This window comes from Enterobacter sp. 5-4 (assembly GCF_000612205.1).
Lineage (GTDB): Bacteria > Pseudomonadota > Gammaproteobacteria > Enterobacterales > Enterobacteriaceae > Enterobacter > Enterobacter roggenkampii.
Window position 1 is genome coordinate 230,687 of sequence record NZ_JFHW01000019.1, and the last position, 56,491, is coordinate 287,177.

Sequence of the window (56,491 nt, forward strand, 5' to 3'; positions counted from 1 at the left end):
GCCAGCCAGCGCGGGCTGTTCGGCAGGAAAATCACTAAGACAATCAGCACCACCGCTGGCAGCGCCAGCACGCCGAGCATTGCGCGCCAGTTGCCGCTGTAGCTGAAGTAGGTGTCAGACAGAAACGCCAGCACGATACCGAGCGTGACCATCAGCTGATACATGCTGATCATCTTCCCGCGCACGTTCTCGCTCGCCATTTCGGAGAGATAAAGCGGTGCCGTGTAGGAGGCAATCCCCACCGCCACGCCCAGCAGCACGCGGGAAAGCAGCAGAACCTCAACGTTTGCGGCAAAGGCGGAGCCAATGGAGCCGGCGACAAAAAGAATCGCCCCTGCCATCAGGCTGTATTTGCGCCCCAGGCGAAACGAGAGCCAGCCGTTGAACAGCGCGCCGATGGCCGCGCCGAGCATCATGCTGCTGACCACCCACTCCTGCAGGCGGCTGCTCAGGGTAAAGTGATCGGTAATAAAGGGCAATGCACCGGCAATGACGCCAATATCCAGTCCAAATAACAGGCCCGCCACGGCGGCGGCAATAGAGACAAACTGGTTCATGCGGCGAGTATCACGCAGCGCAGCGGGCTTTAGGGTAGAGTCATTTATAGATGTCATATTTTCCTGCCTGAACAGTGAAATTCGTTAAGTGAAATTACGAGATAGCGAGAAAAAGTGTCAGGCGGGAAAAGGTGAAGATATGGATTATTTCGCTGCTACATAGCGTTCTGTGATGGACATTACAATTTCAACTAACGCTGAATAATCACATGCTTTTACTAATCACCTAATTTTTAAAGATTAAAAGTGTGATGACTGTCGTTCATGACTTTTTAGTATGGATTTTCCGTGTTTATCCATATGGATTTTGACAATTTTTAAGCAAAAAAAACCTCTGCCCAAAAGCAGAGGTCCAGACCCGATGCGGGCTATCGCGCCAGCCAGCCGCCATCGACCGCCACGGTGTAGCCGTTGATATAGTCCGATGCGGACGAGGCCAGAAAGACCACCGGCCCCATCAGATCGCCCGGAAGCCCCCAGCGCCCCGCCGGAATGCGGTCGAGGATTTCCGCGCTACGCTGCTCGTCCGCACGCAGCTGCTGCGTGTTGTTGGTCGCCATGTAACCCGGCGCAATCGCATTCACATTGATGTTGTGTTTCGCCCACTCGTTTGCCAGCAGGCGGGTCACGCCCATCACGGCGCTTTTGGAGGCGGTGTAAGACGGCACGCGGATACCCCCCTGGAATGAGAGCATGGAGGCAATATTCACGATCTTGCCGCCGTTCCCCTGCGCCATAAAGTGCTTTGCCGCCGCCTGGGACATGAAAAATACGCTCTTGATGTTCAGATCCATCACGTCGTCCCAGTCGCGCTCGCTGAAGTTGATCGCATCTTCACGGCGAATCAGCCCGGCGTTGTTGACCAGAATGTCGATGTGACCGAATTCCGCCACCGCGCGATCCAGCAGTTCAGGAATGGCATCGATTTTACGCAGGTCGGCGGTCAGGCTCAGGAAGCGGCGGCCCAGGGCCGTCACGCGCTCGAGGGTTTCCGTCGGTTCAACGATATTAATTCCGACGATATCGCAGCCCGCTTCCGCCAGGCCTAACGCCATCCCCTGACCCAGCCCGGTGTCACACCCGGAAACCACCGCCACTTTCCCCTGCAGAGAGAATGCATCCAGAATCATGTTTATTCCTTACTCTTTCAGAGCCTGTCACTCACAGGCAGGTTTATGCGTCACTGCCCGCGACTAGCGCAGATCGCTGACCGCAACATGGTCCATATCATCAAAGACCTGGTTTTCACCCACCATTCCCCAGATAAAGGTGTAGGCTTTTGTCCCTACGCCGGAATGAATAGACCAGCTCGGCGAAATCACCGCCTGCTCGTTATGCATCACGATATGGCGCGTTTCCTGCGGCTGTCCCATCATGTGGAACACGCAGGCGTCCTCATCCATGTTGAAGTAGAAGTAGACTTCCATGCGGCGCTCGTGGGTATGGCACGGCATGGTGTTCCACAGATTCCCTGGCGCAAGCTCCGTCAACCCCATGCTGAGCTGGCAGGTCTCCAGCACGTCCGGCACGAAGTATTTATTGATGGTGCGGCGGTTGCTGGTGAGGTTGTCGCCCAGCGTCACGGGCGCGACGTCTGCCGGGGTCACCTTTTTGGTTGGACAGGTGGCGTGGGCCGGCGCGCAGTTATAGTAGAATTTCGCAGGCCTGCTGGCGTCGATGCTGGCAAAGACCACGTCCTTCGCCCCTTTACCCACGTACAGCGCCTCGCGATGGCCAATCTCATAGCACCGTCCGTCTACGGTGATGGTGCCCGGCCCGCCGATGTTAATCACCCCCAGCTCGCGACGCTCGAGGAAATAATTTACGCCCAGCTGTTTACCGACCTCACCGCCCACGGAGACGCTTTTCGTGACGGGCATTATTCCGCCCACAACAATGCGGTCGATATGGCTGTAAACCATGGTGTACCTGTCAGCCTCGAATATCTGCTCGACTAAAAATGCCTTACGCAGCCCCTGCGTATCCAGCGTTTTGGCGTGCGCGCTGTGGATGCTTTCTCTGACGTCCACGGTAACCTCCAGATGTGGTCATGCCCGAAGGCGGGAAGTAAAACGAAACAGCGTTCCGTTTTACATAATGAGCACATACTATCGGCATAAAGTGGGCTTTTCAATTATATTTAAAACAACGTTTCATTTTTATTTTTGTTTATCGCGGAATTGATGCCCGGATCACGCTAAAACCGTCGGGAGATAAAGATCACGATAAAAAAAACCTCCCGGAGGAGGTCTTTTTTTAATGAGGAAAAATTAGCGTTCAATGGCCAGCGCCACCCCTTGTCCGCCGCCTATACAGAGCGTGGCAATCCCTTTGCGGGCGTTGCGCTTCTTCATTTCGTGGACCAGCGAAACCAGGATTCGGCAGCCGGACGCCCCGATCGGGTGCCCCAGTGCGATCGCTCCACCGTTTACGTTGACCCGCAGCGGATCCCACTCCAGCATTTTTCCGACGGAGATCGCCTGCGCGGCATAGGCTTCGTTCACTTCGATCAGATCCACATCAGAAAGCTGCCACCCCGCACGCTCCAGACAGCGACGGGTCGCATAGACAGGCGCGATCCCCATTAACGCAGGATCCACGCCCACGCTGGCGAATGCCTTAATGCGGGCCAGCACGGGGAGATCGAGTTCAAGGGCTTTGCTTTCGCTCATCATCATCACGGCAGCGGCGCCGTCGTTAATGGAAGAGGCATTTCCCGCCGTGACCGAGCCCTGCATTTCAAACGCAGGATTCAGCCTCGCCAGCCCTTCAGCGCTGGCGTCGGTGCGCGGCTGCTCATCGGTATCCACAACGATAACCTCGCCCCCCTGACGCTGCGTGCTGACCGGGACAATTTCGTCGCGAAAACGGCCGGAATCAATCGCCGCACGCGCTTTTTGCTGCGAGCTTAGCGCATAGGCATCCTGCACCTCACGGCTGATGCCGTACTCGCGCGCCAGGTTTTCCGCCGTTACGCCCATATGATAATCGTTGAAGGCATCCCACAGCCCGTCATGCACCAGGCTGTCGAGCAGCTGGCTGTTGCCCAGCTGTGCGCCGGTACGGCTGTCGGTCAGGACGTGCGGCGCGCGGCTCATATTCTCCTGCCCGCCCGCAATGATTACGTCCGCCTCACCACACTGAATGGCCTGCGTCGCGAGATGCAGCGCTTTTAATCCTGAACCACAGACGTCGTTGATAGTGATAGCGGAGACGGTATTGGGCAGTCCGCCCTTCAGCGCCGCCTGTCGCGCAGGGTTTTGCCCGGCACCGGCCGTGAGGACCTGTCCCAGAATCACCTCATCAACTTCATGTGCTGCGATCCCGCTACGTTCTACCAGCGCTTTCACCACCACGCTGCCCAGGTCAACCGCCGAGTGACGCGCGAGCGCTCCCTGAAAACAGCCGATAGCTGTACGCAACGCACCCACTATTACGACATCTTTCATCACGACCTCTGTGTTAAATGACATGACGATAGTAGAGGATTGTTACTGGCAATTATCTTAATTGTTTAAAAATAGTGAGTTTAATCACAAGGATCAGCGTGCATCCTGCAGATACTGCCGCAGCCAGCTTCCGGCAACGCCGGGAGGGGATCGTTTATTCCACAGCAGATCGATGCCGATCGCCCGCGGCCAGCCGGGAACATTGAGCTGTACCAGGGATTTCGCGGCGGCAAATTCCTCCACCAGCGCGCACGGCAAGACGCACCAGCCAAATCCCTGTACCGCCATACTCAAGAGTAACAGGTAATTCGGGGCTGACCAGACAGGCCCGCGCGCGATCTCCGCCTCACGCTCAAGATAGGTGCTCAGCCGCAGCTCTCGCCAGCCGTGCAGATCGTCACGCTGAACGTCATCCTGCCCGGCCAGCGGATGCGTGGTCGCGACATAGATCGCCATGCGGGTCTGCATCGGCAGCCGGATGGCGCCAATATCCGTAGGATAACCGTCTCGCGCTTCGGTGAGGCCAATCTGCGCGCGCTCCTTTTGCAGCAGATCGATCACGTCCTCCTCCTCGCCAATCAGACATTCGAATTCCGTATGGGGAAAGCGCGCATCAAACTGCTTCATCATCTCTTCCAGCACATCCGGATTGAGGGTATCGGAAAGGACAAACGTCAGACGCGCCTCCGTTTGCGCCGTGAGCGACACCGCCAGCTCATCCAGCCGCGTGCTGGCGGCGAGAATAGCCTGCACGTAGCCCAGCACCTGTTCCCCCTGGGCCGTTAACACCGGCTGGCGGGCCGAACGGTCAAACAGCTCAAATCCCAGATCGGCTTCAAGGTTGGCAATGGACGTGCTGACCGTCGACTGGCTTTTACGCAGCCGGCGTGCGGCCGCAGAGAAAGAGCCTGCTGCAACGGTCTCGACAAACGCGGTCAGGGCTTCGGGTGAATAGCGCATAACCTATCTACTTTTACGATGGATACTATCTTTAATATATCAGCTTTAGCGATAAAAATAGGCCACATCAACGCCCATACTGGCGAATTAACGAGGTCTATCGCTATGCAACATCAGGATGCACTCCAACGTAAACTGCCGGAGCGGATCTTTCATGCTGTCTGTTTTGAAGGGATTGCGACGGCGATCCTCGCCCCTACCGCGGCGTGGTTGATGCAGCGTTCCGTGGTGGAAATGGGTGGGTTGACCATTATTCTGGCCACCACCGCCATGCTGTGGAACATTATTTATAACGTCGGCTTCGACCGTTTCTGGCCTGTTCAGCGCGTCAAACGTACGGCAAAAGTGCGTGCGCTGCATGCGCTGGGGTTCGAATGCGGCTTTATTGTGATTGGCGTGTCGATTGTCGCCGCCGTGCTGGGCGTCACCCTGCTGCAGGCATTCACACTGGAAATAGGTTTCTTCCTGTTCTTCCTGCCGTACACCATGTTCTATAACTGGGCGTACGATAATCTGCGTGAGAAATTTCTTAAGCGCCGCCAGCAACGACGCGCCCTGGCAGGCTGAACCGCCTCTGGCCGGACGCCCGTTCCGGCCCGACGTCTTCGAAGCAACTGCGCTCTTAAGGCATAACTATGGTAAATTGCACGCCATTCTGATGGTTTGATAGTTGATACGTTGCTCTAATGTCGAAAATTTGGTCAAAAGATGAGACTCTCTGGAGTTTCGCTCTCTACGGCACGGCCGTGGGCGCAGGAACGCTCTTCCTGCCCATTCAGCTGGGCTCCGCAGGCGCAATCGTCCTGTTTATTACCGCCCTCGTGGCCTACCCCTTAACCTACTGGCCGCACAAAGCGCTGGCGCAATTTATCCTGTCGTCGAAAACGAAAGGCAACGAAGGGATCACCGGCGCCGTTTCGCACTATTACGGCAGGAAGATCGGCAACCTGATCACCACGCTCTATTTCATCGCCTTCTTTGTGGTGGTGCAGATTTATGCGGTGGCCATCACCAACTCGTTAACCGAGCAGCTGGCAAAACACCTGACGGTAGACACCACCGTTCGCGTGCTGGTTAGCCTGGGCGTGGTGCTGGTCCTGAATCTGATCTTCCTGATGGGACGGCATATCACGATAAAAGTGATGGGCTTCCTGGTGTTTCCGCTGATCGCCTATTTCCTGTTTGTCTCGCTCTACCTGATCGGCAGCTGGCAACCCTCGCTGCTGACCAGCCAGATGGCCGTCGATCGCCATACGCTGCACCAGGTCTGGATTTCGATTCCGGTGATGGTGTTTGCGTTCAGCCACACGCCGATTATCTCGACGTTTGCCGTTGACCGCCGCGAGAAGTTCGGGGACGAGGCCATGGCTAAATGCAAGAAAATCATGAAGGTGGCATACCTGATTATCTGCCTGAGCGTGCTGTTCTTCGTCTTCAGCTGCCTGCTCTCTATTCCGCCGTCGTATATTGTGGCCGCCAAAGAGGAAGGGGTGACAATCCTGTCTGCGCTGTCGATGATGCCCTCCTCACCGGCGTGGCTGGGGATTTCCGGGATTGTCGTGGCGATTATTGCGATGTCGAAATCGTTTCTCGGCACCTATTTTGGGGTGATTGAAGGGGCGACGGAGATCGTGAAGTCGTCGCTGAACCAGGTGGGCGTGAAAAAGAGCCGCGCCTTTAACCGCGCGATATCCATCATGGGGGTGTCGTTAATCACCTTTGCCGTCTGCTGCATTAACCCGAACGCTATTTCGATGATTTACGCCATCAGCGGCCCGCTTATCGCCATGATCCTGTTTATCATGCCGACGCTGTCGACGTATCTGATCCCCTCCCTGAAACAGTACCGTTCCATAGGCAACCTGCTGACGCTGATCGTCGGGGTGCTGTGCGTGTCGGTGATGTTTGTCGGCTAATTCCCTTTCCTGCCCGGCGCGCTGCCGGGCAGGCCATTCAGTCCCGGCCTCCTGCTTACAGCGGAAAAGGCCTGTCCTGCACCACCGTTTTCATGACAAGCGTTGAGCGAAGATGCTGCACGCCGGGCATAGCGGAGAGCTTCTCGTCGTAGAGCTTCTGGAAAGCGGAAAGGTCGCGGGTCACGACGTGCATCAGATAATCAGGATCGCCAAACAGGCGCTGGGCCAGCACGATCTGCGGGATCTCTTCCACCGCCTCTTCAAACGCGCTGACCGCCTTTCGGCCACCCTCTTTCAGCGTCGCGAACACTATCGCCAGGAAATTAAATCCCATTTTGGCGGGGTCGAGGCTGGCACGGTATCCCGTTATGGCCCCGCTTTGCTCCAGCGCCCGCACGCGACGATGGCACGGCGAGAGGCTCAGATTCACCCGCTCAGCCAGTTCGGTAAGCGACAGGCGGCCGTCAGACTGCAGTTCAGCAAGAATTTTTCTATCGATGCTATCCATGTGGAAGATTTGCTCATTTTCACCGTGTTATGAGCATAACATTGAAAGCCTATTTCGCAGTGTTAGCGATATTCTTTTTCGCAACGTATAACGCACTGCGGGAGTATTTCAGGACGATGGAAATGAGTATTGTGGCCGGCTTTTGGGTGGTTTCGTTTCTGCTCATCATGACCCCGGGGGCCGACTGGGCCTACGCTATTAGCGCCGGGATTAACGGGCGACGCGTGGTCCCGGCGGTGATGGGGCTGATGTCCGGGCATCTGCTAGCCACATTGATTGTGGTGGCAGGAGTGGGGGTATTGATTGCTCAACATCCGCTGGCGTTAGCCGGGCTGACCGTGGCGGGAGCCCTGTATCTCCTGTGGCTTGGCATAACGTTATTGCGTCACCCGGCCGCACCGGAGAAGGCCACCCAGCATGCGGGTAACTGGACGCAGTGGGCGGTGAAAGGACTCTGCATTAGCGGCCTTAACCCGAAGGTTTTTTTGCTGTTCCTGGCCCTGCTTCCGCAATTCACAGACCCAACCGGAAGCTGGTCGATAGCGATGCAGATGTCTGCGCTTGGGATGATGCACCTTATTACCTGTACCCTGGTTTATCTGCTGGTGGGGTATGGTTCGAAAGCGGTGCTGGCGACCCGGCCACAGGCGGCCCGTCTGGTGAGCAGGGCATCGGGAGGGTTGATGGTGCTGATCGCGCTGGTACTGCTGTTTGAGCAGGTGAGATAAAAAAACACCGGCCATCGCCGGTGTTATTTACGCCCGAATATCGTCATATTCCCGCGTTTTATCAAACTCATGTTTCGCGAACGGGCACAGCGGAATAATTTTGCGGTTCTCACCGCGCATCTTCTCCACCACTTTCGCCACCAGCTGTTTACCGACGCCCTGCCCTTTCAGGCTCTCATCCACATCGGTGTGCTCGATAATGCTCAGGTGCTCGCCGGTCGGCACGAAGACAATCTCCGCGACCTGGTTGCCGTTCGCATCATTCACGTAAAACTTGTTATGGCCTTCCAGAATATCCATGGTTCCTCGCTTATTTTTGGCGATACTTCAGCGCACCGCTCGGGCAGGTATCAATCACGCGGACAACCGTTTCAACGTCCACTTCATCGGGAATAATCCACGGTTTACGTTTCAGATTAAACAGCTTTGCGCTGCCACGCACGCAGTTACCGGAGTGTTTGCAGATCCCGGTGTTGAAGTAGACGTCAATTTTCTCGCCGGTATAGGCCCGGTAACCCGCATCCAGTAGCTCTTTATCCATGACATTGCCTCTGTAATTATTATCGTGCTGAATGAAGAATAGCCTGACGGGATCCTGATGGCTATATACCCGTCATACTTCAAGCTGCAGGTGCGTTGGCTGCACTCACTCACCCCAGTCACGTACTTATGTACGCTCCCGGGGATTCGTTCCCTTGCCGCCTTCCCGCAACTCGAATTATTTAGGGTATAACGCCGAAAACGAAAAGCCAGGTCACAACTCTTTTAGTGCCAGATTGCGTCCGCTATTGGCCCATGTCAGGCTCGGCAAATGTCACTTTTACATAACATCCGCAGGTTGAATGAAACGCAGACTCTCATTTCAGGTAAAGCTGTTTTTAGCGCTGGTGTGCTTCTCCTGCCTGCTGTTAGTTCTGCTGGGAACGATCCTGTTTCATTTTATTGACCGGCAGCTCCATCACGATCTCGGCCAACGCGCCCGGGTGCAGGCCAGCCAGATCGCGCTGATGCCGGGTCTGGCGGCCATGGTCGCGGCCAGAGATATTCCGGGGATAGCCCGGTTAATTCAGCCGCTGCGCGCCGAAAGCGATGCCAGCTACATTGTGATTGGCGATACCGAGGAACAGCACCTCTATCATTCGGAATCCCCGGAGCGTATTAATTTACCGATGATCGGCGGGGACAATGCGGAGGTGTTAAAGGGTAAAACCATTATTTCCGTGCGTCAGGGTGGGATTGGCGTGTCGCTACGCAGCAAAGCCCCCATCTTCAATGCGCAGCATCAGGTGATCGGTATTGTCTCGGTCGGCTATCTGACCTCTTATATAGCCAATATTAATGCCCGCATTCTCTGGCAGTCCGGGCTGTACGGCGCGGGTCTTCTTCTGCTGCTGTTTATGTTCTCCTGGCTGTTTACCCGCAATCTCAAAAAACAGATGTTCCGACTGGAGCCGAAAGATATCGCTCAGCTGGTTTTGCAGCAGCGCGCGCTATTAGAAGCCATGTATGAGGGGGTATTTGCCGTCAATGAAGAGAAGCAGCTGATTTTGATTAACCGCGCCGCACGAGAAATGCTGGATATTCGGCAAAGTGAGAAAGAACTTATCGGCAAACCGCTGGAAGACGTTCTGCAGACGTCGCCGGGCTTTTTATCCCAGCGCTACGCCTCGGTGAGCAGCGGTAGCCACGACCAGATTGCGGTGCTGAACCAGCGGGAGGTGATCGTCAACCGCGTCGCGATTGAGGTCGAACCCGGCGTTGAAAGCGGCTGGGTCTACAGCTTTCGCGACAAAAATGACATCAACACCCTCAGCAGCCAGCTCAGTCAGATCAAGCGCTATGCGGATAACCTGCGCATTATGCGCCACGAGCAGCTGAACTGGACCGCCACGCTGGTGGGCTTGCTGCAGATGAAACACTATGACGAGGCGATTCGCTACATTCAGGTGCAGTCCGAAGGCGCGCAGCGCGTGCTGGACTTTGTCTCCGCCCGTTTTTCCTCTCCCGCGCTGTGCGGGCTGCTGCTCGGAAAATACGTCAGCGCCCGCGAAAAAGGGATCGAACTGCTGTTTGATCCCGCCTGCCAGCTCACCCGCATGCCCGCCACGCTCAACGAAACGGAGCTGATGTCCATTATTGGTAACCTGCTGGATAACGCGGTAGACGCGACCCTTAAGGCCCCGGTCCCCGCGCCGGTGGAACTCTACATTTCTGACCGAAACCAGGAGCTGCTGATCGAGGTGGCCGACCGGGGCTGCGGGGTGGAGGATGCGATGAAGCCGCATATTTTCCGCCAGGGATTCAGCAGCAAGCCGGAACGTGAAAACGACATTGTGGGCACCGAGCACGGTATTGGCCTGTATCTGGTGGCAGGATATATCGACAAGGCTGGCGGCAGCATTGAGATTGCCGACAACACGCCACAAGGGACCATTTTTTCTGTGTTTATTCCGAATGGGCAAAAGCATGACCCGAGCACTTGATGTTGTGATCGTTGAAGATGAGCCGCACCTGGCGGAGCTGCATCGCGAGTATATCGAGCAGAATTTTCATTTGCGCGTGGTGGGCATCGCCGCGTCGATTGAGCAGGCATGCAGCCTGATTCGTCAGCATCAGCCGCGGCTTATCCTGCTGGACAACTATCTCCCGGACGGTAAAGGCGTGGAGCTCATCGATAACCCGCTGCTGAAAAGCTATGAGTGTTCGGTGATCTTCATCACCGCCGCCAGCGATATGCAAACCTGCAGCCACGCCATGCGCAGCGGCGCGTTTGACTACCTCATCAAGCCCGTCTTTTTCCAGCGCCTGCACGCCTCGCTGGAGCGTTTTATGCGCTTCATCCACACCGTGCAGCAGGTGAAGGTGGTCGACCAGCATGCGCTGGATCGCCTGTTTCATCTGCCTGCCGCGGAAGCCTCCGTAACGCCGTCCACAAAGGGCATTGAACCCCAAACGCTGGAGCGGATAAAACGCCTGTTCGCCGAGCATCCCGACAGCGCGATGTCGGTTGAAGAGGTGGTGGAAAACGTGGGGATCAGCAAAACCACGGGGCGTCGCTACCTCGAATACTGCGTGGAGAGTGGGTTGATCAGCATTGAAATGCTGTACGGCAATATTGGTCATCCTCGCCGGTTATACCGTAAAGCCCCCGATAAACGGTAATCCAAAACCGTTCGTTGGCTAACGTTCGCGGATTTTATGGTGTTAATTGCTGAAACGACGGCGACAATCACACTTCGGAATCATTGCCCTCGCCTCCCTATTGTCGGAGGCGCGCTTTACGCTATGTTGACAATTAGTTCCTCAAATGTAACTAAAAGGTTAACTATAATGTCGAACACGTTCCGAATTTCTCTGCTTACCGCTACCGTACTGTTCTCTGCTTCTGCACTGTCTGCCCTGCCGCAGGGTTATCCTGCTGAGTATCAAAAAGTGGTTGATGCCGCCACGAAAGAGGGCAAGGTTGTCATCTATTCCACCACCGACATCAAAGCTGCCGGCCCGCTGATCCAGGGCTTCGAAAAAACCTACCCGGGCATTAAAGTCGAATACAACGACATGAACAGCACCGAGCTGTACAACCGTTTCATCAGCGAACAGGCTTCCGGCGGCGTGAGCGGCGACGTGGTCTGGAGCTCTTCGATGGACACGGGCCTGAAGCTCGCCACCGACTACGCCATGGAGTACAAATCTCCGGAGCAAAGCCAGCTGCCGAAATGGGCGGTCTGGAAAGATAAGGCCTACGGCACCACCTATGAGCCGGTGGTCTTTATCTACAACAAGCGCCTGATTCCGGCCGGTGACGTGCCGGATTCTCACGCCGCGCTGGCGAAGCTGATTGCCAGCCAGACGGACAAATTCAAGAACAAAGTCACCACCTACGATATCGAAAAATCGGGTCTGGGCTTTATGCTCTCGGTGCAGGATCACAACGCCGATCCGAACTACTTTAAAACCCTGGCCGAGGTCGCCAAAGGGGGCCTGTCGGTGCAGTCGTCTACCGGCACCATGATGGAGCGCGTCTCCTCCGGTGAAAACCTGATTGGCTTCAACATCCTCGGTTCTTATGCGGAAGCGCGTGCGAAAAACGATCCGTCACTCGGCATCTCCTATCCGAAGGATTACACCCTGGTGCTGTCGCGCGTGTCGTTCATCAGCCAGCAATCGCAAAACAGCAACGCCGCGAAGCTGTGGCTGGACTACGTGCTGTCTGAACAAGGGCAAGGCATTCTGGCCAACCAGGCGGACATTCCCTCCATTCGTAACGATATCGAAGGGAAAAATGATATCGACGGCCTGACCAAAATCCTCGGCAACGCGCTGAAGCCGATCCCGGTTGATGAAACGCTGCTGGAATACCTGCAGCCGAAAAAACGCCTCGAGTACATCAAAGAGTGGCGTACCGCCGCCGGTAAATAAGCGTCTGAGCGCGGCGCTGGCCGCCGCGCGCCCTTATCGACTGAGTTCGTTTTTCTGGGCTGCAACACCAGGGATACCCCATGAATACATTACGCAGAAAGTGGCAAAGCCTGCCGCGAGGCATCGTCGTGCTGATAACCGCCCTGGTTATCTACACGCCGCTGTCGTTTATCGTGATCCAGAGCTTCCTGTCCGCGCCGTTCTTTTCGCCGTCAAAAGAGTGGAGCTTTGAATCATTTGATTTTATTTTCACCGATCCTGATTTTTATAAGGCCCTGAAAAGCGGCTTTATTCTGGCTTTCGGGCTGGTCTTTATCTCTATCCCGCTGGGCGGCGTGCTGGCGTTTCTGATGGTGCGTACCGACCTGCCCGGTCGCCGGCTGATTGAGCCGCTGATCCTGGTCCCGATTTTCGTTTCACCGATGGTGCTGGGCTTCGGCTACGTGGTGGCCGCCGGTCCGGTGGGCTTTCTCTCCCAGTGGGCTGAGGCGCTGATTGGCTTTGTGCCGTGGAACATCTACGACATGTCGAGCATTGTGGTCATTGCCGGCCTGACGCACGTCCCGCACGCCTATCTGTATATCTCGTCAGCGCTGCGCAGCGTGGGCTCCGACGTGGAAGAAGCCGCACGCACCGCGGGCGCGTCGCCCTGGCAGGTGATGACCTCCGTCAGCCTGCCGATGGTGCGCCCGTCTATTCTGTACGCCACCGTGCTGCTGTTCTTCCTCGGGCTGGAAGTGTTCGGCCTGATGCTGGTCCTCGGCGACCCGGAAGGCAACATGGTGCTGGCGACCTATCTCTATAAGCTGACGAACAAGATGGGCACCCCATCTTATAACCTGATGGCGGCGGTTGCCGTGGTGCTGATCTGCATCACCATCCCGCTGGTGATGCTCCAGCGTCGCCTGATGCGCACCGCCAACCGTTTCGTCACCATGAAGGGCAAGGCCTCCCAGGCCCGCGCGCTGCCGCTGGGTAAATGGCGCTGGGTGGCTGGCGCGGTGATTGCCTTCTGGCTCACCGTCACCATCGGCGTTCCGCTGCTCGGCGTGGTGCTGCGCGCGTTTATCTCCAACTGGGGCGTGGGCGTTTCGCTGTGGGACGAGCTTTCTCTGAACACCTTCCGCACCATCTGGGCGCAGCCCAACCTGCTGCGCGCCATCGTCAACTCCATGGCGATTGGCGTCATTGGCGGCGCGCTGGCCGTGGTGTGCTACCTGTTTGTCGGCATTGCCATGCACCGCAAGCCGGATAACACCACGCGTTTCCTGGACTACAGCGTGCTGGTGCCGCGCGCCGTGCCAGGCCTGCTGGCGGGTCTGGCCTTCCTGTGGGTGTTCCTGTTCCTGCCGATGTGGCTGGATAACTCGCTGAAATCCGGCTGGCTTTCCGGATTCGCCTGGACCGACTGGATGCGCGAAAACGTCATCGTCTGGCTGCGTTCGCTGCGAAGCACCATTTTCAGCGTCTGGCTGGCCTATACCGTGGTGTGGATGGCTTACGGGCTGAGGCTCATCTCTTCCACGCTGCTGCAGGTGGGGCCGGAGCTTGAAGAGGCGGCGCGCAGTACCGGAGCAACGCGCGGGCAGATCACCCGCCACGTTACCATCCCGCTCTCCCGCTACGGCCTTATCGGTTCGTGGCTGCTGATGTTCCTGATCTTTGAACGCGAATACTCAACGGGTGTGTACCTGCTTTCACCCGGCACGGAGACCATCGGCTCGATGCTGGTTTCCCTCTGGGCCGCGGGTGCCATCGATATCGTGGCGGCGCTCTCTTTCATTAACATCCTGCTGGTCGTGGTAGGTCTGGGCATTGCCCTTCGTTTCGGAGTGAAAATACATGATTGAATTAGCGGTTGACGATCTGCACTTAACCTACGGCGACAATCCTGTTTTAAAAGGTGTCTCCATGAACCTGAAGCGCGGCGAAGTGGTCTCCCTGTTAGGCCCCTCCGGCAGCGGCAAAACCACCCTGCTCCGCGCCGTCGCGGGTCTGGAAAAACCGACCCAGGGGTCGATTGTCATTGGACAGAATAAAGTTTACGACGGTACGCCGCGCAGCGAGGTCCCGGCGGAAGAGCGCAATCTGGGGCTGGTATTCCAGTCCTACGCCCTGTGGCCGCACAAAACCGTATTTGAGAACGTGGCCTATCCGCTCAAGCTGCGCAAAGTCCCGGCCAAAGAGATCCAGCAGCGCGTGCAGGACGTGCTGGACCAGCTTGGTCTGGGCCATCTTGGCAAACGTCACCCGCATCAGCTCTCCGGTGGGCAGCAGCAGCGCGTGGCGATTGGCCGGGCGCTGGTGTACAACCCGCCGGTGATTTTGCTGGACGAGCCGCTTTCCAACCTCGACGCCAAACTGCGCGAAGAAGCCCGCGTGTTCCTGCGCGAGCTGATTATCAAGCTCGGGCTGTCCGCGTTGATGGTGACGCACGACCAGAACGAAGCGATGTCCATTTCCGACCGTATCCTGCTGCTTAACAACGGCAAAATTGAGCAACAGGGCACGCCGCAGGAGATGTACGGCTCGCCGAAGACGCTGTTTACCGCCGAATTTATGGGCAGCAACAATCGCCTGCACGGCAAGGTCACCGACGTGCGCGACGGCAGAGCGCGCATCGAAGGGAAAGGCTGGGTGCTGTGGGGCCAGGCCGGTGAAGGCGTGCAGAGTGGCGCTGACGCCACGGCAGTGATCCGCGTCGAGCGCGTCGCGGTGGTTGAGGGGCTAGGGGAAAATCAGCTTGAGCTGCCGCTGCTCACCAGCATGTACCTCGGCGACCGCTGGGAGTACCTGTTCCGCACGGTGGGGGATGATTTTGTGATCCGTGCGTATGGGCATGAGGTTCGGGATCCGCAGCACTGCCATCTTTCGCTGCCGGAGAAGCATGTTTGGGTGTTCCCGAAAGGGTGAATTTAAGAGGAAAAGGCTGCGGGATGCGGCCTTTTTACGTTAGAAAACAGGAACAGCGTACCAAAGATCCTCATTTTTTAGATAGGGCAGAATCGTCTGCCGGGGCGGAGTAAATCTATAAATGACTTTGAGGTCTCTGTTAAACCCGTGGTGATTCAGGGGCGGTTTGCCCCCTTATTCTTTGGGATAAGAAAATTCAGCAGTGACTAAATGCGATTCTGATTTACCTGATTGGACGTCATACGCGAAGTTATACCGCTCTCCAGGTGCAAATTTAAATCCGAACACAGGAAGACACCCGCCCTTTTGAACATACACGGGCTTGTCATCAAATATCTTGTGAAGAGAGTCGCTATTATCACTGTTGATTTGGATAGCAGTGATCCGTTCCTGTGGCTCCAGTGGTGACACCACACAAACTTGATTATCTTTGATTAATGCCGTTGTAGATTCACGATCTACCATTCGATCACCCGGCCCAGGGCATCCCGTTAAGATGAATACAACACCCAGCAACATTTTGTTCTTCATGTTTAACGCCCCTTCCCTGTTACGATTTTTTGGTAAAGCGAAGGGATATCCTGCAATAAATCTACGCCCCTGTACATCCCCATGCGCCCTGGTCTCTGATAGTAAGACCACTTACTGATCCCATAAACCAGTAGCAACCAGTAATCAGCTAAAATAGAGGCTTGCTGTTCAAGAGAGTAATCAGTGAGTTTTTCTTTATCCAGCCTGTAGGTATATTCAGCAGCCCAGCTAAAAGCTCCCCGCATTCTCACCCATTGCCCGTGTTGGTGTTGCCAGACATGCCCCAGTTCATGGATGAAAACATATTTATCTTCGATGAAGACCGAGTTAGCGGAAAAGTCTTCCCTGTACATCGACTTTCTGTACCATAACTCTCCGTTTGGAGTCATCGCGTAGTTTTGTTTTTGTAGTCCGAATGGTAAATAACTGTCGCAATGAATCCAGACACGGCTATAAACTATCGAATCACCGAACACCCTACGAGCCATTGCAATCTCGCCTAATGTCATCCGGCGTAATTTTCCTTCCTCTGCCTGTGCGCTCATAAACTGTCCTCCTTGTATGATTTATATCAGGGTATCCAGGGAGCATAAAACGCGCAACTAACAGATTTAGGACAATAGAAGACATAAAGCCCCGTTGATGATGCAGCAACAAGCGGAGCGTAGCGACTTCATCAGATTGTCAGAGGGATCACACCTTATCAGGGTGCTCGTGTACCGTCAGGAGCGTGAGCGAAGCGCTGGCAGAGCCTGCATATCGTGTGCAGGTACGTTTACCACTATACACCTGTTTACGTGCCTCATAAGGCCGCACATCGGGCTTTAATGCGTGATCAATCTGTTGATGGCATAACGATGCTTGGATGGGCTTTATCTTCACGTTTTGCTATCGCGGTGTGAGGATGCTACTGCCGCCAACGCTGAGTTATACTGTCATCTCACCATGTAACTTAGCGTGACAGTTACCAAGGGCGGATCAAAATGGTAGAACCCATAGGCAACAAAAAATAGGTAACTATTTAAGTTCCTGATAGAGAAGGCTTCAAAGACTTGTTTACAAGTGGAAATTCTGGAGCGGGCGAAGGGAAAACACCCCCGCTCCAAAGATCTCGTAATCCCATGGATTTGTTAACAAAAAATTTGTGCATTGTAGGAGGGTTTTGTAGGAGGAACTACAACGATTTACAAACCGCTTCACTCCAGAACGCTGATAAGTTTTAGCGCGTCACTTCTGACAGAATCTTGTATTCGCTCAGAGTCAGCGATCAATACCAAAGCCTCAATACTTAAACCATCCCTGATCACTTTTCGCGCTTTACTGAGACGGCTCCGGCAACTTTTCTCTGTATAACCCTCACGTGAGTGCATTTGCTCAATGATATAAGCGCTTGATAAATTTGAATCGGCAAAATGATGGTAGTAGTTTACGAAGCACTCCATCCCGATAGCCTTAAGGAGGGTGACCAGGGTAACACTACTCGTTATCTTATCTGGTTGATTCGATAACTCTTCCATAGGTTCGGGTGGAAGGGTTTGCATAGCCGCTTCATTGACTGAAGCCGAACTCCTTACAATCAATTCCTCTTTGATGGAACTAACTCGGGGATCAGTAAGAATCGCGCCCTTGAGGTTAACGATATGTGCGTTAACGTGGTCACTATGCCGAGCGTAATCTCGTATTACTTCATGTGGGATTTTGTAGGCATCAAGAATGTTGTAAGTTTCATCGAAAATAACGGCTATCAAATAATCAAAATCGGCAGCTTCATAGTTACGCAATGCACTGAGTTGCCGGGAAGGATTATCCGGCGTGACTCTCCTCGCTTTGATCTGCACTTTCTTGCCATCAGCATCAATGGCATCAGCACCCGCCGACGAATTACTGAGAAGAGTCATACCCAGTGCATTAGAAACCAGCCATTCAGCATAGTCACCAACAGGATTATTCTTGGTGCGAATGACACCTCTAGAACGCAACTGCGTTAAAATTTCGGAATGAAGTGACAGCAATTCAAGATTATTCAGCGCATTTAGCCAATCATATGATGTTAAATGATTATTTTTCAAAAACACTCTCCATTGCCGAAGTGAAATGCCACTGTAACGCCTACGTAACGCACCTGGATTTTGATGTTTTGTCGACTCTTATAGAAGAGTAAGACTGATTCATAGGTGTCTCATCTTTTGCCAAAGAAGACTGTTCATTAATACAGCATCCAGAATTTATAAACTTACACTTACTTCACTTTCTCAGTTTGCCCCACCGCACTGCCGAAACAATACCCCAGTTGCCACTGGCATTGGGCCTACGCCATTTTGCTGTCTCCATGCTACGGAGATACTCAAGAGCTTCAGAAAACGTGCCAAAACGCTTCTGAACCGCTTTATCACCTACGCCAAACGAACCATCACGGGTGCTCGCCAAACCGGGGTGAAAACAGGAACCATCGGCTGCGTATGGAACCAACAGTTCAGGATCGTTATCTTCAGATGAGTCAGACGCTAACAACTGCCACGGCTCAACACTGAGAGCATTAGCCAGCACCTCAATCGCATCCAAAGACGCATTAGAACCGCCGCGTTCAATGCGGCTCATATAGCTACGAGCAAACCCACACCGATCGGCAAAGGCTTCCTGACTCATTCCGGTGGCAATGCGCAACTCTTTTACTCGTTGTCCAAACAGTTTTCTCAGGGTCATGTTCATGCTCTGAATTTGCGCAGATGTCCACTAAAGAGCCACGCACCAATAGTGACATTTTGAGTCAATGCGTTATCATGCGGTTAAAATCACCGCTGGGGTGGATTCTGAGGGATAACAACATGTCAAAAACACGGCTTAGTAAGCCCGGTTTTTCTGCCAAGTCTGTGCTGACCATTATGTTAATCGCTGCGTCATCTGCATCTTATGCAGCAGAAAGCATCGATCAACTGGCGACGCGCATCGGTATGGATCACTTTCGGGAAGCGATTAAGAATGGCGACCGTAACGCCTTTAAAACTCTACCGGCAAAAGGCTATAAAAACGGTCTTACCGGGCTGCTCATCAAAACTAACACCTACGTTAACCCCGAATACAGCTTTGCTGATTGCGATACGGACACCGTTATTATCTCGGCGCAAGAACATAAAACACTCCCTGGTTGCCGCATATCTTTAAAGCTAGCGACTAAAGATGCTGACGGTAGCTATCACGATAATGGCATTCGCATCGAATACGGTATTGCGACCGGTTCCAAAAAGTTTATCGCCAACAATTCAATGTGGGCACAACATGCCATCAGCGGTGATAAAGTGTTAGAAGGTGCTATCCACCCGGATAAAACAAATAACCATAAAGATCAAATGTGCATGGGTATGGCTCAATTTACTGCAAACGTAACCGAAGGCCGAAACGGAGGAATGAGCAAAGGTGAATATTATCAGCGACTTGATAATATGAACGGTAAGTCCGAAGTCACTCCTCAAATGATCATGCTCTATAAGACCTTCGTTGACTACGTATATGAACACCCGAAACAAGATGCTCAGGTTTCAGCGGCCTTTGTTTACAATAACTGTATAAACAACTTCTGATCGCATACTGCATCTTTTTATCAAACCCACAGCAGGAGACAGGCAGATGTAACTACGTTATGCGGAAGCTATCTGGCATTTGAGTATCTTATAGTTTCAAGAAAGCGTTTTCATCTCATGTAAAGGTTCCAGCTTTTGCTACATAATTCCTAATTACTCCGGTCAGTTTAGAACTAGAAAGCTGACCGGAAAAAGCCACAATATTGAATACTTATAAATCATAACCAGAGCTTCAAAAACAGGCGGATATTCAAAGCAGCAGGATGTAATCCATAACCGTGAACAGGATTAATTATCACTAGGTATCCAACATATCCCATTCATCTCCAAGCACCCATCTTAAGGCAGATAACTTGCCATTGATCATTCCCCATTCAAAATCATCCCAAGGGCCAGTGTCTTCATATTTTTCTTCGACTTTCTCAGCTGCCAACTTTGCCCTTTCCCAGATATCTTCATGAATAACATTATTACCATGGCGTGCATCTCCTTTAGGTATTATAGAAATATCACCTATTTCAATTTTATACTCCCTGTATTTATGCCGGTTATACCATACTTTTTCACAATACTCATTAATCGCAGTTAGTATGTCTGTTAAGCTTCTTGTGTCATCATCAAACCAATTATTTTCTTCTTCAAGCACACTCAAAAGCTCAGGTTCTATACTATTTATAGCCTCCGCAATATCTAAATGATAATGGACATTATCAGAAAATATTTCACCAAAATCCGGATGTGGATTTCGCCTATCAGTTAATGAGCTGAAATCCGTATAGTTTTCCGTAACAAAATGGAAGACGCCATTTTTATCTTTCATAAAGTCGTAAAACAACTCAATTAATATTGAATCAGCAACGCTGTTTTTCGAGCGATGAAAAGGGGCTCTCTTATCCAATGCCCTTGCCACGGCTTTTAACCGAACGGAATCACTAGCCTCAAGACTTATACATTTATCCATCAGAGATTCAATCATCTCCGCTGTATGCCCTGTAACTTCGCTTAAAATAGGCAAGCGACTTCCAACATCATTTAATACAGCTAGCGCTTGGTCCTTACCATTACCTCCATAAGCCCCAATTATTTTTTTGATTTTATGGAATTCCGAACCAATTTGCTGCTTAGTAGCCTCAATAACCCTGTCCTTATTTCGAAGGAACTCTTCCTTCACCAAGGTTGGGATTACAATAGCAGCGTTGTTACTATTCAATAATTGGTTAAATGCTTCAAGTAGTGCATGCTGGTTCTTTGACTTTGCTATAGTTAGCCAAACACAGGTATCGATGTAGAGATAATGCACTTTTTTAATCTCCACAAGTAAGGAATAGAAACAATACTAATCTTCAGAGAAGTTGGTAGCAATTATTAATAATCACCTTAAACCAAACTGAATGTTACTTCGGTCTTGGATGCCTATCTGATGGCACACCAATCATACATAATCCTGAATGGACGGCGATCAACTATGTGAATTAGCTATATAACATAACCTCTTTTAGACCACTCCTGACGGTCAAAAGAAATACATACCGCTACCCAAAATGCCAGCTCGAGCCTGAGATGCAGATGAGTCTTAATCAAGTATTGCAGCTATAGTGGCCCTGGAAACGCCGTATTCACGCGCTAACGCACTGACACTGGCTCCGCTATTCTTTTTCTCTATAATCGCCATACGGGCTTCTGGTGCGATTTTAGAAGGTCTGCCCAATTTCTTGCCTTCGGCTTTTGCTCGTGACAGCCCCGCCTGAGTGCGCTCAATGAGCAAGTCACGCTCCATCTCTGCAACCGCTGCCAGCATTGACAGCAGAAGCTTACCCGCAGCGGAGGTGAGATCAGTCGTGCCAAGCTGGTGGACAATAACCTTGATATTTCGGTCAGCCAACTTTCTGACAGTTTGCAGAACGTCAATCGCATCACGCCCCAGACGGTCTAGTTTTGCAACTACCAACGTTTCACCATCGCGGATTTTGCTGAGCATTTCAGAAAACGCTTTGCGTTGCACCGCAGGAACCTTCCCGCTAACAACATCAGTAAACCAAAAGTCGAAAGTCCATCCAGCTTGCTCAAGTTCCAAACGCTGGTTCTCAGTATCTTGCTGCGATGTCGAAACACGCCCGTAGCCAAAAATCGCCATAGTCATCTCCTCACCCGGCCCCTGCCAGAAATCGGTGTCAACAATAGGACGCCTGCCAACAATTGCCAAGGCTAATTTCTCCACAGTCTGGAAGTCACCTCAACAGAGATGCCGGAAAACGGTCGTTTGTTGGCGCTTAAAACGGATAAAGAAATGTTAGGCTGAAACCATCACTTCATAAGGACAACTGGAATGATTAAAGACGCGATTTTTTCACCGTGCGGCCAGTATCGCTACTCGTTATCACGAGTCTGGGACGAATCAAAACCATATGCCCTTTTCATCGGGCTAAACCCTTCATATGCCGATGCTGAGAACGATGATCGCACCTTGAGCCGCTGCATATCGTTTGCCAAAAACTGGGGCTACGGCGGGCTATACATGGCCAACCTGTTCGCGTTCGTTCATACCCAGCGACATGAAATGATGAAAGCACCTGATCCCATTGGTATAGATAACGATAGCCATCTGATAAGGCTTATTGCCGGTGCCGGTCTGGTAGTGGCGGCATGGGGCAACGAAGGCAGACATCTCAAGCGCTCAACAGTAGTCCGACAGTTGCTACCAGAAACCACAATGTGCTTTGTCTTAAACGCCACAGGTGAACCCAAACACCCTCTGTATATGAAAAATGACAGTGTTCTCATACCCTTAAGTTAGCAACAACTACTGCGTTCAGAATATGAACGCAGTATATTGATAAGTAAGATTTTTATCGTAAAACCATTGTGCTACCGTGCTCGAAATGTTCTCAAATCTGCTCAGTTCGAACGACCCTGATGCCGGTTTGAAGTTCCCTTCAATAAGGTCGCACTATGAAGAGTCGAAAATACGTAGCTGCTGAAGCAGACCGCAAATCCTTTAAGGTTTCAGCCGGGATCGATTGGCTGGACTTAAAGATCAGCTTCTCCAGACTGACCCAGCATCGCTACGTTCAGGATGAATTACTTAAAATCACCGGATTAAAACTCTGGGTTAAACCCTGCGGTCTACGTATCTCAAAGCTGTCATCATGCGCCCCCCGTCCCGACAACAACGTTAAAACGTGGGTAAAACCTACGATAAGCAGCACTAACGATACTTTTCGGATTTGCTTCCGTGATCTACTGGCAAACCATGGCGGGAAGCTGGAAGCTGCACTCAAGCAATTGCAAAACCGTTTCCCATTTGCGTGTGAGCCACAAATCGTGGGAGTCGAAGTTTTCTGCGATTTCTGGCATAAACAACGGTCAGTATCAGCGACACGAGCAATGACCTATCGGCTCCAGACAAGCCTGTTTAGTAACGGAACCAGACCAAGGCAATTCAATCCCGCTTCGTGGAAAAATGTCTACCTTTTCCCCGGAACACGTATTACTCCATATCGAAACTTCAGGACTGGTAACAAGTGGGACAACATCTCGTGGCAGGTCTACCACAAACGCACTGACAACGATCAGAAACTACCTGTAGAAGAGCAACGCGCTCGTGTTGAAGTCACGTTAAAAGGTGCTGCGCTCACTCACTACTCTCTTCACCATCTTAGCGACATGCAGCGCTTTCGATTTGAAACCCTCGCTCACCTGTTCAAATTTCGCAAACCAATAGAGCCTGAAATGATGGCTGACGGTGATTTGTTCCGGTTTACCGCTATCAACGCAGTTCGTAGGGTGAACGACGCAACAGCCGAGCGCGGATTGCATTCTTTCAATAACATCGGACGTAGGGATAAACGTAGCTGGATGATGGTCAACGGTTACAAGCGCCTACGGAAAGAAAGCTCTCATCTGGCGGTTGTTAGCGATCTGCAAAACGCCGTCAAAGGTGCTTTACGCCGTCTCAACGTTTGAGCCGCCGCCCGCTCCCCTATTCCAGAAAAAAGTGACAATCAGCAGGAAAGAGGCCGCATTCCTGCTGGTCTGGATGCAGTTCTCTTAATAACTATATATAACAACTCAACTATCAGCTCACATACCTTCGCTAAGGGTGTTTATCGGTGGCAGTTCCTTTCAATCAAACACGAACCAAACGTTGTGACACTACATCGGGTTCGCGGTGCAAATGCATCCGGATAAGTTTGGTGCGGGAAAGTGGATCTCCTAGGTTTGGAAGTCCCCCTCTCAGGCATTGCGTCCAAAAACTTCGGTGGTGGCAAAATCATCCTTATACTTGCAGATAAACATTGTTGAAAAATTCTCTCCCGCATAGTTCAATTAACTACTTAGGATTTTTCTGATCTCCTTTCTCAAGGAAGCTTATGCCCGTATCCAATTATTACCAAGCCCAACCGGATTGTTATGTGCGCTTTGATTGGGGTGGGATTTCCCTTGAAGGCGAGTTTTTCAGCTATGAGGAGTATGGTCGAGATATCGATCCGAAATGGGGATACATCCGACCATTTGATAGAGCCATCAGACAACAACTAATCGATAATTTACAAGCAACTCACGGGATTGATCTCCTGACATTCACCTCTCAAGGCGACCTGATCACCTGTGATGCTTTTGTCACCCATAAAGATCTGCAGGCAGCACACCAAATTCTCGTAGAGTCCTTTGATTTCGTTGATGAATCGGAGCTTACAACGGAAAGGGAACACATCGGTAACTGCCGTATCGATTTGATAAGACGCCAATACATTGTCGGCAGCAATCTTAAAGGGCCCAAAGAGTCTTTGGACAACCTCAATGCAGAGTTTCTTAAATGGGTAACACCTTTCTACACGCCGTTGCGTTACGAGCGGAAGTGGTTAACCAAGCATCGTAATGGGTTATTACGTTTTGGCGCGCTCGTTGCTGTCGCTGTTTTTGCCTATATCCACTACGGGTGATAATAGAAAAGCGAGACCTGTCCTGCGGTTTTGAGAAACCAACTTCATTCCGCACCATATTTACATACTGCACTTAATAAAAATGCGATAAGGACAAATCGAATGAAAAAAGTAATGATGAAAACTGTTTTAGCCAGTTTGGTTGTATCCAGTATTACTGTGTTGACAGGTTGTGTGACCTCACCAGATATGGAAGCAGCTAAACAACCGCTGGGTAGTATAGTCAGTGTTGTTAACGTTCCCGGGGTTAAAAAGGATGCACTTTACAGTAGTTCCAAAATTTGGGTTGCAAAGGCCTTCACTGATTCTAACAGCGTAATCCAATATGCCGATAAAGAAGAAGGTTCGATTGTTGGCAAGGGGAATGTTAAATACCCATGTGACGGTTTTAATGATTGCTTAGCTAATGAAGATGTTCGATATAAATTCACTATGAAAATCGACACAAAGGATGATAAAGCTCGCATCACCTTTGATGATATCCACATTTATCGTCCGGCCCATGTAACCAGCGGGATTGCGTTCCCTGCCATAGATTCGCCAAATATGACTGTTGGTGGACAAGCAAAAGCCAAAAAAGCGTTGAATGATATTGTGGAACAATACAAACGCGAGATCGTGACTGAAAGTAGCTCTGCTGCAAAAGACTGGTAACAGCCATCAGCTCAAAAACTTACCGGATAAGTTTTTGAGCTTTTATATCTGGGATTATGTGTTGCCGCATAATGATAGTTATGACAAGTTATCACGCGGCATTTTTATTGCATTCGAAAGCAACCTGTTTCACTTGGCTACGCTAGCAACTCTATGAGAGCGCCGCAAATTCCGCGCCATGAATTCCACTACCTTCTTTAAAAAACTCGTCAGAGAGATTCCTAGCGGGTTAAATGCGCATGTCATCACCTATACAATCAGCCAGATGTCACGATGAAACGAAGTTCATAACCTCTACCAGTAGGCCAGACTTTTTTTACTGAAGAGACTTTCCACCCATCGACGCTCCATTCACCGTCTTTCCCATCACTGAGTAAACCAACAATGTCGGCAACTTTTCCGGGAGAATGAGGAAACATCTTTTTCATTATTTCAAATGAACCGTTTATAAAATAACCTCGGGCAATTTTGACGGCATTTGGATCTTGATTATTCATATTAAGCATGAGCATCAATTTCTCTGTTTTGTCCTGATTACCTGATACGTAGTAAGCGATGTTATTGTTCATAGTGTCGCCACTATTCGGCGTTTCTATCTCAAAATAGGATGTTCCGCACGTATAGTCTTCGCTGCCTTCAGCATATGGTTTATAGGTTGACGGAGTTTTAATGAATGGCATTCCTGAAAGAAAATGGCAAGCATCTGAAGGTACCGGGTCAGGTATGCTAACGGCGAAACCTGGAGAGGAGATAATGGACAGCAACAAAAAAATAACCTTTTTATTCATGGCAAAAAATCCTGATCAAGCGAACCCAGTAAGATGTGTTTTATTGACCCGAGCACCATGCATGAAAGGTTACAATGTCAGGTCGTAACAATCCGTGTAACTAGTTTATCGGTCAGTTCAGCAGACACTTTATACCGCCGCCATGGGATCGATGTTGTTTCGTTTGGCAACTCGCTTCATGACCCGGATTGCTACTACCTCATTCGCACCTTTGACAGCGCTGAAAAATGGCTGCGGCTCTCAATGCTTTTTACGCAAGCGATGACTGGCACAGCGGTCCACGCGAAAACATCGTTGGCAGCATAGAGACCAGCATTAAAACAGTGATGAATCTACCAACTAAAAACGTGGAAGGGCTGCGGGTGCAATCGTAGGTTATATGGATTCACCAGACGCATTTTAAGCGCCTCAAAATTTGGCACTATGAAAATACTACCCTTAATAAAAAAAGCGCCACATAGCTTCCTGGTGCGTTTGGCACATCTTACGATTTATGTCTGCGCCGCGCGTCGATGACGCCTTGATAGATGTATGAATTTCACGCTGCCCTATCAGGGCGCGATAACGAACCGGAACGGTGATCCGCAGAACATAAATACCACTTGGACGTCGATATAGATTATCACGCTGCGCCATCGGCTGTATGACCCCTTTGTAGGAGGATCACGAGCGCCGTCACGTATGGTTTAGAAAAAGATAGTGGAATGAATACGTTAGGGGAATTCTGGAGCGGGCGAAGGGAATAACACAAAGGCTTTAGAAGCTAGCAATACCTAGTATGGCCAAGTTATAAGTATGATTCTATACACATTCCTATACACACCATACCGACTATTCAATCCATAGTTAACTTGGACACGAACATTTTTAAGGTTGAGAATTGGTTAAATTTAATAACACCTTGAAACCAAGGGTAATAACCGCCATTACGGCGGTTTATACTACTTGGATTTTAGACAAACTATCTGTGAATCAAACTCCCCGTAACATCTTGATGTTTCGTAACTCAAGCACACCATGATAATGCTTTTTCGACGAAGTCCGCTGTATCATCGCATACGACTACTTCAAAGTTTCTGTCCTTAGCTTGATAAGTAAACATATCTATTTCACCATCAATACTTTTCTTGAGTGATTTTGGTAAAGAGTCAACCCCTTGAGGTTTTAAAACAAAAGCACTTTTAGATTTGGTTTTGCCATGAGAGGCTAAATTAACCAAAGAGAGATCTCTCATAGCTTCATAAAAACGAGTAGATCTGCGTTCAACATCTATATAGTCTGCAGATATTACTGTTGCTACTTCACTTAATCCATGTTTTCGCAAAGGAATATAGACGGACACATCCGGTCTAACTTCTAAAAATGGATTATCAGGAATGTACCCTTTAAATTGTTCTGGCACTTCGTCCTTCAATGCTGTCAGTAATCTTTTAGTTGTTAAAGGAGAGTATCTAGACTTTTTCTCTTTAACTTTATAAGCCGTTACAACTTGACTCATTAATTGCTCTGTCAGCAAGGCAACACTATTAGAGAAAGCAATACCCTGTTCTTTTATTTTAATCTGGGGGGTATCAATATTACCAGATATAGTGTTGCTACCAATCATAACCTTAATAACATCAAATGCCAGAGATGCATCGCTTACTATCGAATCACCAAAAAAGCATTTTATCTTTGATAAATCATCAATAAGCTTCATATTCAAAACATTGTTATTTTCATCACTAACGACGATTCCAACGTTAATAACCTCCTGAGTATTGAAAAAGGGCATCCACTGTATTTTATGCCAATTAAATTGTTTCATTTATCTGGCTCCTGCCATATTTGCATATGTAGCCGTCCTAACACTCTTAGATCTATCCTCAATAAAATCAATCATTTCTTGATAGTCAGGACTCATTTTTACGGTATTTGCGATAATACTTATTATGGAGTTTTTCACGTTACTAAAAGCTAAAGCATGCTTAGATGATTCGTTTAAAAGATCTACATCTAATGGATTTTTCCCCATCACTGTGGAGGTATTGATATAATGTACATTTTTGAAACACTGCTTGGATTGCAGGCAACTCCTAGTCCAATTCATTTGAACAGGCATTGAACCATGATCGATAACATAATTTGCATTGGTACCAAACAAAATGTTACCTGCATTTCTATCTGTGTTTGCAACCCACTCATCAAAAGCAATTAGTGAGTTATTTTTATTCCAATTGCTTATCTTCTGTTTAAAAAACGCTGTTTGAAGAACGATGTTACTATGATAAGTATTTATGTTTATTCCTGGAGCACTAGATATTAAGAAAGCATAATTTGAATTATAATGCTCTTTATTGTTCGCAAGACCTCTACGTTTGTAAAAGTCATCAATAAGTGCACGTGTTACACTATCTATTTCAAGTAGATATGCTTTATTTGCCACATCCAGACCGCTTGCTTTGGCAAGTATATAACCGACCATCTCATTTATTACAAACTTATCATCATTATAAACCTTCATATAATAGACATTAGTTTGGTTTGCTAAATCAAAGTTTGAACAAATGAATGTTTTTGCAATTAAACCAGACGCAGGAAGCTCGGTTATTACATTTATAAAACCATCATTTACGATAGGTAAAGTAAGCTGACTCACCGAAGCAGCTCCTGACACGTTGGTTTGCTGTGACTGATTGTTGGCCATACGTTATCTTCCAGAGAACTTTTCTAAATCTTAAAGTAGTAAATCAGAAAAATCCATGGCCCCTACCTTTTTTTGCCTAAATCAGTTCAAAATCAGTTTTTTTTTACGAGCTACAACTTGCAACCTTAAGAAAACCAACAGCCGCATTTAAATAAAACACTTTTAAAACATGACGTTATAATTACTTAGAGTGAATGGACGTTAACATTTTTTTTGATAAAGCATAACATCACACAATTAATTAACATGCTAATAAACGCCTTTAGCAATAATTAATTGGTCTAATACTTAGCTTTAGTGAATTCGTGGTACTGATTTAATCAACTGTAACTTAAAGCGCGTTCAGCCAAAAATCCCCACTGGCGCTGCCGGTGTGTGACAACTTTTGACGACTCAATCAGAACGCCAGCGTCCGGGTAAACCAGAACAGCGATCTGAAAGAGGCTTGAGGATGGTTGCAAAGGGGGAGTGCTTAACACCTCCCCTTCACAAGTTCGTGTACCTGAAGTTTTCTGAAGCGGTAGCAGTTGACACTTTCCCCTTAGTTTTCCCTAGTAAGGCATAACAAACCATAACAGGCTGACACCTGCCCTGCTTCGCATCAGCCCTTTACACCTTAGCTGCAGCTGTTGTGCGTGACCGTTAGGATCCGTTAGGTTGGGTTGACACTTTTCCCTGTTTTTCACGAAAAAGTGTCAAGTTAGAGGGGTTAGGTTTGGCCGGGGGGTTTACAGTTTCTCACCTGCCAGCAGACAGAGTGCCTTTAATCCTGTATCGCTCCAGTCATCCTGGGTGTCGGGATGCATTGCGGCCACATAGGCCAGCTCGGAACGCAGGAAACGCAGACCACCAGCCATGTGATCTTTGCCATAGAAGCTGTGGGTTTCTTCATCCAACCGGAAGAGGATCAGCAATTCTTCCTCGGGCTCGTGCTGAACATCAAAACCCAGCTCAGAGGCTGCGGCATCTATTCGCTGAGCAGCATCAATATCAGCCGGTAGCTCTTTCCCACCGTCATGCTTCCATACCCATGCTGCGGCCTGGGCCCACGTCAGTGCATTGTGATGCTCACCAGCACCAGCACCAGCACCAGCACCAGCACCAGCACCAGCACCATTTTGTTTAGCCTGCGATGCGTCAACATCCACTTTATCGCCTGAAATAACGATTTCACCGCGGGCTATCCAGCCGTAAACAGTTTGCCGGCTGACGCCCATATGCCTGGCGTAGGCTGATTTACTTAACAGCATCCTGTGTTTCCCTCCGGGCAGAAAAAAGCCGCCCTCAGGCGGCCTGCTTCTCTTCTGAATGTGTCTGCCGCTGGCTGCCTTTGAGCATCGCGCTGACATGTTCGCTTAACTGATCAAGGCCGGTCATGCGGGGCAGAACTTCTGATGGATCGTCGTTCTTCCCGTAAACGAGATTGTTATACCAGGTTCGGACAGCTGTAATTTGTGCGACGTCCTTCCTTACCGCGTCGACCAGATCGGCAACCGCGTTAATCACCTGCCCGTTCTCTGATGCAATACGGGAGAAGCCGAGACGTTTTAGCTGTTCCGTATCGAGTCCCGAACATACCGCGTGCGCCCTTAGTAAGGCGTCCGCCAGCTCCTGATGCTTTCCACTGTGCATCGACAGCAGCATTTTTTCCTGGCTACGGCGATCCAGTCGGGCGAATGCCTGGCGCATTTCACTGTCACGCATGAATCCCTGAACATCATCAGATGCCAGTGGATTAACCGGAGCGAGCTTGTTCTTCAGGTAATCGAGAATGTTTGCGGCCTGCTCGCTTACGGCTGCCACCCCGCGGGTAAAGTCTTTGAGCGTGTCAGGGTTCCGGGCTTCACCTGCCCTGCGATTTTTTGCCTGTTCGTTCAGATCCGGATCGTTGCGGATAACGTCCAGCAAATCCGCCTCAGCTTCGGCCTGCTGCGCCGTCGTCCTCAGGCTGGTGAGTTCGCCCGCCATACCACGGAATAAAGCGGCCATCTGAGTATTTGGCGCAACAACCTTACCGGCATAACCCGCCAGCTCGATACTGTGTTTCCCTATTTTGATTGAGTAGCTCACTGGCCAGCCTCCATTTTTGACAGCCCTGCATCAAATACCTTGCGTGCAACAGCATGGATTGACGGCGCGATCCCCATGCCTGACTTCTGGCGCTCCCTCTCCTGGATGGTTTTCAGAGCCTGAATCTGCTCCCCGTTCAGCAGAACGGGCTTAACGTTAACCTTGCTCATAATGCCCCCTGTTATAGCGACCGTTAAAGTTCCATTAATCGCAACAATCAATTCATCAGTTGCGATTTATGAAACGATATTAATGAAATAGCAGGGGCCCACAACGTGAAAAGAGTGGATGCGTTTTAAAGAATTTGCCCTCAAGGTGTTCATGGTGTTCATAAAGGCGATAAATTACAGACAAAACAATAAATTAACCTATGAACACCGGTCTACATACAGGGGTTACAAGTGTTCATGGTGTTCATACTTCTGTTTACTTTATGAGCACTGAGTTAAAGTGACCTATGAACACTATGAATACCCTATGAATACCTTACACAAAGGTGTTCATAGTCAATCTTATTGATTTAATTGAACTTTACCCAATCAATGAACACTATGAACACCTTTCGCCATATTTAGCTAAACATTCATCATTTTTCCTCAGCTAACGGGTGCGCCTGCGGCAGCCAGTCCTCCGCACTCTCTGAAAGTTCGACGTTCGTCACCACGCCGCGGGTCTTTCTCTCCTTGCGGTACTCGTGATTAAACTCCCGCATGGCGCTTTCCATTCCCTCAGAGAATTTATTCAGCGTCAGCGGCTTCTCGAAACCGTTAGCCTCAAGAAACGTCAGATAAGCGTGATAGAGGTAAATGCGGGGGCGATGAGGCGGGTTACGGTTGCCCACCAGCATTCCCACGCAATCAGCCAGGCGCTCCAGATGCGCACAGAAGGCGTACAGGGGATCCGTTTTCTGCTTCACCTCCAGTGCTTCTTCGCTGTTCCGTTGCTCCAGCAGCAGCGCCCGCGCTTTTTCCGGGTCCGAAAAGGTTGCCAGCAGCCGGCGAACAACCACCGGAATTTCAGCGGATATCTTTTCTGCCAGGTCGGGATCCTTATCCTCTTCGCTGACGCGCCGGTTAAACTGGAAAATTACGCGGCGCCGGGAAACGCCGCCGGCACGTTCGGTGAAAATCATCGGCGTGTTGTTCGTGGCCACAACCACCGCCCGCAGAACGGCGGTGTACTGGTGTTCGTGTTTCGGGTCGATCTCCACGGCATCCCCGCCGGTTATCGCTTTTATCCCGGTGCCCTCTCCTGAATATTTGGGCTGATCAGGAAGCGTTATCATGCTTTTCCCGACGAACTGCGCCCGCCCGCGCGCGCTGTCGAGCGCCGCCATGTTCCCGCTGGCGGTGTTATGCGCGCCGGCCAGCATCGTGGCGATATGGGTAAAGACACTTTTCCCGCTGCCGCCCTCCCCGGTGATCTCGAGGAACAGCTGCCAGTCGTACCGGTTTGCCAGCACCATAAAGAGCGCTGCAGCGATGCGCTGCATCTTAATTGCGTCTCTATCTGATGCGTAACTTAGCCACTTATGGAAGTTCGGCGCGTGGTCGCGGAGGTTTTCGCCCGGCACCGCCGGCGTATAGGTCACGCCGTTATGGTTTGTCAGCCAGTTATCCTGGCTGTGTTCGGAGAAAACGCCGGTTTCCATATCGTAGACGCCGTTTGCAAAGGGGATCAGGCTGCGCCGCGGCTCCCCCATTACCGGGATAACGATTTTCAGGGCGTCGATAACGTTGTTGATCGCGCGCTTGCTGAAGTTGGTTTTGTTCTCGTTGTAGATAGCCACCATTTCGCGGCTCAGCTCGAGCAGTGACGTTTTCTCCCAGATGCCGGCACGGTAGACGTACACGCCTTCGCTGTTTTCATTGATCGCGATGCCGGTGTAACGCGCGGCCAGTATGAGCGCCTTTTCGTTATCAGCAAGGTCGCGAAGGTTTACATCCGTCAGCGGTTTGCCGATCACCATGCTTTTGCCAGCTTCCGCATCGGCTTTGAGTCGCGGCAGCTGTGGCGTCCAGTCCTCCAGAAGCTGATAACCTTCAGAGTAGAATTGCGCGCGCTCCACGCCGGCCACCGCCAGCTTTGTCGCGAGAATGGTTATCTGTCGTTCGGTCAGATGCCCGCCGCGGCATACCCGGGTATAGAGCCGGCCATCATCCACAATGCGGATATTCTCCAGCTCTGCCAGCTGCTTTTTATCCAGCACAACCGGCGGCACCGTATCGCCAATCGGGTTCATTTCCTGCCATGCTTTGGCGAACGTCCAGGCATCGGCGCCGGCAAAGATGATTGACTCCTCCATGAGATCCGCTGGCTGCTTTTTAAGATTTGGTGCATTCTTCATTTTCTGTTCCCTCGCTCCCTGATGATTTCCCGCATAACCCGAATTCGTTCGATGCCCTGCACCCGCATAATTCGATCGATATCTCTTCCACTGGTGCCCGGCGCGGAAGAAACAAATTCAAATTCCCGCACCAGTCGTTCTGGCGTGCAAAAACACGGTGAGCTGTACCCCTCGCGGCAAAATGTCACTCTGTCGAATCGGTAACTTTCGATAATCACGATGTTGCCCCGACCGTCCTTCCATTTATCGCCCGGCCTGATTTCAGGGTGAGCGCGGCCACCAGCAGCTAAGCCGGAATTTTTAATCGTCATATTTTTTACCTCACGCCGCTGGCGGGATTACCTGATAACCAATTTTCCTCAGAAAGCGCGCGGCACTCTCCACCGTAAAAATGATCTCGTCGTCCATAAGAGGGCGCATCGACTGAAGACCATTTGAGGTGTCAACCAGATAGCGGCCGCCGGCCGGGAAACTGAAAACGTTTTTGCCGTCGGCCCGGCGAACCAGATCGTAAACAGGAGTCATGATTTCTCCTCCCCGTCCCATAATGACTGACTGGAAAAACAATATCGTGCGCTATTTAATTGCTCAGATACGTGCTCGAGAAAAGCGCCGAGACGGGAAAGTTGGATAACCATTTTCATACAGATACCTCCATGGCCAGACGGGATTGAATGGCGGAGGCCTTACTGCCTAACTGGAGGTAAGTTCGGGTGATTGCCGGGTTACTGTGCCCGAGCATTTCAGAGGCGACCAGCAAGCCCTGTTCGCCGCCGGCGGACATGAGATTAAAGGCGGCAATTTTGCGGCTGGAGTAGGCACTCAGGCGCAGACGCGTGTTTACGACGCGCGTAAACCACAGCATTACGTTGTGCAGTTTCTTCCAGATTGTCTGGCGGCTCACGCTACCTTCCAGAGACTGGCAACGGTTACTTTCGATCTGGCTGCGGGAAAATACCAGGTCGTCACCGATAAGATTGCGCTCCATGCGTTCGCGCAGTCGTTTGATGATGCCCGGCGGCAGCTGTTTGGTGTCGTGCTTCACTTCAGCCTTTGCCACCAGCTCAAACACGATCGCCTGTTCTTCTTCCGTCATGCCGGCGGCCAGTTCGTCGCAGCTCACGCTATCCCATTGCATGTAAGCAATGTGATCGCCAGCAAGCCGGGCAGCGTCCTTGCGCTGCTGGCGAACAATCTCGATCCCCTTCCGGGTCGCTCTGGCTTCTGCTGCTTTGGTCTGCTTCGCTACGATAATTGTTGCTATGCCGGTTTCCCAGTTGATGCAGGAGTAACGGAAGTTGCACACGTCGCTGGTACGCCAGCCGGTAACGGTCGCAATATCCCACCAGAGTAATACCCAGTCCGGCTGGGTCTGCTGTATGCGTTCACGCAGTTTGCGCTGCTCTTCCCGTTCGTAAACAGGGGTCATGGTGCGGGTGCCCTTCGTGGTAGTGGCTTTTACCACGTTACCGCGCAGCTCGCGGGCTTTAGCTGTAAGGGTCTGGAGGTTAAACATGCTGCACCTCCTCAACACGAAATCGACACGCCAGGATACAGACACATCCTTCTGGCGTTTTTTCGCGGGCTTCGCGCTCGGTGGAAGCAGTAACATTGACGATCTGATTTGTGAATTCACCCAAGGTGAGAAAACGCCATGTAAATTCAGGGCGTGTTTGGGTAGACTTAGTGCAAGCCATAATGTTACCTCAACTAACGTTTTGGTTAGACGCCCTGAAAGTGTTCCCGCACTTCGGGGCGTTGTCTTTTTCATTTCCTGTGTATAATGTGTCATTACACATAAACACATTACATCGGGTGTAATTGACGTGTCAACACACAAAAACGAGAGACGAGGCAATCCTCCATTCCAATTTCGGCTTGATCCAGAGCTTCGAGAGATGATGGAACGAGCGCAACAGCAAGATGGTGATGAGTCTCTAGCCGCATGGCTTAAGAGAATTATTCGCAAGGAACTCCAGCAACGTGGTATCGAGCCAAAGGGCTGATTAAGCATGCTCTCTGCCGGGTAAAAATCCCGGCGTCTTTCCGCCTTTTTATTCATCGCCATTTTCCTTCAATAGCTCGGGCTGATACTTACGCCACAACTGAATCTCTTCCCGCTCAAGAGCTTCTTTTGCCCCCTTACACTGCTGCAACTTATACCCGCGTTTGCTGGCCTCCTGCTGATAAGCCGCCATGCGCCGGCTAAAGTCGTTCAGGAACGCGAACGGCACACCATAAGAGCCAGTCTTGCGGATAGAAGGGATAACCTCGCGAAATACCCAATTACTGAAACGATGGGCGAATGTGCCCGGCGTAATAGCTTTACGGCTGCGGGCGATCAGCTTGTAGAAACCAGATTCAGAGACAGCGCTATGATTTGGGTTCCCGCGAATACCGTAAGTTAAAGTTACGGTATTTCTCTCGTCATCATCCAGAGCCTGCAACGCCATGCGTGAATTGGATAGTTCCAGCGCCGCGCAAACATCTTTTGCAACGAACCACGGTTCACCGTTGATCTTAACAATACGGACTTTCGCCGCTTCAAATTTAATGACCGAAATATCATCGCTGCTGTTTTCAGGTTGAGCGAAACCCTGCCCGGCGAGGGCATTTTTGTTAGTCATAATAAATTTCCCGGGCTAAGTTACAGTTGAGGTTTTGAGTTGTTTACAGCATTGCGAGCTTCAATACGCTGAGTTATCCAATCGTCAATCTCACCCTCTACGAATGCAATTGCGCGTTCACCAATCTTCACTGGCTTTGGAAAACGATTTTGATTAATTAATCTATATAGCCATGCCTTGCTATAACCAGTTCTACGCATCACTTCCGGCAAACGGATAAAAGATCGTACGTTCTCAGACATGTTTTCTCCTTAGTACCAAAATAGACATCACTGGACGTCTAAAGATTTCAGGAGAAATTAAATTGAAATGACGTTGTTTAGAAGAGACTACAGAAAGCTCATTTCACCCCGGAGCACGAGCTTATGAATTGTGCATCGGGGTAAAATTTTTATCTTTTCGGGGCGGAACGGAAATCGCAAAAATCTATTACATGAATGGGTCAACACGACTTTCAAGCAACTCCATGGCTTTCGGCCTTGTCACAGACCTCAGGCGATCCTTGATATCCACCTCAAACTCATTCGGAAAGAGCAACTGCGCCAGCTGGTACTGAGTCAGTGTAATGCCTGTGATTTCTCCCCAGAAAAACAAGTCTATGAATGGCAATACTCTGTACTCATGTAATTTTTTGAGGTCATTATCAGTTTTTTTCTGAGATCTATTTAACTCATTGTTGATTTTCCTTTCGTTTGCTAGCCAATTGGAAAAATCACGCATTATTTTTTCGTCATTATTATTGAAATCTATGGTAATAAATTTCCTTATCCCTTGATAATTTTCACTCAATGGTGAATACAGATCCATGCCGGATTTAGAGTTAACGTCATGCTCAAAGTCATCCCAAAACGTATCTATGCTGTTAATTACTTCATCTCTTTTATCGAAATGCTTTTTAAGCATGTCATTGACGCCGTTCATAACTTCAGGAGACTGCTCGTATAACTCGGCATAGAGATCAATGAAGTCAAACATTCCCATCTCGTCAATACTGGAGTTCTCAATAACATCTTGTCCCTTAAAAATTAGTTCATTGTTTTTGGAAAGATGGATTAACGATTGTAATAGGAAATCTTTACTGATGCCGTTCGCCACGTCATCTTTAATACCGTTATACAGTACAACTTTGCGAATCATGATCGACTTCCACCAGTGGTTTCTGGTGTAACTTTCACATACGCGGTAATTTTCTAAGTCAAACCAGTCAGGACAGTAATCCGGCTTCTCACTCATCACGCCACCTCACATCCTCTAATTAGAGGCTATGCCAGCCAGCAGAGGTGTACTGGTTTTCGGTGATCAGCCTAGGCATGGCCTTTATTTCTCTATTCTACCGAAGTCTACTACTGTCAATTAGCACTGTCTATACATACAGTTAAGCGCTTTTCCCAAACGTTCCATGCACTACATTTTCGCCGTTTTCCAAGGCCTCCATATAGTCGGCATACCACTGGAGCATTTCGCGGCGGCCATCCAGATACTGGGCGTGGTTGTACGTTCCTCGAATAGAGTTTTTGTCGACGTGTGCCAGCTGCGTTTCTATCCACGCGGTGTTGTAGCCCTGTTCGTGCAGGATGGTACTCATGGTGTGCCGGAAACCGTGCCCGGTTACTCTTCCCGCATATCCAATTCGACGTATCAAGACGTTCATCGCCATTTCGCTCATTGGTTTACTGTGCTGAATCCTACCAGGGAAAATGAACCGATAATTTCCGGTGACGAGGCGTAACTGCTCCAAGATGGCGATCGCTTGGTCGGATAAAGGGACGCAGTGAGGTCGACGCTTTTTCATGCGCGCAGGTGGTACTTCCCATAGACGTTTTTCAAAATCGATTTCAATCCACTCTCCCTGGCGTAATTCGCCAGGGCGTAGGCCGGTAAGAATCTGCAAGCGCATCGCCAACTTTACAACCGAACTGCCGCTGTACGTGTTCAGCGTACGGAAGAATTCGGGAAGTTCGTCACTGGTGAGAAAAGCGTAATGCTCTTTCTTATGAGGGGCGAACGCGCTGGCCAGATCCGGTGCCGGGTTATAATCAGCTCGACCAGTAACAATCGCGTATCTCCACACCTCCCCGCAACGCTGCCTAACCTTTCTCAACTTTTCTGTCGCTCCTCTTTCATCCAGCTTAGAAAGAACTGACATGAGCTCCATCGGTTTGATATCGGCAATAGGACGCTGCCCGATAAACGGAAATACATCAGCCTCGAAGGTTTTCATCATTTCTTCGCCGTAGGATTCAGACCAACGGTCTATGCGCTTGGCGTACCATTCGCGGGCAATTGCCTCGAAGGTATTTTGATTGCGACTCAGCTTCGCCAGCTTATCTTCTTTGCGTACATCGCTGGGATTTATGCCGCCAGCAACCAACCTACGGGCATCATCACGTTTGCGCCTAGCATCATTGAGAGTTACATCCGGATACGTGCCCAACGAAATCATCTTGGGCTTACCATCGAAACGGTAGCGAAAACGCCACCCTCTAGATCCGTTCGGCTCGATGAGCAGAGACAGCCCATTGCCATCGTTGAGTGTATAGGACTTCTCACGCGGCTTAGAGCGCCTGATTTCAAGGTCTGTGAGGGGCATTGTGTATAGTTCCAAAGTGTAGAGCACGAGCTATACGCATTACTATACACATGAATGTATAGATTTGAGTAGACGTTAGTTTACGTCAGAATACAGAGATACTTGCTAATGCCTTGTGATTGCTGGGTTTGGTTGATTTGAGTAGACGTTAGGAGAAGTGTGTTTGGAGCGGGCGAAGGGAATCGAACCCTCGTATAGAGCTTGGGAAGCTCTCGTTCTACCATTGAACTACGCCCGCTTTGAGGTGCGTAAGGCATTATAGACCTTACGCACCTTCATACAAGCCTCTTCACAACTAACCGGCGATTAAATAATCACTTAGCACTTCGGTTTGCTGCCGGGCGCAGGAAGATAACGCTGCGGATCGATGGCCGTCGCCTTGTAGCGAATCTGGAAATGCAGCTTCACTGAATCCGTACCGGTACTGCCCATGGTGGCAATCTTCTGCCCTGCTTTGACGTTCTGCCCGTTGTTGACCAGCATCGTGTCGTTGTGCGCATAGGCCGTGATGTAGTCTTCGCCATGCTTAATCATGATCAGGTTACCGTAGCCGCGCAGCTGGTTACCCACGTAAACCACCTTCCCGGCTCCGGAGGCATAAACCGGCGTACCGCGCGCAGCGGCGATATCAATACCCTTGTTGCCACCTTCAGAGAGTGAGTAAGGGGCGACCACTTTACCGCTGGCAGGCCAAATCCAGCAGCGCTGTCCAACCGGCGGCCATGACGATTGTGGCACCTGATAGGACGGCGTCACTTTGGCGGTTTTGCCTTTCGAAGAGGATTTTTTGCCCGAGGACGATCCGCCGCTAACCTTCAGCTGCTGCCCCACCTCGATGGTGTAGGGCGGAGAGAGGTTATTCAGCCGCGCCAGATCCTTCACGCTGGTTCCCGTTGCGCGCGAAATCCGGTACAGAGTGTCCCCGCGTTTGACGGTGTAGACCGAACCGGAATAGCTTCCCGTATCCGAAGATTTGCTCCCTGAACAGCCCACCAGTAATAGCGTCAGCGTCAGGCAAAAAATAGCGGTAAGGGGTTTTCTCGTCAGGCTTCCTGCAAACAAAACAGATCCTCGGTCAGCGTGAATGGCGCACTATGATAACAGCCAAAACGAACAGGGGTCATGCCCTTTTCCGCTCTACGAGCCAAACCGTTCGTATAAGAATGCAGTATAATGCTTCGGCTGATGGTGCTGAACCACTCGGCAATTTGGCACTGGAGCATCAATGAGTATTCAAGAACACGTTATTTTGGTAAACGACCAGGGAATGGTGATTGGCACTCAGGAAAAATATGCCGCGCACACGTTACATACCCCGCTGCATCTGGCGTTTTCTTCCTGGCTTTTTAACGCAAAAGGCGAATGTCTGATCACCCGACGCGCCTTAAGCAAAAAAGCCTGGCCCGGCGTCTGGACCAACTCCGTGTGCGGCCACCCGCAGTCGGGTGAAGAGACAGTCCAGGCGATAATCCGCCGCTGCCGCTTCGAAGTGGGCGCGGAGTTGACCGATATCACCGCCGTCGCCCCTGAATTTCGCTATCGGGAAACCGACCCGTCCGGGATCGTGGAAAACGAAATTTGCCCTGTATTCGCGGCACGCATTACCAATGACGTGACAATAAACGAAGATGAAGTGATGGACTATCAGTGGGTTGAGCTTGATGCGCTATTCCGTGCGCTGGACGCGACGCCCTGGGCCTTCAGCCCGTGGATGGTCATGGAAGCGACGACCGCCCGCGAAAAACTCATAGCCTTCGCGGCGCAATAAAAAAGCCCCTTTCGGGGCTTTTTTTACATCTTAACGTCTTACTTGACCGGGCGCATCGCCGGGAACAGGATCACGTCGCGGATGGTGTGGCTGTTGGTGAACAGCATCACCATACGGTCGATACCAATACCCAGACCCGCCGTTGGTGGCAGGCCGTGCTCCAGCGCGGTCACGTAGTCTTCGTCGAAGAACATCGCTTCGTCGTCGCCTGCCGCCTTCGCGTCAACCTGATCCTGGAAGCGCTGAGCCTGGTCTTCCGCATCGTTCAGCTCGCTAAAGCCGTTGCCGATTTCACGGCCGCCGATGAAGAATTCGAAGCGGTCAGTGATTTCAGGGTTCTGGTCATTACGACGCGCCAGCGGAGAGACTTCAGCCGGGTACTCGGTGATGAAGGTAGGCTGAATCAGGTGCGCTTCGGCCACTTCTTCGAAGATCTCGGTCACGATACGGCCCAGACCCCAGCTCTTCTCAACCTTGATACCGATGCTTTCGGCGATCGCTTTCGCAGAATCGAAGTTATCCAGATCGGCCATGTTGGTTTCCGGACGGTACTTCTTGATCGCTTCGCGCATGGTCAGTTTTTCAAACGGCTTGCCGAAGTCGAAGACTTCTTCACCGTAAGGAACCTGCGTGGTGCCCAGAATATCCTGCGCCAGCGTACGGAACAGGGATTCGGTCAGCTCGATCAGATCTTTGTAATCCGCGTACGCCATATAGAGTTCCATCATGGTGAACTCTGGGTTATGACGAACGGAGATCCCTTCGTTACGGAAGTTACGGTTGATCTCGAACACGCGGTCAAAACCACCAACCACCAGACGCTTCAGGTACAGTTCCGGCGCGATACGCAGGTACATGTCCAGGTCCAGGGCGTTGTGATGGGTGATGAACGGACGCGCAGACGCGCCGCCAGGGATCACCTGCATCATTGGGGTTTCCACTTCCATAAAGTCGCGGTTCACCATGAACTGGCGGATACCGGCCATGATCTGGGAGCGAATTTTGAAGGTCTTGCGGGATTCATCGTTAGAGATGAGATCCAGGTAGCGCTGACGATAGCGCGCTTCCTGATCCTGCAGGCCGTGGAATTTGTCCGGCAGCGGGCGCAGGGCTTTGGTCAGCAGACGCAGCTCGGTGCAGTGGATAGACAGTTCACCGGTTTTGGTTTTGAACAGTTTACCTTTTGCGCCCAGGATATCGCCCAGGTCCCACTTCTTGAACTGCTCGTTGTAGATGCCTTCCGGCAGATCGTCACGGGACACGTACAGCTGAATGCGGCCGCCAACGTCCTGCAGGGTCACGAAGGAGGCTTTACCCATGATACGGCGGGTCATCATGCGGCCCGCAACGGCCACTTCAACGTTTAGCGCTTCCAGCTCTTCGTTCTCTTTCGCGTCGAAGTCAGCGTGCAGTTGGTCTGAGGTGTGGTCACGACGAAAATCGTTCGGGAACGGCACGCCCTGCTCGCGCAGCGCTGCCAGCTTCTCGCGGCGGGTTTTCAGTTCGTTGTTAAGATCGACTACCGCGTCAGCGCCCTGTGCTTGTTGTTCAGACATGTTGGTTCCTCATAACCCTGCTTTCAAACTTGCTTCGATAAATTGGTCCAGGCTGCCGTCCAGCACCGCCTGCGTGTTGCGGGTTTCAACCCCGGTACGCAGGTCTTTGATGCGGGAGTCATCAAGGACGTAAGAACGGATCTGGCTGCCCCAGCCGATGTCAGACTTGTTGTCTTCCATCGCCTGTTTCTCAGCATTTTTCTTCTGCATCTCCAGCTCATAAAGCTTCGCTTTCATCTGCTTCATGGCCTGGTCTTTGTTCTTATGCTGGGAACGGTCGTTCTGGCATTGCGTGACCAGCCCGGTTGGAATGTGGGTAATACGCACCGCAGATTCCGTACGGTTAACGTGCTGGCCGCCCGCGCCGGATGCGCGATAAACGTCGATACGCAGGTCCGCCGGGTTGATTTCGATATCGATATCTTCATCCACTTCCGGGTAAACAAACGCGGAGCTGAAGGAGGTATGACGACGGCCGCCGGAGTCGAACGGGCTCTTACGCACCAGGCGGTGAACGCCGGTTTCGGTGCGCAGCCAGCCGTAGGCATAATCACCGATGATCTTGATGGTGACGGATTTAATACCGGCCACTTCACCTTCAGACTCTTCGATAATTTCGGTTTTGAAGCCGCGCGCTTCGGCCCAGCGCAGATACATACGCATCAGCATGCTGGCCCAGTCCTGCGCTTCGGTACCGCCAGAACCTGCCTGAATATCGAGATAGCAGTCAGCGCTGTCGTATTCGCCGGAGAACATGCGACGGAATTCAAGCTGTGCCAGCTTCTCTTCCAGCACGTCGAGTTCTGCTACGGCTTCGTTAAAGGTTTCTTCGTCGTCGGCTTCGACGGCCAGCTCCAGCAAACCGGAAACATCTTCCAGCCCCTGGGCCATTTGATCCAGCGTATCTACGATAGCTTCGAGAGAGGAACGCTCTTTACCCAGCGCCTGTGCGCGTTCAGGTTCGTTCCAGACGTCCGGCTGTTCCAGCTCGGCGTTTACTTCTTCAAGACGCTCTTTCTTGGCATCGTAGTCAAAGATACCCCCTAAGAACGTCAGAGCGCTCCGTGAGGTCCTGAATACGGTTTTTTACCGGATTAATTTCAAACATGGTCTGTTTTCTTTTATGGACTTGTCAAAATGCGGTGATAAGAGCGGGATTGTACCGAATCCACGCCCTTTTTTATAGAGATTACTGCCGCTAAATTGGCCAGATATTGTCGATGATGATCTGAAGGGTGCGGTTACCGCGAAACTCGTTGATGTCCAGTTTGTACGCCAGCTCGACCTCACGCACGCCGTTGTCCGGCCATACCGACGTGTCAACGTTAAAGGCAATGCCGTCCAGCAGCGGGCCGCCGCCGACCGGTTCAACCATCACCTTCAGATGACGCTCGCCGACGATGCGCTGCTGCAGCAGGCGGAAACGGCCGTCGAACAGCGGCTCCGGGAACATCTGCCCCCATGGACCGGCATCGCGGAGCATTTGCGCCACGTCCATCGTCATCTCAAGCGGTGAAAGCTCGCCATCGGACACCACTTCCCCCTGCAGCAGGGCCGGGTCAATCCAGTCGGTGACCAGCTCGCCGAACAAGCGCTGAAACTCGTCGAATTTCGCCTCTTCCAGCGACAGGCCTGCCGCCATCGCATGGCCGCCGAACTTGATCATCAGGCCCGGATACAGCGTATCGAGACGCTCCAGCGCGTCGCGCATGTGCAGACCCTGAATCGAGCGGCCTGAGCCTTTCAGCGTGCCGTCGCCCGCGGGGGCGAAGGCGATCACCGGGCGGTGGAAGCGCTCTTTAATGCGCGACGCCAGAATGCCGACCACGCCCTGATGCCACTCGGGATGGTACATCGCCAGGCCGCCCGGCAGCGTATCGCCGCTGCGTTCAAGCTTTTCACACAGGGTCAGCGCTTCGGCCTGCATTCCCTGCTCAATCTCTTTACGTGTCTGGTTCAGGGCGTCCAGCTCGTTGGCCAGCACGCGCGCCTCACCGATGTTGTCGCACAGCAGCAGCGCGACGCCAACGGACATATCGTCCAGTCTTCCGGCCGCATTCAGGCGCGGCCCGAGCGCAAAGCCCAAATCGCTTGCCGCCAGCTTGAGCGGGTCGCGGTTGGCAATTTCCAGCAGCGCCTTGATCCCCGGACGGCACTTGCCCGCCCGGATACGGCTCAAGCCCTGCCAGGTCAAAATACGGTTATTGGTATCGAGCGGCACCACGTCAGCGACGGTACCCAGCGCCACCAGATCGAGATATTCGGCCAGGTTCGGTGCGGCAATACCGCGGGATTCGAACCAGCCCTTGTCGCGTAACAGGGTACGCAGCGCCAGCATCAGATAAAACGCCACGCCTACGCCCGCGAGGGATTTCGACGGAAAATCACAGTCGCGCAGGTTGGGGTTAATAATCGCGTCGGCGGCAGGCAGCGTTTCACCGGGGAGATGGTGATCGGTAACCAGCACCGGGATCCCCAGCGCGTGGGCATGATCGACCCCCGCATGGGAAGAGATCCCGTTATCGACGGTCATGATCATCTGCGCACCGCGGGCGTGGGCCTGATCGACCACTTCCGGGCTGAGTCCGTAGCCGTCTTCAAAACGGTTCGGCACCAGATACGTGACGTTATCGCAGCCCAGCGCGCGCAGGCTGAGCACGCTCAGCGCGGTGCTGGTTGCGCCGTCGGCATCGAAATCCCCTACTACCACAATACGCGTGTTCTCACGCAGGGCGTTGTAGAGCATTTCAGTGGCTTTTTCGATGCCGTTCAGCTGCTGCCAGGGCAGCATCCCTTTTACGCTACGTTCAAGATCCTCAGCACGACGCACGCCGCGGCTGGCGTAGAGGCGCTTCAGCAGCGGCGGGAGATCGTCCGGCAAATCAATCGGTTCAACCGCCTCGCGGCGGCGCAATTTTATCGGGGCTTTCACGCGGATTATTTACCACTAACCTGTTTCTGGTGCGCGTCGAGGAACTCTTTCATCTCTTTTGGTCCCTGATAGCCCGGAACGACGTACCCGTTGCTCAGGACAATCGCTGGCGTACCGCTCACGCCAAACTGCACGCCCAGCGCGTAGTGGTTAGCGATATCAATGTCGCAGGAGGCCGGCTTAACGCCTTTGCCGTTCATCGCGTCGTCAAACGCTTTGTTGCGGTCTTTTGCACACCAGATGGCCTTCATGTCCTGCTCCGGCTGGCTCTGCACGCCCGCGCGCGGGAAGGCCAGGTAACGCACGGTAATACCCAGCGCGTTGTAGTCTTTCATCTCTTCATGCAGCTTGTGGCAGTAGCCGCAGGTGATATCGGTGAAGACGGTAATAACGTGTTTTTCCTGCGCCGCCTTATAGACGATCATCTCTTTCTCGAGCGCGTTCAGGTTTTTCATCAGTAGCTGGTTGGTCACGTTGACCGGCTGCGCGCCGCTCACGTCGTACATCGGCCCCTGAATAATGTGTTTGCCGTCTTCGGTGACGTACAGCACGCCGCTGTTGGTCAGTACCGTTTTCATCCCGGCGACCGGTGCTGGCTGAATATCGCTGCCGGTGACGCCAAGCTTAGCGAGCGACTGTTTGATAGCGGCGTCGTCAGCATGGGCGAAACCGGTGAAGGAGGCTGCCAGCAGGGTGAACAGCGCGAAACTCTTTTTCATAGTTGATCCTGTTACAATTCGTCGGCACTCACGCACGAGGGTGGTGCTGTTGGTGTAGCTGCCGCAGGCGTTCCGTCGCGACATGGGTGTAAATTTGCGTCGTGGAAAGATCGCTATGTCCCAGCAGCATCTGCACCACGCGTAAATCCGCGCCGTGGTTGAGCAGATGCGTCGCGAAGGCATGACGCAATACGTGCGGCGAAAGCTTTTCACTGTCGATACCGGCCAGTGTGGCGTAATGCTTGATGCGATGCCAGAACGTTTGCCGCGTCATCTGCTGTGCGCGCTGGCTCGGAAACAGAACGTCGATAGACGCGCCGTTGAGCAGCCACGGGCGACCGTGCTCCAGATACGTTTCCAGCCAGTAAACCGCCTCTTCGCCCAGCGGAACCAGCCTTTCCTTGTTTCCTTTACCGATGACGCGCACCACGCCCTGACGCAGGCTGATGTCGCTCATCGTCAGGCCAACCAACTCCGAAACGCGCAGGCCGGTAGCATACAATAGCTCAAGCATGGCTTTATCGCGTAACTCCAGCGGCAGGTCAACAGCCGGTGACTGTAATAATCTCTCAACTTGTGCTTCGCTGAGATCTTTCGGCAGCCGCTGCGGGAGCTTAGGGGATGCCAGCAGCGCGCTGGGATCGTCTTCGCGGATCTTCTCACGGTAGAGATGCTGGAAAAGCCGACGCATGGCGCTGAGCAAGCGTGCGGAACTGGTGGCTTTGTAGCCCCCTTCTACACGTTCACCGAGCAGCGCCTGCAGGTCGTCGCTTTGCGCGCTCGCCAGCGAGAGCTGCCGACGGGCCAGCCACTCCACCAGCAGGGTAAGATCGCGCCGGTAGGCGCTGAGCGTATTCTCGGCCAGATTTTTTTCCAGCCACAGCGCGTCGAGAAACTGTTCAACGAGTGCGAGATCCTTTTCCACATCAGCCCCTTTGATTCTGCAGTCAGGCCATTATGCCTGATTGTGACCGGTTTCTGGTACACTACGCGCAAAGTCAAAGCATGAATTGAGATAGTTACGCGATGAATATTGGTCTGTTCTATGGTTCCAGCACCTGCTACACCGAAATGGCGGCAGAGAAAATTCGCGACATCATTGGCCCGGAACTGGTGACGTTGCATAACCTGAAAGATGACGCGGTCGCGCTGATGGAACAGTACGATGTGCTGATCCTGGGCATCCCAACCTGGGATTTTGGTGAGATACAGGAAGACTGGGAAGCCATCTGGGATCAACTCGATTCAGTCAATCTCGACGGCAAGATTGTTGCCATGTACGGGATGGGAGATCAGCTGGGTTACGGGGAATGGTTCCTGGACGCGCTCGGCATGCTGCACGACAAGCTCGCGCCGAAAGGGGTGTCGTTCATCGGCTACTGGCCAACCGAAGGTTACGAGTTCACCAGTAAAAAACCGATTATTGCCGACGGCGAGCTGTTTGTTGGGCTCGCGCTGGATGAAACCAACCAGTACGATCTTAGCGATGAACGTCTGCAAACCTGGTGCGAGCAGATTCTCGGCGAAATGGCAGAAAAGTTTAGCTAACGCGTATTACCCCTGCGTCGTCTGCTGCAACAGCATCCGGCGCAGGTCTCGCCACTCGGCAGCATCCATACTGTCAGCCGCCAGCCAAAGATGCTGGCACCGCCCGCCGTCCACCTTGCGTAGCCGTAACATCATGCCGCAGTTGAGCATCCAGGGCATACCGAGAATATCCCACTCTTTTCCCTGCCAGCGCAGGCGGGAATCCATCAGTAATTTAATCTCTCCCTGACGGGCATTAATACGACGCTGGCTGCGTACGCTGTCAAAAACGACAAACGAAAGTAGCAGCAGCCACAGCGGCGTATAGCTCAGCGGCCACGGCATCAGTAACACAAAGGCCGCAACCAGGCCGTGGAGCAATAAAGACATCCACTGCGAGCGCCACGAGACGCGAAGATCAGATTGCCACAGGACCACGTTCCCGATTCCGTGTTTGAATTAATTGCACCATCCGTTGCAACTCGGTGTCGGCGGGTTTGCCGTGGTTCATCAGCCAGTTGAATAAATCCGGATCGTCAGACTCAAGCAGGCGAACAAACAGACGCTTATCGTCGTCGCTTAAGGTGTCATACTCATATTCGAAGAAAGGCATGATGGAAATATCAAGTTCACGCATGCCGCGACGGCACGCCCAGTGAATACGGGCCTTGTTGTTAATATCCATGTTCAGTTTCCTGCATTACGTTTGGCACAGTCGGTACCCCATTCGGTGTTCTTTATTTCTCTACGGGGACACAAGCTAGTGTAACGTGTTTTTGACCGTTTCATTACTGGAATATTGCGATCAACGAGCAGGCTTCCAGAATAATCCCTACAAAGACAGCGGATTACACTATTTTGCGTGGCGCTACGCAGAACCGGTTTATGGCACAAATGGCCTGTTGAAAGCGCTTGCATTGCCTGCAGGCTCTTTTACCATTAGGCATTATCAAAGCGTTAAGCAATTCAGGATATCGTTATGGCCTTTACACCATTTTCTCCTCGCCAGCCCGCCGCCTCTGCGCGTCTGCCGCTGACGCTTATTTCTCTTGATGACTGGGCGCTGGCAACGCTCACCGGTGCCGACGCCGAAAAATATCTGCAGGGCCAGGTGACCGCAGACGTCAGCCAGATGACCGAACACCAGCACCTGCTGGCCGCCCATTGCGACCCAAAAGGCAAAATGTGGAGCAACCTGCGTCTGTTCCGCCGTCAGGACGGCTTTGCCTTTATTGAGCGCCGCAGCCTGCGAGACGCCCAGCTCAAAGAGCTGAAAAAATACGCGGTCTTTTCCAAAGTCACCATTGCCGCAGACGACGAACATGTCCTGCTGGGTGTGGCCGGCTTCCAGGCGCGTGCGGCGCTGAAAAACCTGTTCAGCGAACTGCCGGATGCCGAAAAGCAGCTCGTCAGCGAAGGCGCCACCTCAATCCTGTGGTTTGAACACCCGGCGGAGCGTTTCCTGTTAGTCACGGATGCGGCAACTGCCGAACGCGTGACCGAAGCGCTGCGCGGCGAAGCGCAGCTCAACAACAGCCAGCAGTGGCTGGCGCTGAACATCGAAGCGGGTCTGCCGATCATTGACGCTGCAAACAGCGCGCAGTTTATTCCTCAGGCAACGAACCTGCAGGCGCTGGGCGGCATCAGCTTTAAAAAAGGCTGCTACACCGGCCAGGAGATGGTCGCACGAGCAAAATTCCGCGGGGCAAACAAACGCGCGTTATGGACACTTGCGGGCCATGCCAGCCGCGTACCTGAAGCAGGGGAAGATTTAGAGCTAAAGATGGGTGAAAACTGGCGCCGAACCGGCACCGTATTAGCCGCCGTACAGCTGGATGATGGACGTCTTTTGGTGCAGGCCGTTATGAACAACGACATGGAAGCTGACAGCGTGTTCCGCGTGCGTGACGATGTGAACACGCTGAGCATCGAGCCGCTGCCGTATTCTCTGGAAGAGTGATGCTGTATCGCCCGGTGGCGCTGCGCTTACCGGGCCTACTTATCCCGTAGGTCGGGTAAGGCGAAGCCGCCACCCGACGAAAAACTACACCTGCCCCACATACAAATAAATCGCCAAAAAGTGGCACACGCTGCCGCCCAGCACAAAGCCGTGCCAGATGGCATGGTTGTACGGAATACGCTTGCAGACGTAGAAAATGACGCCGAGCGAATACACCACGCCGCCTAAGGCCAGAAGCGTTACGCCCCCTATCGACAGTTTGATTGCCAGCTGGTACACCACGATCAGCGACAGCCAGCCCATGGTCAGATAGGTGACCAGCGACAGCACCTTAAACCGGTGCGCGATGGTGAGCTTAAACAGGATCCCGAGCAGCGCCAGGCTCCAGATAACGATCATCAGCCCGCGCGACAGCGGTGAGTTGAGCCCCACCAGCAGAAACGGCGTGTAGGTACCTGCAATGAGAAGATAGATAGCGCAGTGGTCAAATTTCTTGAGCCACATCTTGGCCCGCTGATGCGGGATCGCGTGATACAGCGTCGAGGCCAGAAACAGCAGGATCATGCTCCCGCCATAGAGGCTGTAGCTGGTAATCGCCATCGCGCTGGCATCGGCGTCTACCGCCTGCACCAGCAATAACACTAAACCGACAATCCCAAACACCAGGCCAATGCCGTGGCTGATGCTGTTGGCTATTTCCTCAGCCAGCGAATATCCCTGTGCGATTAATGGTCTGCTCACCATACAAAACTCCGGGAAAACAAAAGATGATTATTCATCGCATCACTATGCTAACTGAGAATGATTCCAGTGAACACCTGTTAGCTAAAATAATTTCACATCAGGATTTATACCTAAAAATCATAGGTATAAATGAATTTTTCACCTAACATTTGTTCACATTAAAATTTAACCATTAAGAATCAAGAGCATAAAAATGGATCCTGCCGTCTGGCCGCATGTTATGATGGATACATGAGGTCTGAATAAGAGTTATGCCACTGTGAGTATGTTCACCCACTCCGCCATTGCCAGTCTCAATAACCTGGAGATGATGGTCTACAACTATGTCATTAAAAACCGTGACAAAGTCATGTACATGACCATCCGCGAGCTGGCGGATGCGGCGGATGTCTCGACGACCACTATCCTGCGCTTTTGCCGCAAGCTTAACTGCGAAGGCTACTCGGAGTTTCGCGTGCGCTTTAAGCTCTATCTCGAGCAGAATGAACCCCAGCAGGCGAACTTTGGCGCCAGCGAAATTATCAGCTTCTTTAAAAGCGTAAATAATGAAGAGTTCGACGCGTTATTAGATAATGCGGTCGATATTATTTTATCGTCGGAACGCATTATATTTGTCGGCGCAGGAACGTCAGGCTCGCTGGCAAAATATGGCGCACGTTTCTTTTCTAATATCGGAAAATTCAGTAACCATATTGATGACCCTTATTTCCCGGTCACCAATGACATGGCGAAAAATGCGCTGGCGATTGTGCTCTCCGTCTCGGGTGAGACCGAGGAGATCCTGCGCTTCGCCAGCCAGTTTAGCCTGCATCACTGCAAGGTGCTCTCCATTACCAGCCACGAGCACTCGCGTCTCGCAAAACTGGCGGACTTTAATCTCTCCTGGCACGTTCCCCAGACGCGTATTGCAGGCGTCTACGATATCACCACGCAAATTCCCGTCATCTATATTCTGGAATCTCTCGGCCGTAAGCTGGCGAAGAAACTTGCAGAATAAAACATCCTGTTTTTTTGATGTGACAAATCACATTATGCCCAATTTGTTATATCGTGACATTTAATTTCGCTTTGCTAGACTCGATGCCAATAAGCCATTTATTGAGAATAGCAGCGATGAAAAAATTGACCTTACCAAAAGATTTTTTATGGGGTGGCGCGGTTGCCGCTCACCAGGTTGAAGGCGGCTGGAACAAAGGCGGCAAAGGGCCAAGCATTTGCGACGTATTAACCGGCGGCGCACACGGCGTGCCGCGCGAAATCACGCAGGACGTGGTGCCGGGAAAATACTATCCCAACCATGAGGCGATTGATTTCCACGGCCATTACAAGGAAGACATCAAGCTGTTTGCCGAGATGGGCTTCAAGTGTTTCCGCACCTCGATTGCCTGGACGCGTATCTTCCCGAACGGTGACGAAACGCAGCCAAACGAAGAAGGGCTGAAGTTTTACGACGACATGTTCGATGAGCTGCTGAAATACAACATCGAACCGGTGATCACCCTCTCCCACTTCGAAATGCCGCTGCACCTGGTGAAGGAGTACGGCAGCTGGACCAACCGTAAAGTGGTCGATTTCTTTGTACGCTTCGCGGAAGTGGTCTTCGAGCGCTACAAAAACAAGGTCAAATACTGGATGACCTTCAACGAAATCAACAACCAGCGTAACTGGCGCGCCCCGCTCTTCGGCTACTGCTGCTCGGGCGTGGTCTATACGGAACATGAAAATCCGGAAGAGACCATGTACCAGGTCCTGCACCACCAGTTTGTGGCCAGCGCCCTGGCGGTGAAGGCCGCGCGCCGCATCAACCCGGAGATGAAAGTCGGCTGCATGCTGGCGATGGTGGCGCTCTATCCGTTCTCCTGCAAACCGGAAGACGTGATGTTCGCCCAGGAATCGATGCGCGAGCGCTACGTCTTTACCGACGTCCAGCTGCGCGGCTACTACCCGTCCTACGTGCTGAACGAATGGGAGCGTCGTGGCTTCTCCATCAAAATGGAAGCGGGTGACGAGCAGATCCTGCGCGAAGGCACCTGCGACTACCTGGGCTTCAGCTACTACATGACCAACGCGGTGAAGGCGGAAGGCGGCACCGGCGATGCCATTTCCGGTTTCGAAGGCAGCGTGCCGAACCCGCACGTGAAGGCGTCCGACTGGGGCTGGCAGATTGACCCGGTGGGCCTGCGCTATTCCCTGTGCGAACTGTACGAGCGTTACCAGAAGCCGCTGTTTATCGTTGAAAACGGCTTCGGTGCCTACGACAAGGTGGAAGAAGACGGCAGCATCAACGATGACTATCGCATCGACTACCTGCGTGCCCACGTGGAGGAGATGATCAAAGCCGTCACCCACGATGGCGTCGATCTGATGGGCTATACGCCATGGGGCTGTATCGACTGCGTGTCGTTCACCACCGGCCAGTACAGCAAGCGCTACGGCTTTATCTACGTGAACAAGCACGACGACGGCACGGGCGACATGTCGCGTTCCCGCAAGAAGAGCTTCGAGTGGTATAAAGGCGTGATTGCCAGCAACGGCGAGGCGCTGTGATTTTTTGCCCGGTGGCACTGCGCTTACCGGGCCTACACGAATAGGAGGCCGGGCCGCCACCCGGCTTATTTCCCGCCCGCTAACTCGATAAAACTCCCCGTCACGTACGACGCCTTTTCGCTCAGCAGCCAGACAATCGCCTGGGCGACCTCTTCCGGCTGGCCGCCGCGCTGCATCGGCAGCAACGCTTTCACGCGATCCACTCGCCCCGGTTCTCCGCCGGAAGCATGAATATCGGTATAGATCAGGCCCGGACGGACGCAGTTGACGCGAATGCCCTGCGCCGCCACCTCCAGCGACAGCCCCGTTGTCAGCGAATCCACCGCCCCCTTGGACGCGGCGTAATCCACATATTCACCCGGTGCGCCCAGGCGGGACGCCGCGGAAGAGACATTCACTATCGCCCCGCCCTTGCCGCCATGTTTGAAGGACATGCGTTTTACCGCTTCCCGGCAGCAGAGGAAGTAGCCCGTAACGTTGGTCGCCAGGACGCGGTTAATACGCTCAGCGGAGAGATTCTCAATGGTGGATTGCTCAAACAGAATCCCCGCATTATTGACCAGCGCGCTCAGCGGCTCGCCTTCACGATCGAGGCTTTCAAACATCGCCAGCACCTGAGCTTCATCACTGATGTCTGCCCGAACGGCAAAGGCTTTACCGCCCGCCTCAACAATCTGGTTGATCACATCCGTTGCGGCCTTAATGTTGTGATGATAGTTCACCGCCACGGTGTAGCCTTCGCGGGCCAGCTGCAGCGCAGTGGCCTTCCCAATGCCCCGGCTGGCGCCGGTCACAAGTGCAATGCCCATTTTCTTCTCCCAATAAAAAAGCCGGGTGGCGGCTTCGCCTTACCCGGCCTACGTTACTACATCAGCAATGTTACTGGTATTCGCTCATCGGCACGCAGGAGCAGAACAGGTTACGGTCGCCGTAGACATCATCAAGACGCTTCACGGTCGGCCAGTATTTGTTCGCCACGCCTGCCGGGAAGACGGCCAGCTCGCGGGAATAGCCGTGGTTCCACTCGGCCACCAGCTCGTGCTGGGTGTGCGGAGCGTTGACCAGCGGGTTATCTTCCAGCGTCCACTCGCCGTCCTGCACGCGGTCAATTTCCATGCGGATGGCCAGCATCGCGTCGATAAAGCGGTCCAGCTCGGCTTTACTTTCGGACTCCGTTGGCTCCACCATCAGCGTGCCCGCAACCGGGAACGACATGGTAGGCGCGTGGAAGCCGTAGTCGATCAGGCGTTTGGCAATGTCCAGCTCGCTAATGCCGGTCTGCTCTTTCAGCGGACGAATATCGAGGATGCACTCGTGCGCCACGCGACCGTCGCGGCCGGTATAGAGCACCGGGAAGGCAGACTTCAGGCGCGTCGCAATGTAGTTGGCGTTCAGAATGGCCACCTGGCTCGCCTGCTTCAGCCCTTCCGCGCCCATCATGCGGATGTACATCCAGCTGATTGGCAGGATAGAGGCGCTACCGAACGGTGCCGCAGAGACCGCGCCCTGACGGGTCAGCATGCCTTCGATCTGCACAACGCTGTGGCCTGGGACAAACGGTGCCAGGTGCGCTTTCACGCCGATTGGGCCCATGCCCGGGCCGCCACCGCCGTGCGGGATGCAGAAGGTTTTGTGCAGGTTAAGGTGCGACACGTCCGCGCCGATAAAGCCCGGAGAGGTAATGCCCACCTGCGCGTTCATGTTCGCGCCGTCGAGGTATACCTGACCGCCGAACTGGTGCACCACTTCGCACACTTCACGGATGGTCTCTTCGTACACGCCGTGGGTGGACGGATAGGTCACCATGATGCAGGAGAGCTTGTCGCCCGCCTGTTCGGCTTTCGCGCGCAGGTCAGCCAGGTCGATGTTGCCGTTCTTATCGCACGCGACCACCACGACTTCCATGCCCGCCATCTGGGCTGAGGCCGGGTTGGTGCCGTGGGCGGAGCTTGGGATCAGGCAGATATCGCGATGGCCTTCGTTACGGCTTTCGTGATAGTGACGGATCGCCAGCAGGCCGGCATATTCACCCTGCGCGCCGGAGTTCGGCTGCATGCAGAGCGCGTCGTAACCGGTCAGCTTCACCAGCCAGTCGGAAAGCTGGTTAATCATCACGTGATAACCTTCCGCCTGCTCCGGCGGGCAGAACGGGTGCAGCTCGGAGAATTCAGGCCAGGTGATCGGGATCATCTCTGCCGCGGCGTTCAGCTTCATGGTGCAGGATCCCAGCGGGATCATCGCCTGGTTCAGCGCCAGATCCTTGCGCTCCAGAGAGTGCATGTAACGCATCATCTCGGTCTCGCTGTGGTAGCGATTGAAGACCGGGTGCGTCAGGATGGCGTCGTTACGCAGCATGCTGTCCTGAATGGAGCGGCTGTCGAGCGCAACGTCTTTGTCGAGTGCGTCAATGTCCAGACCGTGCGCGTCACCCAGCAGCACGCTGAACAGGTTCAGGATATCGTCGCGGGTGGTGCTTTCATCCAGCGTAATGCCGACGGCGTTGTGGATGTCGCTGCGCAGGTTGATCTTTGCCGCGTCCGCACGCGCCAGCACGGCGGCTTTGTCCGCCACGTCCACGCACAGGGTATCGAAGTAGTGGGCATGGCGCAGCTTAAGACCTTTTTGCTGCAGTCCGCAGGCCAGGATATCGGCCAGGCGGTGAATGCGGCTGGCAATGCGTTTCAGGCCTGCCGGGCCGTGGAACACGGCGTACAGGCTGGCGATGTTAGCCAGCAGCACCTGTGAGGTACAGATGTTGGAGTTCGCTTTCTCGCGGCGGATATGCTGCTCGCGGGTCTGCATCGCCATGCGCAGCGCGGTATTACCGGCAGCGTCTTTGGAGACGCCGATAATACGGCCAGGCATGGAACGTTTGAATTCATCTTTCGCGCCGAAGAACGCCGCGTGCGGGCCGCCGTAGCCCATCGGTACGCCGAAGCGCTGCGCAGAGCCGAATACGATATCCGCGCCCTGTTTGCCCGGGGCCGTCAGCAGCACCAGCGCCATAAAATCGGCGGCAACGCTGACAACCACCTTGCGGGATTTCAGCTCGGCAATCAGCGCGCCGTAGTCGTGCACTTCGCCGGTGGTGCCCACCTGCTGCAGCAGCACGCCGAAGACGTCCTGGTGATCCAGCACTTTGTCAGCGTCATCGACGATCACGTCAAAGCCGAAGGTTTCCGCACGGGTGCGCACCACGTCCAGCGTCTGCGGATGCACGTCCGCCGCCACGAAGAAGCGGTTGGCATTTTTCAGCTTGCTCACGCGCTTCGCCATCGCCATCGCTTCGGCGGCGGCGGTCGCTTCATCGAGCAGAGACGCGGAGGCGATATCCATACCGGTCAGATCCAGCGTTACCTGCTGGAAGTTCAGCAGCGCTTCCAGACGACCCTGGGACACTTCTGGCTGATACGGCGTATAGGCGGTATACCAGCCCGGGTTTTCCAGCATGTTGCGCAGGATCACCGGCGGCAACTGCACGTTGGTGTAGCCCATGCCAATGTAAGACTTATAGCGCTTGTTCAGGCCGGCGATAGCCTTCAGCTCCGCCAGCGCGGCGAACTCCGTGGTGGCTTCCCCCACCTGAGGCGGCGTGGCAAGCTGGATGTCTTTTGGCACAATCTGGCCGATCAGTGCGTTTAATGAATCCGCGCCAACCGTCTTCAGCATCTCCTGCTGTTGCTGAGCATCCGGCCCAATGTGACGTTCAATGAAGGCGCCACGGTTTTCAAGCTGGCTTAAAGTCTGTGTCATGAGCGATGGTTCCTGAAACGTGCAGTGAATCGTAGTTATCTGTAACGCTGTTGCCCGGTGGCGCTAACGCTTACCGGGCCTACGTTGATCTCCAGGCCGGATAAGCGCAGCGCCATCCGGCACAACGTTATTCGTCTTCCAGTAGTGCTTCGTATGCGGTCGCATCCAGCAGCGCGGCAACCTGGGATTCGTCGCTGGCTTTGATCTTGAAGATCCAGCCGCCTTCATAAGGCTCGCTGTTGACCAGCTCCGGGGAGTCGCTCAGCGCGTCGTTGACCGCAACAATCTCACCGCTTACCGGTGCGTAGATGTCTGATGCCGCTTTTACGGACTCCGCCACGGCGCAGTCGTCGCCCGCGCTCACGGTCGTGCCCACGTCAGGCAGGTCAACAAACACCATGTCGCCCAGCAGCTCTTGCGCGTGCTCGGTGATCCCGACGGTGTAAGTGCCGTCCGCCTCTTTGCGCAGCCACTCGTGTTCTTTGCTGTATTTCAGTTCTGCTGGCACATTGCTCATTGAAGTTCTCCTGATAAAAATAGTTAGGCGACCGGCTTACCGGCGCGAACAAAAATCGGTTTGGTCACGTTGACCGGCATTTCGCGGTTGCGGATTTGCACCACCGCCGTTTCGCCAATGCCTGCCGGCACGCGTGCCAGTGCAATACTGTAGCCCAGCGTCGGTGAGAAGGTTCCGCTGGTGATCACGCCTTCGCGAGGATTG

The 56,491-nt window shown here is 52.5% G+C and carries 61 protein-coding genes, 1 tRNA gene and 2 pseudogenes (2 of these 64 cut by a window edge); 20 read left to right on the top strand and 44 right to left on the bottom strand.

All coding sequences use genetic code 11. The features are described from left to right. From AA74_RS0111495 to AA74_RS0111515, 5 genes are all read right to left on the bottom strand, one after another. On the bottom strand, positions 1-632 hold the start of the coding sequence (locus AA74_RS0111495; RefSeq protein WP_256378578.1) for a sugar porter family MFS transporter. It extends 802 nt beyond the left edge of the window; 632 of the gene's 1,434 nt are visible here — the first part of the coding sequence; it begins with the start codon at positions 630-632; its stop codon lies off the left edge, out of view. 293 nt (positions 633-925) lie between these two features. Continuing rightward, the gene (kduD, locus tag AA74_RS0111500) at positions 926-1,687 is read right to left on the bottom strand and encodes a 2-dehydro-3-deoxy-D-gluconate 5-dehydrogenase KduD (RefSeq protein WP_023326012.1); all 762 of its coding nucleotides are present in this window, start codon (positions 1,685-1,687) and stop codon (positions 926-928) included. A 63-nt stretch (positions 1,688-1,750) separates the two neighbouring features. Then, a complete protein-coding gene (gene kduI, locus AA74_RS0111505; protein ID WP_008499680.1) occupies positions 1,751-2,587 on the bottom strand; it encodes a 5-dehydro-4-deoxy-D-glucuronate isomerase in 837 nt (278 codons plus the stop codon). 240 nt (positions 2,588-2,827) lie between these two features. After that, positions 2,828-4,006, bottom strand: a complete 1,179-nt coding sequence (locus tag AA74_RS0111510) for an acetyl-CoA C-acetyltransferase (protein WP_008499681.1) — start codon at positions 4,004-4,006, stop codon at positions 2,828-2,830. 93 nt (positions 4,007-4,099) lie between these two features. Then, positions 4,100-4,966: a LysR family transcriptional regulator gene (locus AA74_RS0111515; RefSeq protein WP_025912421.1), complete on the bottom strand. Its 867-nt coding sequence runs from the start codon at positions 4,964-4,966 to the stop codon at positions 4,100-4,102. A 105-nt stretch (positions 4,967-5,071) separates the two neighbouring features. On the opposite strand from AA74_RS0111515, the gene AA74_RS0111520 reads away from it, so the two are divergent. Continuing rightward, complete coding sequence (locus tag AA74_RS0111520) at positions 5,072-5,533, top strand: multidrug/biocide efflux PACE transporter (protein WP_008499683.1); 462 nt, start codon at positions 5,072-5,074, stop codon at positions 5,531-5,533. A gap of 119 nt (positions 5,534-5,652) precedes the next feature. Then, positions 5,653-6,882 carry an amino acid permease gene (locus tag AA74_RS0111525; protein WP_023294484.1) on the top strand — a complete coding sequence of 410 codons (1,230 nt, stop codon included), beginning with the start codon at positions 5,653-5,655 and terminating at the stop codon, positions 6,880-6,882. Positions 6,883-6,937: 55 nt separating this feature from the next. On the opposite strand, the gene AA74_RS0111530 is transcribed toward AA74_RS0111525, so the two are convergent. Further along, positions 6,938-7,390 (bottom strand): Lrp/AsnC family transcriptional regulator, encoded by a 453-nt coding sequence (locus AA74_RS0111530; RefSeq protein WP_025912422.1) that lies wholly within the window; start codon positions 7,388-7,390, stop codon positions 6,938-6,940. Positions 7,391-7,506: 116 nt separating this feature from the next. Between AA74_RS0111530 and AA74_RS0111535 the strand changes: the two genes are divergently transcribed. Next, on the top strand, positions 7,507-8,118 hold the full coding sequence (locus tag AA74_RS0111535) for a LysE family translocator (RefSeq protein ID WP_025912423.1): 612 nt from the start codon (positions 7,507-7,509) through the stop codon (positions 8,116-8,118). 27 nt (positions 8,119-8,145) lie between these two features. Here the strand turns inward: AA74_RS0111535 and AA74_RS0111540 are convergent, their stop codons facing one another. Next, positions 8,146-8,418, bottom strand: a complete 273-nt coding sequence (locus AA74_RS0111540) for a GNAT family N-acetyltransferase (RefSeq protein ID WP_008499687.1) — start codon at positions 8,416-8,418, stop codon at positions 8,146-8,148. 10 nt (positions 8,419-8,428) lie between these two features. Further along, positions 8,429-8,659: a 4Fe-4S mono-cluster protein YjdI gene (gene yjdI / locus AA74_RS0111545; protein ID WP_008499689.1), complete on the bottom strand. Its 231-nt coding sequence runs from the start codon at positions 8,657-8,659 to the stop codon at positions 8,429-8,431. A gap of 301 nt (positions 8,660-8,960) precedes the next feature. Between yjdI and AA74_RS0111550 the strand changes: the two genes are divergently transcribed. The 5 genes from AA74_RS0111550 (at position 8,961) to AA74_RS0111570 (ending at position 15,450) form a co-directional block, all read left to right on the top strand. Continuing rightward, on the top strand, positions 8,961-10,601 hold the full coding sequence (locus tag AA74_RS0111550) for a sensor histidine kinase (protein WP_025912424.1): 1,641 nt from the start codon (positions 8,961-8,963) through the stop codon (positions 10,599-10,601). Then, on the top strand, positions 10,585-11,280 hold the full coding sequence (locus AA74_RS0111555; protein ID WP_025912425.1) for a response regulator: 696 nt from the start codon (positions 10,585-10,587) through the stop codon (positions 11,278-11,280). Before AA74_RS0111550 ends, AA74_RS0111555 begins: the two co-directional genes overlap by 17 nt. A gap of 168 nt (positions 11,281-11,448) precedes the next feature. After that, positions 11,449-12,537, top strand: a complete 1,089-nt coding sequence (locus AA74_RS0111560) for an ABC transporter substrate-binding protein (RefSeq protein WP_025912426.1) — start codon at positions 11,449-11,451, stop codon at positions 12,535-12,537. Between the two features lie 80 nt (positions 12,538-12,617). Continuing rightward, entirely contained in the window at positions 12,618-14,387 is a 1,770-nt protein-coding gene (locus AA74_RS0111565; protein WP_023294491.1) for an iron ABC transporter permease, read from the top strand. Beyond that, a complete protein-coding gene (locus tag AA74_RS0111570; protein WP_025912427.1) occupies positions 14,380-15,450 on the top strand; it encodes an ABC transporter ATP-binding protein in 1,071 nt (356 codons plus the stop codon). The genes AA74_RS0111565 and AA74_RS0111570 overlap by 8 nt, the downstream gene beginning before the upstream one ends. 174 nt (positions 15,451-15,624) lie before the next feature. Here AA74_RS0111570 and AA74_RS0111575 read toward each other — a convergent pair whose 3' ends face one another. From AA74_RS0111575 to AA74_RS0111590, 4 genes are all read right to left on the bottom strand, one after another. After that, positions 15,625-15,981, bottom strand: a complete 357-nt coding sequence (locus tag AA74_RS0111575) for a putative T6SS immunity periplasmic lipoprotein (RefSeq protein ID WP_025912428.1) — start codon at positions 15,979-15,981, stop codon at positions 15,625-15,627. Between the two features lie 2 nt (positions 15,982-15,983). Further along, positions 15,984-16,526 carry a type IV secretion protein Rhs gene (locus AA74_RS0111580; RefSeq protein ID WP_025912429.1) on the bottom strand — a complete coding sequence of 181 codons (543 nt, stop codon included), beginning with the start codon at positions 16,524-16,526 and terminating at the stop codon, positions 15,984-15,986. 651 nt (positions 16,527-17,177) lie between these two features. Continuing rightward, the gene (locus AA74_RS0111585; protein WP_025912430.1) at positions 17,178-18,050 is read right to left on the bottom strand and encodes a hypothetical protein; all 873 of its coding nucleotides are present in this window, start codon (positions 18,048-18,050) and stop codon (positions 17,178-17,180) included. 175 nt (positions 18,051-18,225) lie between these two features. Then, on the bottom strand, positions 18,226-18,684 hold the full coding sequence (locus tag AA74_RS0111590) for a helix-turn-helix domain-containing protein (RefSeq protein ID WP_155267968.1): 459 nt from the start codon (positions 18,682-18,684) through the stop codon (positions 18,226-18,228). Positions 18,685-18,806: 122 nt separating this feature from the next. On the opposite strand from AA74_RS0111590, the gene AA74_RS0111595 reads away from it, so the two are divergent. Next, a complete protein-coding gene (locus AA74_RS0111595; RefSeq protein ID WP_025912432.1) occupies positions 18,807-19,559 on the top strand; it encodes a hypothetical protein in 753 nt (250 codons plus the stop codon). A 298-nt stretch (positions 19,560-19,857) separates the two neighbouring features. Here the strand turns inward: AA74_RS0111595 and AA74_RS0111600 are convergent, their stop codons facing one another. Both AA74_RS0111600 and AA74_RS0111605 read right to left on the bottom strand, forming a co-directional pair. Beyond that, positions 19,858-20,859, bottom strand: a complete 1,002-nt coding sequence (locus AA74_RS0111600; RefSeq protein WP_025912433.1) for a PIN domain-containing protein — start codon at positions 20,857-20,859, stop codon at positions 19,858-19,860. Between the two features lie 273 nt (positions 20,860-21,132). Then, positions 21,133-21,693 (bottom strand): recombinase family protein, encoded by a 561-nt coding sequence (locus tag AA74_RS0111605; protein WP_023344851.1) that lies wholly within the window; start codon positions 21,691-21,693, stop codon positions 21,133-21,135. A 192-nt stretch (positions 21,694-21,885) separates the two neighbouring features. Here AA74_RS0111605 and AA74_RS0111610 point away from each other — a divergent pair, with 192 nt between their 5' ends. The 4 genes from AA74_RS0111610 to AA74_RS0111625 all read left to right on the top strand — a co-directional run bounded on the left by AA74_RS0111610 (position 21,886) and on the right by AA74_RS0111625 (position 25,156). After that, a complete protein-coding gene (locus AA74_RS0111610; protein WP_025912434.1) occupies positions 21,886-22,353 on the top strand; it encodes a DUF1643 domain-containing protein in 468 nt (155 codons plus the stop codon). Between the two features lie 155 nt (positions 22,354-22,508). Beyond that, entirely contained in the window at positions 22,509-23,522 is a 1,014-nt protein-coding gene (locus AA74_RS0111615) for a hypothetical protein (protein ID WP_025912435.1), read from the top strand. Between the two features lie 407 nt (positions 23,523-23,929). Beyond that, positions 23,930-24,502, top strand: coding sequence for a hypothetical protein (locus AA74_RS0111620; RefSeq protein ID WP_025912436.1), 573 nt, complete (start codon positions 23,930-23,932; stop codon positions 24,500-24,502). A 102-nt stretch (positions 24,503-24,604) separates the two neighbouring features. Beyond that, positions 24,605-25,156 carry a DUF4468 domain-containing protein gene (locus tag AA74_RS0111625; RefSeq protein WP_050437741.1) on the top strand — a complete coding sequence of 184 codons (552 nt, stop codon included), beginning with the start codon at positions 24,605-24,607 and terminating at the stop codon, positions 25,154-25,156. A gap of 257 nt (positions 25,157-25,413) precedes the next feature. Here the strand turns inward: AA74_RS0111625 and AA74_RS0111630 are convergent, their stop codons facing one another. Beyond that, complete coding sequence (locus tag AA74_RS0111630) at positions 25,414-25,944, bottom strand: hypothetical protein (RefSeq protein WP_025912438.1); 531 nt, start codon at positions 25,942-25,944, stop codon at positions 25,414-25,416. A 90-nt stretch (positions 25,945-26,034) separates the two neighbouring features. Between AA74_RS0111630 and AA74_RS1000000123685 the strand changes: the two are divergent. Then, a pseudogene (locus AA74_RS1000000123685) lies at positions 26,035-26,318 on the top strand (NIPSNAP family protein). Between the two features lie 124 nt (positions 26,319-26,442). Here AA74_RS1000000123685 and AA74_RS1000000123690 read toward each other — a convergent pair. The 11 genes and pseudogenes from AA74_RS1000000123690 to AA74_RS1000000122870 form a co-directional block, all read right to left on the bottom strand. Beyond that, positions 26,443-26,580, bottom strand: a pseudogene (locus AA74_RS1000000123690) (hypothetical protein); the annotation flags it as partial. A 370-nt stretch (positions 26,581-26,950) separates the two neighbouring features. Further along, positions 26,951-27,751: a DUF3037 domain-containing protein gene (locus AA74_RS0111635; RefSeq protein ID WP_025912439.1), complete on the bottom strand. Its 801-nt coding sequence runs from the start codon at positions 27,749-27,751 to the stop codon at positions 26,951-26,953. Next, on the bottom strand, positions 27,752-28,630 hold the full coding sequence (locus AA74_RS0111640; protein WP_025912440.1) for a hypothetical protein: 879 nt from the start codon (positions 28,628-28,630) through the stop codon (positions 27,752-27,754). Positions 28,631-29,358: 728 nt separating this feature from the next. Further along, on the bottom strand, positions 29,359-29,880 hold the full coding sequence (locus tag AA74_RS0111645; RefSeq protein ID WP_025912441.1) for a helix-turn-helix domain-containing protein: 522 nt from the start codon (positions 29,878-29,880) through the stop codon (positions 29,359-29,361). A gap of 34 nt (positions 29,881-29,914) precedes the next feature. Continuing rightward, entirely contained in the window at positions 29,915-30,700 is a 786-nt protein-coding gene (locus AA74_RS0111650) for a hypothetical protein (RefSeq protein ID WP_025912442.1), read from the bottom strand. Continuing rightward, positions 30,697-30,870, bottom strand: coding sequence for a hypothetical protein (locus AA74_RS1000000123565; RefSeq protein WP_014830800.1), 174 nt, complete (start codon positions 30,868-30,870; stop codon positions 30,697-30,699). Before AA74_RS1000000123565 ends, AA74_RS0111650 begins: the two co-directional genes overlap by 4 nt. Before the next feature lie 416 nt (positions 30,871-31,286). Next, positions 31,287-33,047 (bottom strand): primase-like DNA-binding domain-containing protein, encoded by a 1,761-nt coding sequence (locus tag AA74_RS0111660; RefSeq protein ID WP_025912443.1) that lies wholly within the window; start codon positions 33,045-33,047, stop codon positions 31,287-31,289. Then, positions 33,044-33,358: a DUF4222 domain-containing protein gene (locus AA74_RS0111665; RefSeq protein WP_025912444.1), complete on the bottom strand. Its 315-nt coding sequence runs from the start codon at positions 33,356-33,358 to the stop codon at positions 33,044-33,046. Before AA74_RS0111665 ends, AA74_RS0111660 begins: the two co-directional genes overlap by 4 nt. A gap of 10 nt (positions 33,359-33,368) precedes the next feature. Next, complete coding sequence (locus AA74_RS0111670) at positions 33,369-33,572, bottom strand: hypothetical protein (RefSeq protein ID WP_020686326.1); 204 nt, start codon at positions 33,570-33,572, stop codon at positions 33,369-33,371. A 115-nt stretch (positions 33,573-33,687) separates the two neighbouring features. Next, complete coding sequence (locus AA74_RS0111675) at positions 33,688-34,563, bottom strand: tyrosine-type recombinase/integrase (RefSeq protein WP_025912445.1); 876 nt, start codon at positions 34,561-34,563, stop codon at positions 33,688-33,690. Beyond that, the gene (locus AA74_RS1000000122870) at positions 34,556-34,744 is read right to left on the bottom strand and encodes a host cell division inhibitor Icd-like protein (protein ID WP_071531908.1); all 189 of its coding nucleotides are present in this window, start codon (positions 34,742-34,744) and stop codon (positions 34,556-34,558) included. The genes AA74_RS0111675 and AA74_RS1000000122870 overlap by 8 nt, the downstream gene beginning before the upstream one ends. A gap of 129 nt (positions 34,745-34,873) precedes the next feature. On the opposite strand from AA74_RS1000000122870, the gene AA74_RS1000000123695 reads away from it, so the two are divergent. Further along, on the top strand, positions 34,874-35,053 hold the full coding sequence (locus tag AA74_RS1000000123695; RefSeq protein WP_086519776.1) for a hypothetical protein: 180 nt from the start codon (positions 34,874-34,876) through the stop codon (positions 35,051-35,053). A 48-nt stretch (positions 35,054-35,101) separates the two neighbouring features. Here AA74_RS1000000123695 and AA74_RS0111680 read toward each other — a convergent pair whose 3' ends face one another. From AA74_RS0111680 to actS, 6 genes are all read right to left on the bottom strand, one after another. Beyond that, a complete protein-coding gene (locus AA74_RS0111680; protein WP_023301290.1) occupies positions 35,102-35,674 on the bottom strand; it encodes a BRO family protein in 573 nt (190 codons plus the stop codon). Positions 35,675-35,694: 20 nt separating this feature from the next. After that, the gene (locus AA74_RS0111685) at positions 35,695-35,916 is read right to left on the bottom strand and encodes an AlpA family transcriptional regulator (protein ID WP_025912446.1); all 222 of its coding nucleotides are present in this window, start codon (positions 35,914-35,916) and stop codon (positions 35,695-35,697) included. A 187-nt stretch (positions 35,917-36,103) separates the two neighbouring features. After that, positions 36,104-36,907 (bottom strand): DUF6387 family protein, encoded by an 804-nt coding sequence (locus AA74_RS0111690; protein ID WP_025912447.1) that lies wholly within the window; start codon positions 36,905-36,907, stop codon positions 36,104-36,106. Between the two features lie 142 nt (positions 36,908-37,049). Continuing rightward, entirely contained in the window at positions 37,050-38,264 is a 1,215-nt protein-coding gene (locus AA74_RS0111695) for a tyrosine-type recombinase/integrase (protein WP_025912448.1), read from the bottom strand. 164 nt (positions 38,265-38,428) lie between these two features. Next, positions 38,429-38,502: transfer RNA gene (locus AA74_RS0111700), tRNA-Gly, on the bottom strand. Positions 38,503-38,582: 80 nt separating this feature from the next. Then, complete coding sequence (gene actS, locus AA74_RS0111705; protein WP_025912449.1) at positions 38,583-39,326, bottom strand: amidase activator ActS; 744 nt, start codon at positions 39,324-39,326, stop codon at positions 38,583-38,585. 163 nt (positions 39,327-39,489) lie between these two features. On the opposite strand from actS, the gene idi reads away from it, so the two are divergent. Next, positions 39,490-40,032 (top strand): isopentenyl-diphosphate Delta-isomerase, encoded by a 543-nt coding sequence (idi, locus tag AA74_RS0111710; RefSeq protein WP_008499704.1) that lies wholly within the window; start codon positions 39,490-39,492, stop codon positions 40,030-40,032. 38 nt (positions 40,033-40,070) lie between these two features. Here the strand turns inward: idi and lysS are convergent, their stop codons facing one another. The 5 genes from lysS to xerD form a co-directional block, all read right to left on the bottom strand. Further along, positions 40,071-41,588: a lysine--tRNA ligase gene (lysS, locus tag AA74_RS0111715; RefSeq protein ID WP_021242046.1), complete on the bottom strand. Its 1,518-nt coding sequence runs from the start codon at positions 41,586-41,588 to the stop codon at positions 40,071-40,073. A gap of 9 nt (positions 41,589-41,597) precedes the next feature. Further along, positions 41,598-42,696, bottom strand: a protein-coding gene (prfB, locus tag AA74_RS0111720) for a peptide chain release factor 2 (RefSeq protein ID WP_095908218.1) whose coding sequence is annotated in 2 segments (ribosomal slippage) — positions 41,598-42,620 and positions 42,622-42,696 — 1,098 coding nt in all. Because the reading frame shifts where the segments join, the coding sequence is not laid out codon by codon here. Between the two features lie 90 nt (positions 42,697-42,786). Next, positions 42,787-44,520: a single-stranded-DNA-specific exonuclease RecJ gene (recJ, locus tag AA74_RS0111730; RefSeq protein ID WP_025912450.1), complete on the bottom strand. Its 1,734-nt coding sequence runs from the start codon at positions 44,518-44,520 to the stop codon at positions 42,787-42,789. A gap of 5 nt (positions 44,521-44,525) precedes the next feature. After that, entirely contained in the window at positions 44,526-45,239 is a 714-nt protein-coding gene (dsbC, locus tag AA74_RS0111735; RefSeq protein WP_008499708.1) for a bifunctional protein-disulfide isomerase/oxidoreductase DsbC, read from the bottom strand. Positions 45,240-45,267: 28 nt separating this feature from the next. Continuing rightward, the gene (gene xerD, locus AA74_RS0111740; RefSeq protein ID WP_025912451.1) at positions 45,268-46,164 is read right to left on the bottom strand and encodes a site-specific tyrosine recombinase XerD; all 897 of its coding nucleotides are present in this window, start codon (positions 46,162-46,164) and stop codon (positions 45,268-45,270) included. A gap of 101 nt (positions 46,165-46,265) precedes the next feature. Here xerD and fldB point away from each other — a divergent pair, with 101 nt between their 5' ends. Continuing rightward, positions 46,266-46,787 carry a flavodoxin FldB gene (fldB, locus tag AA74_RS0111745; RefSeq protein ID WP_025757760.1) on the top strand — a complete coding sequence of 174 codons (522 nt, stop codon included), beginning with the start codon at positions 46,266-46,268 and terminating at the stop codon, positions 46,785-46,787. Between the two features lie 6 nt (positions 46,788-46,793). Here the strand turns inward: fldB and AA74_RS0111750 are convergent, their stop codons facing one another. Next, a complete protein-coding gene (locus AA74_RS0111750; protein ID WP_021242050.1) occupies positions 46,794-47,204 on the bottom strand; it encodes a protein YgfX in 411 nt (136 codons plus the stop codon). Then, complete coding sequence (gene sdhE, locus AA74_RS0111755) at positions 47,185-47,451, bottom strand: FAD assembly factor SdhE (protein ID WP_006178375.1); 267 nt, start codon at positions 47,449-47,451, stop codon at positions 47,185-47,187. Before sdhE ends, AA74_RS0111750 begins: the two co-directional genes overlap by 20 nt. Positions 47,452-47,745: 294 nt before the next feature. Between sdhE and ygfZ the strand changes: the two genes are divergently transcribed. Then, on the top strand, positions 47,746-48,726 hold the full coding sequence (gene ygfZ / locus AA74_RS0111760; protein ID WP_008499712.1) for a tRNA-modifying protein YgfZ: 981 nt from the start codon (positions 47,746-47,748) through the stop codon (positions 48,724-48,726). An 84-nt stretch (positions 48,727-48,810) separates the two neighbouring features. On the opposite strand, the gene AA74_RS0111765 is transcribed toward ygfZ, so the two are convergent. After that, on the bottom strand, positions 48,811-49,470 hold the full coding sequence (locus AA74_RS0111765; RefSeq protein WP_008499713.1) for a hemolysin III family protein: 660 nt from the start codon (positions 49,468-49,470) through the stop codon (positions 48,811-48,813). A gap of 265 nt (positions 49,471-49,735) precedes the next feature. On the opposite strand from AA74_RS0111765, the gene AA74_RS0111770 reads away from it, so the two are divergent. Both AA74_RS0111770 and bglA read left to right on the top strand, forming a co-directional pair. Then, positions 49,736-50,467, top strand: coding sequence for a MurR/RpiR family transcriptional regulator (locus tag AA74_RS0111770; protein ID WP_025912452.1), 732 nt, complete (start codon positions 49,736-49,738; stop codon positions 50,465-50,467). A gap of 116 nt (positions 50,468-50,583) precedes the next feature. Next, on the top strand, positions 50,584-52,017 hold the full coding sequence (gene bglA, locus AA74_RS0111775) for a 6-phospho-beta-glucosidase BglA (protein WP_023294510.1): 1,434 nt from the start codon (positions 50,584-50,586) through the stop codon (positions 52,015-52,017). Between the two features lie 65 nt (positions 52,018-52,082). On the opposite strand, the gene AA74_RS0111780 is transcribed toward bglA, so the two are convergent. The 4 genes from AA74_RS0111780 to gcvT all read right to left on the bottom strand — a co-directional run. Further along, positions 52,083-52,826, bottom strand: coding sequence for an SDR family oxidoreductase (locus AA74_RS0111780; protein ID WP_023344862.1), 744 nt, complete (start codon positions 52,824-52,826; stop codon positions 52,083-52,085). A gap of 70 nt (positions 52,827-52,896) precedes the next feature. After that, complete coding sequence (gene gcvP, locus AA74_RS0111785; protein WP_023294511.1) at positions 52,897-55,770, bottom strand: aminomethyl-transferring glycine dehydrogenase; 2,874 nt, start codon at positions 55,768-55,770, stop codon at positions 52,897-52,899. A 127-nt stretch (positions 55,771-55,897) separates the two neighbouring features. Beyond that, positions 55,898-56,287, bottom strand: coding sequence for a glycine cleavage system protein GcvH (gene gcvH, locus AA74_RS0111790; protein WP_008499718.1), 390 nt, complete (start codon positions 56,285-56,287; stop codon positions 55,898-55,900). Between the two features lie 23 nt (positions 56,288-56,310). Then, a protein-coding gene (gcvT, locus tag AA74_RS0111795; RefSeq protein WP_025912453.1) for a glycine cleavage system aminomethyltransferase GcvT crosses the window boundary here: on the bottom strand, positions 56,311-56,491 show its end. The gene runs 914 nt beyond the window's last position; the window shows 181 of its 1,095 coding nt (coding positions 915-1,095); the start codon falls outside the window, past its right edge — the gene reads right to left on this strand; it ends in the stop codon at positions 56,311-56,313.

Coding starts and splice junctions, on each gene's coding strand:
- AA74_RS0111670 (WP_020686326.1), bottom strand. CDS start 33,572: ATGACTCCTGTTTACGATCTGGTTCGCCGGGCCGACGGCAAAAACGTT.
- AA74_RS0111640 (WP_025912440.1), bottom strand. CDS start 28,630: ATGGCCAACAATCAGTCACAGCAAACCAACGTGTCAGGAGCTGCTTCG.
- AA74_RS0111550 (WP_025912424.1), top strand. CDS start 8,961: ATGAAACGCAGACTCTCATTTCAGGTAAAGCTGTTTTTAGCGCTGGTG.
- gcvP (WP_023294511.1), bottom strand. CDS start 55,770: ATGACACAGACTTTAAGCCAGCTTGAAAACCGTGGCGCCTTCATTGAA.
- AA74_RS0111605 (WP_023344851.1), bottom strand. CDS start 21,693: ATGGCGATTTTTGGCTACGGGCGTGTTTCGACATCGCAGCAAGATACT.
- AA74_RS0111520 (WP_008499683.1), top strand. CDS start 5,072: ATGCAACATCAGGATGCACTCCAACGTAAACTGCCGGAGCGGATCTTT.
- AA74_RS0111515 (WP_025912421.1), bottom strand. CDS start 4,966: ATGCGCTATTCACCCGAAGCCCTGACCGCGTTTGTCGAGACCGTTGCA.
- AA74_RS0111565 (WP_023294491.1), top strand. CDS start 12,618: ATGAATACATTACGCAGAAAGTGGCAAAGCCTGCCGCGAGGCATCGTC.
- AA74_RS1000000122870 (WP_071531908.1), bottom strand. CDS start 34,744: ATGGCTTGCACTAAGTCTACCCAAACACGCCCTGAATTTACATGGCGT.
- AA74_RS0111595 (WP_025912432.1), top strand. CDS start 18,807: ATGTCAAAAACACGGCTTAGTAAGCCCGGTTTTTCTGCCAAGTCTGTG.
- AA74_RS0111680 (WP_023301290.1), bottom strand. CDS start 35,674: ATGACTAACAAAAATGCCCTCGCCGGGCAGGGTTTCGCTCAACCTGAA.
- AA74_RS0111570 (WP_025912427.1), top strand. CDS start 14,380: ATGATTGAATTAGCGGTTGACGATCTGCACTTAACCTACGGCGACAAT.
- gcvH (WP_008499718.1), bottom strand. CDS start 56,287: ATGAGCAATGTGCCAGCAGAACTGAAATACAGCAAAGAACACGAGTGG.
- AA74_RS0111540 (WP_008499687.1), bottom strand. CDS start 8,418: ATGGATATTCTGGAAGGCCATAACAAGTTTTACGTGAATGATGCGAAC.
- AA74_RS0111770 (WP_025912452.1), top strand. CDS start 49,736: ATGTTCACCCACTCCGCCATTGCCAGTCTCAATAACCTGGAGATGATG.
- AA74_RS0111630 (WP_025912438.1), bottom strand. CDS start 25,944: ATGAATAAAAAGGTTATTTTTTTGTTGCTGTCCATTATCTCCTCTCCA.
- AA74_RS0111575 (WP_025912428.1), bottom strand. CDS start 15,981: ATGAAGAACAAAATGTTGCTGGGTGTTGTATTCATCTTAACGGGATGC.
- AA74_RS0111525 (WP_023294484.1), top strand. CDS start 5,653: ATGTCGAAAATTTGGTCAAAAGATGAGACTCTCTGGAGTTTCGCTCTC.
- AA74_RS0111695 (WP_025912448.1), bottom strand. CDS start 38,264: ATGCCCCTCACAGACCTTGAAATCAGGCGCTCTAAGCCGCGTGAGAAG.
- AA74_RS0111660 (WP_025912443.1), bottom strand. CDS start 33,047: ATGAAGAATGCACCAAATCTTAAAAAGCAGCCAGCGGATCTCATGGAG.
- AA74_RS0111645 (WP_025912441.1), bottom strand. CDS start 29,880: ATGCTGTTAAGTAAATCAGCCTACGCCAGGCATATGGGCGTCAGCCGG.
- AA74_RS0111690 (WP_025912447.1), bottom strand. CDS start 36,907: ATGAGTGAGAAGCCGGATTACTGTCCTGACTGGTTTGACTTAGAAAAT.
- AA74_RS0111685 (WP_025912446.1), bottom strand. CDS start 35,916: ATGTCTGAGAACGTACGATCTTTTATCCGTTTGCCGGAAGTGATGCGT.
- AA74_RS0111590 (WP_155267968.1), bottom strand. CDS start 18,684: ATGACCCTGAGAAAACTGTTTGGACAACGAGTAAAAGAGTTGCGCATT.
- AA74_RS0111510 (WP_008499681.1), bottom strand. CDS start 4,006: ATGAAAGATGTCGTAATAGTGGGTGCGTTGCGTACAGCTATCGGCTGT.
- AA74_RS0111535 (WP_025912423.1), top strand. CDS start 7,507: ATGGAAATGAGTATTGTGGCCGGCTTTTGGGTGGTTTCGTTTCTGCTC.
- AA74_RS0111555 (WP_025912425.1), top strand. CDS start 10,585: ATGACCCGAGCACTTGATGTTGTGATCGTTGAAGATGAGCCGCACCTG.
- fldB (WP_025757760.1), top strand. CDS start 46,266: ATGAATATTGGTCTGTTCTATGGTTCCAGCACCTGCTACACCGAAATG.
- AA74_RS0111635 (WP_025912439.1), bottom strand. CDS start 27,751: ATGAAACAATTTAATTGGCATAAAATACAGTGGATGCCCTTTTTCAAT.
- sdhE (WP_006178375.1), bottom strand. CDS start 47,451: ATGGATATTAACAACAAGGCCCGTATTCACTGGGCGTGCCGTCGCGGC.
- AA74_RS0111625 (WP_050437741.1), top strand. CDS start 24,605: ATGAAAAAAGTAATGATGAAAACTGTTTTAGCCAGTTTGGTTGTATCC.
- ygfZ (WP_008499712.1), top strand. CDS start 47,746: ATGGCCTTTACACCATTTTCTCCTCGCCAGCCCGCCGCCTCTGCGCGT.
- AA74_RS0111615 (WP_025912435.1), top strand. CDS start 22,509: ATGAAGAGTCGAAAATACGTAGCTGCTGAAGCAGACCGCAAATCCTTT.
- AA74_RS0111580 (WP_025912429.1), bottom strand. CDS start 16,526: ATGAGCGCACAGGCAGAGGAAGGAAAATTACGCCGGATGACATTAGGC.
- AA74_RS0111530 (WP_025912422.1), bottom strand. CDS start 7,390: ATGGATAGCATCGATAGAAAAATTCTTGCTGAACTGCAGTCTGACGGC.
- AA74_RS0111610 (WP_025912434.1), top strand. CDS start 21,886: ATGATTAAAGACGCGATTTTTTCACCGTGCGGCCAGTATCGCTACTCG.
- AA74_RS0111560 (WP_025912426.1), top strand. CDS start 11,449: ATGTCGAACACGTTCCGAATTTCTCTGCTTACCGCTACCGTACTGTTC.
- AA74_RS0111620 (WP_025912436.1), top strand. CDS start 23,930: ATGCCCGTATCCAATTATTACCAAGCCCAACCGGATTGTTATGTGCGC.
- lysS (WP_021242046.1), bottom strand. CDS start 41,588: ATGTCTGAACAACAAGCACAGGGCGCTGACGCGGTAGTCGATCTTAAC.
- AA74_RS0111665 (WP_025912444.1), bottom strand. CDS start 33,358: ATGACGATTAAAAATTCCGGCTTAGCTGCTGGTGGCCGCGCTCACCCT.
- kduD (WP_023326012.1), bottom strand. CDS start 1,687: ATGATTCTGGATGCATTCTCTCTGCAGGGGAAAGTGGCGGTGGTTTCC.
- AA74_RS0111675 (WP_025912445.1), bottom strand. CDS start 34,563: ATGTTTAACCTCCAGACCCTTACAGCTAAAGCCCGCGAGCTGCGCGGT.
- AA74_RS0111780 (WP_023344862.1), bottom strand. CDS start 52,826: ATGGGCATTGCACTTGTGACCGGCGCCAGCCGGGGCATTGGGAAGGCC.
- dsbC (WP_008499708.1), bottom strand. CDS start 45,239: ATGAAAAAGAGTTTCGCGCTGTTCACCCTGCTGGCAGCCTCCTTCACC.
- AA74_RS0111765 (WP_008499713.1), bottom strand. CDS start 49,470: ATGGTGAGCAGACCATTAATCGCACAGGGATATTCGCTGGCTGAGGAA.
- idi (WP_008499704.1), top strand. CDS start 39,490: ATGAGTATTCAAGAACACGTTATTTTGGTAAACGACCAGGGAATGGTG.
- bglA (WP_023294510.1), top strand. CDS start 50,584: ATGAAAAAATTGACCTTACCAAAAGATTTTTTATGGGGTGGCGCGGTT.
- AA74_RS1000000123565 (WP_014830800.1), bottom strand. CDS start 30,870: ATGAGCAAGGTTAACGTTAAGCCCGTTCTGCTGAACGGGGAGCAGATT.
- yjdI (WP_008499689.1), bottom strand. CDS start 8,659: ATGGATAAAGAGCTACTGGATGCGGGTTACCGGGCCTATACCGGCGAG.